Source organism: Methylomonas subterranea, from assembly GCF_024505185.1.
Lineage (GTDB): Bacteria > Pseudomonadota > Gammaproteobacteria > Methylococcales > Methylomonadaceae > Methylomonas > Methylomonas subterranea.
On record NZ_JANIBJ010000002.1, the window covers coordinates 173,015 to 220,074 of the forward strand.

A 47,060-nucleotide genomic window follows, 5' to 3' on the forward strand; every position below is an offset into this window, starting at 1 on the left:
CGCGGCATGACAGTAGCCATGCGAAATGCCAACGACGGTATTTCAATGGCGCAAACGGCGGAAAGTGCGATGGGGTCGATTACCGAAACCTTGCAACGGATGCGCGACTTGGGTGTGCAAGCGGCCAACAGGGGTGCGGTGTCCAGTTCGGATCGTGAAAAACTGCAAACAGAATTTAAACAGCTTGGTGACGAAATTAACCGGATTATCGAGAATACCGAGTTCAACGGTAAAAAAATCCTGAACGGTAGTTTGGTTGGGGCATTGTTCCAAGTTGGGGCGGGTACTTCGGCGAATAACCAGATTTCGATTACCGTTTCGGATTTGAAAGGAGTTTCCGGTATTGATGATGTCGTAGCCGGTAATGCATCGATAGGTAGTGGTGCCACCTCCGCGAATGTGTTGTCCGCCATTGATACGATAGACACGGCAATTTCCAAAATAGACGATTTTCGTGCTACATTGGGTGCGGTGCAAAACAGGTTTACCACTACAATCGGTAATTTGCAATCCTCTATCGAAAATCAAAGTGCCGCTCGTTCCAGAATACTGGATGCCGATTTTGCCGTGGAAACATCTAACCTGAGCAGGTCGCAAATATTGCAACAAGCGGGAACGGCGATGTTGGCGCAGGCAAACCAATCGGCGCAATCGGTGCTGAGTTTGCTTAGATAGTCTAGCTAGGAAGGTTGCGAAATGAGCGACCTTCCTTTTTTATATGATCAGTATAAGGTGAACGTCATGAGTAGCGAGATTTCGAATGTTTTGAAGCTATCTCCCGTGACTGTTGTAAATTCAAACAGTAAAAAAGAGTTGCAGCATGCCAATCCGACCAATGTAACTAAAAAGAATCAATCACAAGAACCCGCTAAAGTTCAAGGCGATTCGCAGATGTTGGCTGATCCGCAAAACGAAAAGGCTAAGGCGGAGTCCGATTTGGGGGCGGTGAAACAGGCGGTCGAAAAGGGTAACAGCTTGTTTCAGGCGGCCCAGCGTAGTCTACAGTTTGAAGTGGATGATGCGACCAAAGAAGTTGTGGTCAAAATTATAGACAGTGACAGTGGTGAAGTGGTCAGGCAAATACCCGCGGAAGAAACGCTGGAGTTTGTTAAACGCATGCAGGAATTGGAAGGCCAGCAGGGTTCCATGCTTCAGGATCGGGCCTGAGTCACTGAAAAGGTAAGGGGGCAACATGATAGTCTCTTCAACGGGTGTAGGGTCCGGAATAGATATTCAAAATATTGTCACTCAATTGGCCAAGGCGGAAGCTCAGCCCGCGCTGAATGCCATAAGCCGTAAAACCAGCGCTGCCAATGCTCTGTTAAGCGGGCTGGGTACCTTGAAAAGCGCGTTGTCCGATTTCAGTAAGATCGTGGCGAAATTTAAGGACGGCAATCTGTTCAAAGCCTTCAAAACAACCTCGTCCGATGAATCGGTATTAAAAGCGACCGCGGCGGCTGGGGCGGTCGCGGGGTCTTATGCCGTCGAGGTGGTACAGCTGGCCAAGGCGCAGAAGTCGGTGTCGGGAGAGTTTGCCAATGCTTCCGCGCTGGTCGGTAGCGGAACACTGACGTTTGAGGGCGCTTCCGGTTCAACTTTTAATGTGGCAACCGACAGTGCCACGACTCTCGAGGGTTTGCGGGATGCCATCAACCGGGCATCCGGGAATGATTTTGTAGCGGCTAGTATCGTAAACGTGGATCATGTCTCCACTGGGCCGGATGACCCCGACAATGGGAAAACAATTTCCAAATTGGTATTAACGGCTAAAAATGCCGGTACAGCAAACGGCTTCACTGTCAGTGGTTCTGATGACGATGGTAACAACGCCGATGCATCGGGAATATCGGCTTTCTTTTCCGGTAGCCTGCAGTCCTTGACCGCGCCCTTGGATGCGATAATAAAAGTTGACGGACAAACCGCAACTCGCAGCAGTAATAATATTTCCGACGTTTTGCCGGGCGTGACGCTCGATCTTCAAAAATCTAACGTTGGCGAAACAGTCACCGTCCAAATTAGTCTCGATGAAGAAGCCATCAAAAAAACCGTGCAAGAGTTTGTAGATGGCTATAACAAACTTACCAGTACGACGAAAAGTCTCGGGAAATACGGTGGTGCGACCGATAGCAGCGGATCCGGCAATGGGCCGTTGATCGGTGATTCGACACTGCGGCTGATTTCCAATCAGATTCGGCAAGTCGCAACCGGAAAAGTCTCTTCAGCTTCGGGCGATATCAACTCACTGGCCTTGATAGGCATTTCCATCAATCGGGAAGGCGTGATGTCGCTGGATAGCGGCAAGCTTTCCGCAGTCTTGAAGTCGGATTTGCAAGCTGTTAGCGATGTGTTTTCATCGGCGGATGGTGTTGCAACCCGAATGGATGATAGGCTGAAATTGTTTTTACAATCAGGCGGCTCCTTGGATACCCGCCAGAATTCTTTGAAAAAGCAAATCTCCACGCTAAGCAGTCAAAAAATTGGTATAGAAGAACGGCAAGCGAGTTATCAGGCCATGTTGTTGAAACAATTCACCGCAATGGATGTAACGGTTGGCACGTTAAATACAACCAGTAGTTTTTTACAAAACTGGATTAATAATTCATAAATCAAGAGGAAGCTCTCATGTATTCGGCCGCTTACAAAAATCGAGCTCAGCATTATACCGATGTACATAATGTTGGCGGTATGGGTGAAGACTCGCCTCATCGGCTTATTCAAATGTTGATGGAAGGATTTCTGGCTAGAATCAATTCCGCAAAAGGCGCGATGGCGCATGGCGATATGGAAGCAAAAAGTGTTTTTATCTCCAGGGCCATAGGTATCATTGGCGGGTTGAACGAAGCTTTGGATTTGGAGCAGGGCGGAGATTTGGCCGCCAATTTACACCAATTATATGGGTATATTAATTCCCAGTTGGTGCAGGCTAGTTACGAAAACAGTGAAGCCAAACTGGATGAGGTCGTAGCGCTAATGAAGGATATTAAGGAAGCCTGGGATGCCATCGCCTGAAAATGCTATCGGCCCTGAAGCGGAATGGGTCCAGTTGCAGCATCAGGCATTAAGGACTTATGCCGAAAAAATCGAATCCTGCATTCAACAGTCCGCCTGGAATATGCTGGCGATAGTTCTGGAGGCTAGACAGGCTTATCTACGTCGGTTGTATTCCCCGTCGGTTTCCGAACGGAACCGAGATTTTCTCAAGCAGCTGGCTGAATCCATTTTGCGACAAGACGCGCAGGTTAAAGCGAGGGTTGAAGAGCAAAAAAATAATATTGCGCGGCAACACTTGTCTCTCGATAGGGGGCGTAGGGCTGTCAGAAGCTATGCGCTGAATAACTGATCACCCGCTTCAAACGATATTCACATACAGGGCCCGGTCGCCGGAGTTCTGATCTAATTTGGCTTGCTTCGGCGGCGAAACTCATCCATAAAGCCAGCGAGTTCTTCCACGGCTTCAAGTGTAACCGCGTTATAAATGGATGCCCGCAGGCCGCCAATAGCCCTATGGCCGGCTAGCCCGGAAAACCCGGCCGCTTGCGCTCGCGATAAAAAGCCGGCTTCGAGCTCCGCCGAAGAAAGTTTGAAAACCACATTCATCAGGGAGCGGTCAGCCGCCGCCCGCCCTCGGTAAAAGCCGTCGCTTTCGTCTATCACGCGATACAGCAACTCTGCCTTTCGGTTGTTGATTGCAGCCATGTTTTCCAAGCCGCCGATGTCGTTGATCAACCAACGGCTTACCAGCAACACGGCATAAATTGCAAAAACCGGTGGAGTGTTAAAGTTCGAATGGGCTTTGATCTGAGTTTTGTAATCGAGAAAGCCGGGAAGGTTGCCAGTGGTATGCTCGATCAGATCGTTACGTATAACGATGACGGTAATGCCAGCCGGGCCGATATTTTTTTGGGCATGGGCATAGATCAGAGAAAATCGCTCAAATTCACAGGGTTTTGAGAGGAAATCGGAAGACATGTCGCAAATACGGGGTACGTCGTTGCGACCGAGTATCCGCTGAAATTGCAATCCTTCCACTGTTTCATTGGAAATGTAATGAATGTAAGGCGCGTCGGGAGAGAAACAAAGTTCGTCATCGCTGGGTAAGCGGTTAAAGTTATTTTCGGAGCCACTCCAGATGACGCGTACGGGACCTTCAAGACGGGCTTCCGGTATGGCTTTGCCGCTCCAGTAACCCGTATGTAAATACTCGGCCGGGCTATTTTGGCCCCGCAACAGCGTCATGGGAACCATGGAGAATTGCTGTGTCGCGCCTCCCTGCAACAGGAGCACATGGTAAGCATCACTTAGTCCCATTAATGTGCGGATGTTGTTTTCAAGTTCGGCGATGACCTCGGCAAACCATTCGGAACGGTGACTGATGCCTAGAATGGAAAGACCCGGTCCGGGCACGTTGATGATTTCTTCGCTTAGTTGAACCAATACCTTTTCCGGTAGGGCGCCAGGTCCGCCGGAAAAATTCAGCTTGTTTTGTAAAGTCATTGAGAGAAGTTGGGTTCCAGTTTGGCCTCGGCCGAATGGCTAGTCGGGAATGCGCGACGGATCAAAAAATCCCGAAATGCAGTTTTTACCTTTGCCATATGGAAACGTTTATGGGGGAATAGTGCTTCGTTATCCATGGCGTGCACTATCATGGCGTGGTCGATTTCAAAAATCAGTAAGTCGCCGGAGCGGGTTTCCGCGCAGTCTATGCATAAATAATCCAGCCCGGTTCGCTGATGAATTTGCTGCAAGGCGGCTTCGTGGCGATGGATAAAATCGGCGAAAGTTTCCATAAACAGTCTTTCTTCGGCTCGCTTAGCGGCATCCTGATACATGTCGGCATTTACATAGTGAATCATCCAGTGCGAAGAGATTGCCATATGGCATGCGAAGGGAGTGCCGTCAATAATGGCAACTCTGAATTTTCTGAATTGACCATCGTGGCTGCTGTAATCGATAAATTTTGACAAAAAGAACGCCTCGTCCTTGACCCGGGAAAGATATTCGGTCACATCGGTTCGGGATTCGATTTTGGCGAGGTTGCGCCCGGCGTGGGAATCGAGTGGGCGCACGATCACGGGAAAGTCATGCCGGGCAATTACATCGGAAATTAGGCACTCGGCGCTTGCTACAGATACCAGGCTTTCGCGAGAAACTCTATGCGTTGATGGAATGCTCAGGCCGGGAATATTATTCAGCAGTCGGCTGGCGTTATCGCGTCGGGTGTTGGTAATACAAAAGGGAGAATTAATGACGGGACGAGGCCAGTATTTTAGTTTTTGATCGAGTTCCCCGATCAGCAAGTCGTTCTCCTCCAATTCGCTAAATGCAACCATCAAAACTTCATGGTCGGGAATCGGCTGCGACAGGGGGGAGCCGGCGGAGAGGTAGTAAAAAATCAACTCGATATCGGAGTCTTCCAACAGGCAATCGAGCGGCGTATTTGCGGCCAAGTCGCCCGGCAACATCAGCAAGAGTAAGCGTAACTTGGCGGGTGGAAAGGCGGCGGTACAACGGTATATCCGGCTCATTTCCAGTGCTTGAGCTTGAATGGCAAGGCCTATATCACGCTGCTCAATACACAGCATGGCTGTGGCGAGATTCATCCACAAATTTGCGTTATCGGGATGGTTGCTGGCTTGAGCCAGTAACTCCGCGCAAACCGGTCTTAAGTCATCACCATTGATACTCATCCTTAAAAAGGGTGCAAGGCCGATAAATGCGGTGTCGGATTCAGCCATAATGACAGTAATAAGCGAGGACAATTTGGGCTATTTCAATGCGGTAATCCGGTGTTTGCAAGTCCGGCTTTGCCCGCTATTAATTGAGGCTGAAATTAAGATGAGTACATTACGTAATTTCAGTCAGGCCTCATAGTATAGTCAAATAGCTGAATCATGGCTCCGTTAATTCCAGGATTAAGCGACGAGTGGTTGGAGAGCCTATCGGGTTGCTCAACTTTGACCATGCCGATCGGCGATGCCGGTTGTGAAACACGTCATCCCCTGCCGATCAAAAGCGCTGTCGCGCGTTGCCAGTCCCCGTAAATTTTTGCATCGATTTAACTTTAAAAAAATATTTTAATAGATTGTTTTAAGATAAGTTGTGAAAATCTTGACGGCTGCTGTTGCTGAATTTGGCTAAAAGTGCTATTGAGTTTTACGCAAAAACTGGCAAACTCCCGCAATATCCATCGGTATTGGAGGGGGTTATGAAACTATTTACCATCATTGTGTTGGCGGGCTTGATCTATTTCAGCGCTCGATTTTTAATTGTTCTGCTTAAAGAACTTGCTGAAATTGCCGCCGAAGCTTGGCATAGCGGTGAGGCTGAACAATAGTCCCTATCCGCTGATTCATCGTATAAGCAATACCGTGCGTTCGGAGTAGGTGAGATATTTCAGACAGTATTGGCTTGGTTTTCAGGTAAAAAAAACCGACTGGCGGCGGAGGGCTCACCAGTCGGATAATTTGCATCCCAGCTTTATGAGCGAAGCACTCTCTCAAAATCGTTTCATATCAATCAATGCCGCAATTCGCGGAGGTTGGCATTCACCAAATAAGGCCAGCCGAGGTTAAGGCGGTTTACCGTTAATAGCGCAGACGCCTGCATGATGGCAGAACTGTCATGAGTTTTTCTGTTCGGTTGGCCGGTTGATTTTCGGATCCGAGTTTTTCCAGTTTTTTGCCTGCATAATTAAGTCTATATCATAGATATAGCTCGGATTTAGTTGGAACCCAGAGTTGGTATTTTTAAATGGGCTGACTTTGTCGTATTTGTTGTTCATTTCGATCACCCGAAAGCTGGATTTTCATAAGTTAGAACGATTAGACAGTTCGCTTGCGTATAGCATCCCAATGGTTGCGATTATTTACTGCGGAGTATTCGTCGTTTAATTCCTGTAAGTTGACTTTTTGAGTCACTTCGCATGAGAAAAACTGGCATAGCCCACTGGATATAATCAGAAAAGCAAGAATGTTGCCATTGACTTAAGAATTAAGTCTGGGTTGGCCGTCAGTTCGTCAATTCCCGCAGTGTGACGATATATGTCACCTTGATCCTGACAAAGATGTCAGTTTTTGTCGCTCCACATGGCCAATCTGCGAGCGGAATGATGAGGGTGAAAGCGGATCAATGCCGGTTTAATAGCGGACGGATATCAAACCAGCAGACTGCGCATAGATAGAACATTAGTCCCAGCGTCCCACTTAGCCAGATATTCCATTGCTGGGTTATCAGAACATTGTGAGCCCAGTACAGGGCCAAACCCAGTGCGATATACGCACCGATTTTGCCGATAGGATAGGTCACCGGATAGTAACGGCGGCCCAATAGCCAGGACAAGCAAACCATAAAAAAATAGCAGGCTAGCGTGGCCCAGGCCGAACCTAGATAACCCCAACGCGGAATCCATAAAATATTCAGTACCACCGTCAAACAGGCCCCAGCCAGCGATACCCATGCACCCAGACCGGTGCGGTCACTGAGTTTGTACCAAACCGAAAGATTGACATAAATTCCCAGACAGAGGTTGGCCAGCAACAGTATCGGTACCACATCCAGGCCGGCGCGGAATTCCGTGCCTATGAAATATTTGAAGAAGTCGATGAACAGCATTACCAGCAAAAAAATGAATACGCCGGCGATCACGAAATACTGCATCACCAGCGCGTAGGCTCGTTTGGCATCCGCGCGGCCGGCATGAGCAAAGAAAAACGGCTCGCCGGCATAACGGAAGGCCTGCACGAACAGACTCATCAGGATCGATAATTTGTAACAGGCGCCGTAAATGCCCAGCATTTTTAGATTGGTGGTTAAATCATAGGGCAGCATGAGTTTCAAAATCGCTCGGTCCAGCATCTCGTTGACCATGCCGGCAAAACCGATAACCACCATAGGCAGAGAATAGCGGGTCATCGGACCAAGGATGTTCGGATTGAGTTGTAGAGGTACGGCGCGAAACTCCGGCAGCAATAGCAACAGCTTGCAGATACTGGCAATCAGGTTGGACAAAAAGATGTAGCCGACACCCATGTCCTGGGAGTAGATGATTGCCGTCGGCGAATCCGGCCATGCGACAGACAATTTGGGACATAGCCACAGAAAAAACAGATTCAAGCCTATGGTGATTAAAATTTCCGTCAGGCGGATGCCGGCAAATCGCCAAGCCCTGTTTTCCGCGCGCAGGCGGGCGAAGGGCAGGGCGGTGACGGCATCCAGTGCCAGAATACAGGCAAACCAGAGCAGATATTCCGGATGGTTCGGGTAGTGTAAAGCATCTGCCAAGGGTTGTTGCCAATAGCTAATCACCCCCACAAACAGTAGATTGATCAACAGCAAAAAACTTAAACCGTTGCTATACACCTCGTCACCGGCGAATTCCGGCTTTTGCCGAAAGCGGAAAAAGCCGGTTTCCAGGCCGAACACCAGCACGACCGCGAAAAAACCGGCATATGCGTAAAATTCCGATACCACACCGTATTCGCCGGCGCTGAACGTATAGGTATACAACGGCACCAGCAAATAATTCAAAAAGCGGCCGAGAATGCTGCTCAGGCCGTAAATAGCGGTTTGCGAGATGAGTTGGCGTAAGGGATTCAAGCGCTGGCTTCCGTTAATGAAGGTCCGGAGAGTTGTCACTGTCCGGCGTGGCTTGGCGGCTACTGTTTAAGGAAAATCAAATCCCAAACCCCGTGGCCTAATCTGAGGCCGCGATTTTCGAATTTGGTCAATGGCCGATAATCGGGCCGCGGGCAGTAGTCGCCGGCCGGGCTGGCGTTTTTCAACCCGCCATCGGCCGACAGGGTGTTCAACATATCCTTGGCGTAATCCCGCCAATCGGTAGCGGCATGAAAGTAGCCGCCAACCGCCAGCTTTTTGTTCAGCAATTCCAGAAAACTGGGGCGGACGATGCGGCGTTTATGGTGGCGGCGCTTGTGCCAGGGATCGGGGAAAAACAAGTGCAGGCCGGCCAGACTATGGTCGGGGATTTTCTGCTCCAAAATCTCGATGGCGTCGTGGTGGTAAATCCGCACGTTACTTATGCCGCGCTGTTCCAGCAACATAATCAAATGGCCAACGCCGGGCCGGTGTACTTCAATCCCCAGATAGTTCAAATCCGGATGGGCTTCCGCCATTGCCGCCAAGCTGTCGCCGTTACCGAAACCAATTTCCACAATTAGCGGTGCTTGCCGGCCAAATACTCGGTCGGCGTTGAAATCTGCTTGGGGCGATAAACAGTATTTATCCCAATGAGTTTCCAAAGCCTGCTTCTGGCCCGCCGTGGCTCGGCCTTGGCGACGGATGAAACTTTTGATGCGGGATGGGTCGATTTTTTGGGGTTCGTTCATAAGATGTTGCTTGTTGGAAGTCTAATTGCCGAAACTGAATAATATAAAGCTAAGGTCAGTATATTATTCGATACGCTATCCAACATTTCTTACCCCGCGGCACTTTGGAAATGCAGGACATCCCCAAAACGTCCCTCCTACATTAGCGCCTTTCGTGGCGGTGCGCTTTACCATAACACCGCCGCATTTTGGGCAGGACGGATCTTCGTTATTAACAAGAGGTTTGGCTGCAATTGGCTGCGAGTATGAAAAATCGGGATGTATCTGTTGAAGCCGGGCAGCTTTTACCCTATCAATCATCAATGTGAGTGCAGCGCCGTCGATTAGCTCTATATTCCGTCCTTGAGCAAAAGCGGTTGCCTCCTTTGTAAAAATACCTGACGTAACGACGAATCCTCCGGTCGCTCCTTGCGCGGCCATCACGCCAAACAATTCGCGCACAATATTCACCGATACCTTAAAAGCACGCCATTGCTTGCATTGAACCAAAAAAACTTCCCCGTGCTTTTTCAAGACTAAATCGATACCTCCGTCCGCACCGCCTCCGCCGGTTTCAGTAACAGAGTAGCCGTTCATTCTGAAAGCTTCGCCCACTAGCAATTCAAAATCCCGCCAGCTCAATCCCCGTAACGCACTGCCGGAACCTTCGCTGCCCACTATGCGCACAAGCTCTGCACGCTTGCGGCGCCCAAAAAACGACGCGATAGCACCGGATGTAAAGAGGATCGGAAGAATATACTGACCAAAACCCGCGAACGTTTTTAGTATTTGATCAGTCATCATTTGACCAAATTGTCCAGGTGCCGCCACGGTCTGGACCTCGGCAACGGCATAGTGGTGCAAAACAACATACGCAACGAGAGAGAGAATTGCTCCTACCCACCAAGGTAATGCCGCAGTAATTTCGAACAAATCTTCAACTGTACTGCTTTTTCTTCTTGCCATGATTTATCGTTTCAAATTAATTTCAACAGGTAGCAAGTAGCCCAGATTGCATCCGGGCTATGGGGTGTCGCCTTATTCCGGCCTACCGTGAAAGGGCATCTAAACGCGCTCGCGCCGCCAACCCAAACGCCGATTCAGGCTCTTTTTGCGCAATTTGCCGCAACACCGGCTGGCTGGATTGCTCCAGTAAATCGATGGCTTTTAATCTGATCGACGGATGGTGCGCCCGCAAGGCGGCCAGTTCGGTCAGATAGGCGCTGCTATGGTTCAACAATTTCAGAATGACTTTTTCCGGATCTTCGGTAAATAAATCCCGCACCAGCTCGCCGTATTGTTCCTGCAGGCGGATCAACTCGCGGCGATCCATTTTGGGTGATTCGGTGGGATCGTCGCAGCAGGCCATTTCAGTTCTCGGTTGCAGCTGTTTTGTGGCTGTCCAACAACGCTTGCAGGTCGAACTCGCAGCCGCCACAGCCTGACAAGGCGCCGGTTATGCGGGATATCCGTTCAGGATCGCTGATGCCTTCGTCAAGCAGTTTTCTGATTTGCTCGGTTGTAGTACCGCTGCAATAGCACAGCACTTCGGTTTCATCGTTCATAAGCAACTTTTATCTTACTTAACTACCATTTAACTAAATCTGATAGTGAGAAAAACTAAAAACCCAATCAAGATCGCTAAACTGATCCATCCTATGCGGTTAATCGATTTTACGCTACGGGTGTTTGAATAACCCAGCTTGCGTAATACGAACTTCAGGCAAAGCCGGATCACCTCAATTAACAGGTCGGCAAGCGAGATAACCAAGTCCAGTATAACGGAACCGGCCGCAAACACTGGCCAGGGTGCGTTACAAAAACAACCCGTCAATCGGCGAAGACGCCGAAGCAAAGCGCTTGCGCGGCATGCGGCCGGCCAGAAAGGCTTCGCGGCCGGCTTCTATGCCTTTTTTCATCGCCGAAGCCATTAGTACCGGGTTCTTCGCGGCGGCAATCGCGGTGTTCATCAATACGCCGTCGCAACCCAACTCCATGGCAATCGCCGCATCGGAGGCAGTGCCGACGCCGGCATCGACCAGAATCGGCACTTTGGCGTTTTCGACGATGGTCAGAATGTTGTACGGATTGCGGATGCCCAAGCCGGAGCCGATCGGCGCGGCCAATGGCATCACCGCCACGCAGCCGATTTCTTCCAGACGTTTGGCGGCAATGGGGTCGTCGTTGGTGTACACCATGACATCGAAGCCGTCTTTGACCAATAATTCTGCGGCCACATAGGTTTCCGAGACGTCGGGGAATAAAGTCAGTTGGTCTGCCAGTACTTCCAGCTTGACCAGCTTGTGGCCGCCAAGCAGTTCCCGCGCCAAGCGGCAGGTGCGCACGGCATCTTCCGCGGTATAGCAGCCGGCGGTGTTCGGCAAAATGGTGTATTTATCCGGCGAGATCACGTCCAGCAAATTGGGTTCGCCGGGATTCTGGCCGATGTTGGTGCGGCGAATCGCCACGGTAATGATTTCCGCGCCGCTGGCTTCGGTGGCCAAACGGGTTTCTTCCAGATCCTTGTATTTGCCGCTGCCCACCAGCAGGCGCGAGCGGTATTGTTTGCCGGCCAGCGTAAAATAATCGTCTTGTCCGCCGCCAATGGCTTGAACGATTTCCAGTCGGTCGCCGTCCTGTATTGCTTGTGTTGCGTGTTGGGTGAACGGCAAAATTTCCTTGTTTAGTTCTACCGCGATGCGTTTGCCGGTCAAGCCCAAATCGGCGATGACATCGGCAACGGTGCAATTGTCCGCATATTCCCGGCTATCGCCATTAACCTGTATTTTCATGTCGTTAAACCTTGTGTTGCTTGGCGGCGCGGCGGCGTTGCACGGCGCCGGCCAGATCGTGAAGGAGTTTGACGCTGTCGTCCCAGCCCAGGCAGGCGTCGGTAATGCTTTGTCCGTAAGTCAGCGGTTTGCCGTCTTCGACTTCTTGGCGACCGGCTACCAGGTGACTTTCCACCATGGCGCCGACGATGCGGTGGTCGCCCTGCCTGATTTGCCCGGCCACGTCTTGCGCCACCAGCATTTGCCGTTCGTATTTCTTGGAACTGTTGGCGTGGCTGAAATCGATCATGATGTTGGGGCGCAGGCCGGCTTCGATCAGGCCTTCGGCAACCTGCTCCACGCTGACTTCGTCGTAATTGGGCCGGTTGTTGCCGCCGCGTAGAATGATGTGCGCATCTTCGTTGCCGCGGGTGGAAAAAATCGCCGAGCGGCCTTCCTTGGTCAGGGACAGAAAATGGTGCGGACTCATCGCCGCGTTGATGGCGTCGATGGCGATTTTGATACCGCCGTCGGTGGCGTTTTTAAAGCCGACCGGGCAGGACAGGCCGGACGCCAATTCGCGATGGACCTGACTTTCGGTGGTTCTGGCGCCGATGGCGCCCCAGGAAATCAGATCCGACACATATTGCGGCGTGATCAAGTCCAGATATTCGGTGGCGGCCGGCACGCCCAGATTATTTACGTCGGACAACAGTTGCCGGGCCAGACGCAGACCTTTGTTGATGTTGAAGCTGGCATTCAGGTCCGGGTCGTTGATCAAACCCTTCCAACCCACCGTGGTGCGCGGTTTTTCGAAGTAGACCCGCATGACGATAACCAGATCGTCTTGCAACTCGGCCATGATGCCTTTCAGGCGCCCGGCATATTCCACGGCCGCTTTGGGGTCGTGAATTGAGCAAGGGCCGATGATGACCAACAGACGGTCGTCGTCGCCGGTCAGAATATTGTGTATGGCGGCCCGGGCACGCAAAATGGTTTCCGCCGCCTTTTCGGTCATGGGGATTTCTTCGTGAACTTGAATCGGCGCCACCACGTCCTTGGTTTCGCAAATTCTTAAATCATCGGTGTTATAGTTTGTCTGCATGGCACGGGGCAATGGGGTAATGGGCTGGTTGGATGGGCTTAAAAGCGGCTATTTTAACCCTTTTGCCGGCCGGAGTTACAAACTAATGCCGCCGCCAAATCCGGAAATATCATCATGTCAAACAATCGGGCCATCAAACATTGTCTAACGGTATGTCTGGCGCAATCGTTCCGTTTTGCGGAACTGCGGGAAAAACTGCTGGGCAGTGCCCGTACCCAGGTATTCAGAAACGCTCTTATCGTCGATTACAAAACCGGTTGTTCGGCGGTGTTTTCCTACGGTGTGGTGGTGCACTGGAGTGTCAATCTGGATGACAGGCAAAGTTTGCGGGAAACCTTGCTTGGCTATGCCGTCAAGCCCGAGCCGGAGCCACAGGAAGACAATTTCAGTTATGAGGTCGGCTGCCCGCAAGACCGTATCCAGCACGACCATATCGAATTGCAGTCCGATGATGTCAAGGTACTGCTGGCGCTATCGCATGCCATGGCTCAATCCATCAAATTGGCTGCGTTTGAAGGTCACGCCATCGATACCATCCGCGCCACCGCCCATTTGCCGCGGGCGCTGGCGCGGGACGGCATTATCAAACTGAACCGCAAGGCCATGGCCAAGATACGCGGGCAGCTGTTTTTGACCAAGAGCGACATCATCCTGAATTACGACTTGCTGGATATTCCGGAATTTTTCTGGGAGCACCCGGAGTATCAAAACATGTATTCCATGGCCGCCAATTACCTGGAAATCAGCCCGCGCACCGAGGTGCTGTCGAAAAAACTGGAAACCATCCACGAGTTGCTGGAAATGCTGGCTGACGAACAAAAACACCAGCATTCGTCGGCATTGGAATGGATCATTATCTGGCTGATCGCGGTGGAGATTTTGATGTCCTTGCTGGATAAGCTGTTTTGATCGCCGCTGCTTGTCCGCCGCTTAAACGGAAGTTTGTTTGTCGAAGCAATGCATTGTTTTGACATTCATAGCCAAGCTGATTAGACTGCGCTTATTTTTTAACCCATCAACCCACCGAAGGAGGCTGTATGTTCGATTGTGCAACGCGCTTAAGCCTCGTATCCTCAACCGGTCGGTAATCTCTTCATCCGATCGTCGGGATCGGGCTTCCGCATTAATCCCTTTTTTTAATTTTTGGCCGACTCCGGCCGGGGCCTGCTATTGCTGTCGAGTTGCCGGCGCCGGATAGGCTTTGTGGAAGTTTATGCAAACACATCAATCCAAACGCACGCCATTATTGTGCGCACAATGGCTCGAAGGCGACGGTCTGGCGCCTCGTTTCGAACAACATAGCCCAGTCAAACGCCAAGCGAGTAAACACCGACAACTGAGCAAACAAGCACAACGGGCCTTGAGTTTGTTTCTCGAAGGCGAATGCAGGCACCCCGATTTGTTGGGGGGTCCAGTTGAGCGCCGTTGAATATGAACCCGCCAAACAACGCTTGTCCGTTGGCGTTCGCTCCAGCAGCGATGCCGACGGCGAAGCCATTTTAGCGGCGTTAAAACACAGTCAGGCGCTATTGCGTAGCGTGGTAGCCGCCAGCTTGCATCGTAAAAAAGTCCCTGTGCTCGGTTTTTATTTCCAGGGTAGCAGTAATACAGGAGGGGAATTATGCCGATTCGAACTCTAATCAGCAAAGGCAAGGTGCCGGTCAAGATTTACACAGACCAAATCGAGCCGGCAGCCTATCAACAGTTGCTGAACCTGTCGCAAATGCCTTTCGTACACAGCCATATTGCCGTGATGCCGGATGTGCATTGCGGCAAGGGCGCAACGGTCGGTTCGGTGATTCCGACGCTGGGCGCGATTATCCCGGCGACCGTGGGCGTGGATATCGGCTGCGGCATGTGTGCCGTGCGTTTGTCCATCAACGCCAACGATTTGCCGGACAGCTTGCGCTCATTGCGCTTGGCGCTGGAAGCGGCGGTACCGGTCGGTTTTGCCATGCACCGTAGCGATCAGGCGCAACGTTCGACGATTAACGCGCTCGGAGTGGGGCTACATCGCATTTTGGAGCAACATCCCAAAGTCAATGCCAAGCAAAACAAACCCTATCAAACCTGGATACGCCAGTTGGGCACGCTGGGTGGCGGCAATCATTTCATCGAACTGTGTCTGGATGAAAGCGATCAAGTGTGGATCATGCTGCATTCCGGTAGCCGAGGTATCGGGAACGTGATTGGCGAATATTTCATCAATCTGGCCAAAAAAGACATGGGCCGGCATTTGCTGAATCTGCCGGATAAGGACTTGGCCTATTTCCGCGAAGGCGCAAAACATTACGACGATTATTTGCTGGCGGTTGCTTGGGCGCAAGACTACGCGATGACCAACCGCCGGGAAATGCTGCGTTTGATCGGCCAAGTTCTGCGGAAAAAATGGCCGAAAATGACCTTCACCAAGGAAGTCATTAACTGCCATCACAACTATGTCGTCCGCGAACGGCATTTCGACGCCCAGGTGCTGGTTACTCGCAAGGGCGCGATTCGCGCCGGCGCGGGGGAACTGGGGATTATTCCGGGCAGCATGGGCGCGCGCTCTTACATCGTGCGCGGCAAGGGCAACGAGCAATCGTTTTGTTCGTGCTCGCACGGCGCCGGACGCCTTATGAGCCGTAGCGAAGCCAAGCGCCGTTTCGATGCCGACGATCTGGCTCGGCAAACTCAAGGCATAGAATGCCGTAAAGACAGCGGCGTCATCGATGAAATACCGGCGGCGTATAAGGACATCGAACAGGTCATGGCGCAGCAAAACGACTTGGTCGAAATCGTGCACCGATTACGGCAGGTTATGTGCATTAAAGGCTAACAAACCTGTATGGGTAATAAAATAAATGGCTTATTTATTCGGGGCTTCGAAACAACCGGAAATAATTTCAAGTGTAGCGAATGAACTAATATGGGGCATCGATTGTCCCGGTTTTTGCCGGGATTCGCCGACAATTGCTTGTTATCCGAGAGAGGTGGGCATCATGAAAAGAATCTATAAAACAACAGCGGTTTTCTTATTTTTAAGCTTGAGCACGGTTTTTTCCCTGCCGGTTTTCGCCGACGGCATCGAAAATACCAAGACTAAAGCGGCCGAGGAGGCCGGATATGAGCACGAAGTTGAGTTTTACGATTATCACTCCGGTGTAACTTATAGTTATTCACTATTTAATTTTATTCATCCGCGCGCCGACAAGAAACTTACCGAGCAAGAGCAGGTGCAATCTGGCGTTGCCGGTTATTGATTCCACGCACGCGTGGAGCGCAAAGCGCGGATTGGGCAATCTGTTTAATCATATGCGTTTAAGGGGGATGTAATTGCGCTAAAGCATGTATTGTTTTTCAGTGGATCCGGTCCGGAAAAGCGCCTCTCTCCATCGTGGGTGAGGCGCTTTTTTTATGGCCGAAGCCTTTGCGCTGTTTTTGCACGGGGGCTTCAAGATGAGCTCCCAACTTTATTGTTCTGAAAGCGTAACTTATTGCTTATAAAAAGATTATTGACTTTATCCGCTTCGAGGCTAGACTGAGGCCGGGAAGCTTTGTCGATCCATGCCCGGTTAGGGCGGCCGGTTCGATCAGGGACGCATGTTGTAAACAACGGTTACAAATAAGCTGAATCGGCCGGAATGCTTTAACGGGGGCTTTTCCGGGCGTTTCGGTAATTTCAGTTTGCTTGTATAAAAACAAGAGTCCGCCCAATCCCAATCCGGACGAAGCGGATTTATGACCATAACATTAGGGCAGGGTGAAGAGTATGAAACAGTACGGAGCGGAATTTTTTGGCACATTCTGGTTGGTGTTGGGCGGCTGCGGCAGCGCGGTGTTGGCGGCGGCATTTCCCGAGGTGGGTATCGGCTTGCTGGGCGTATCCTGCGCATTTGGCTTGACGGTATTGACCATGGCTTTTGCGATCGGGCATATTTCCGGCTGCCATTTGAATCCGGCGGTATCGATAGGCTTGTGGGTCGGCGGCCGCTTTCCGGCCAATAAACTGGCGCCGTATATTGCCGCGCAGGTCTTGGGTGGCATCGTGGCGGGCGGCGTGCTATATCTGATTGCCAGCGGCAAGGCCGGGTTTGACGTGTCGGCCGGGTTTGCCAGCAACGGTTACGGCGAGCATTCGCCGGGCGGCTATTCGTTGTTGTCGGCCTTAATTACCGAAGTGGTAATGACCATGATGTTTTTGCTGGTGATTTTGGGGGCTACCGATACCCGCGCGCCGCAAGGCTTCGCGCCCATCGCCATCGGCTTGTGCCTTGCCTTGATTCATTTGATCAGCATTCCGGTCACCAATACCTCGGTCAATCCGGCACGTAGCATGGCGGTGGCGGTTTACGTCGGCGACTGGGCATTGATGCAGCTTTGGCTGTTTTGGCTGGCGCCGGTTGTGGGCGCGGTGCTCGGTGCTTTTGTATATAAATTTTTAGGCAGCGAAGACAGTGCGGATTAAACTCGGGTAGGCCGGAATAAGCACCGCGTTTCCGGCAAATCAGCTTCGATGCGCCGGAAACGCCTATCGGCTTATTCCGGCCTACCCGAACCAAGGGGGCTGCCGCAATGGCAGCCCCTTTTTCATGTCTTTGTTATGGCGCGCATTCCGGCATCAGCGAACTGCGCCAGAACTGATCCTCTTTTTCGAACAAGCGGCTGCTTTCCGGCGGCCCCCAGGAACCGGCCGGGTAAGTGTGGATGTAATCGCGCTCGGTGGCCCAGGTTTGCAGGATGGGATCGACGATTTTCCAGGCCGCCTCCACTTCGTCGAAACGCAAAAACAACGAACGGTCGCCTTGAATCACATCCAGCAATAAATCTTCGTAGGCATCGACATGGCGCTGGTCGGGCTGGCGAAAGTCGGTATCCAGGCTGGCGGTGTGGGTGCGCATTTCCAGGCCGGCGTCCTTGACGATCATTTCGATGCGAATGCATTCTTCCGGCTGGATGCCCAGAATCACCCAGTTGGGGTTCATGCAGCTGACGTGGGTACCTTGAAAAAATTGTAGCGGCGGATGGCGGAAACAGATGGAAATGCTGGATTGGCCGGCCGCCATGCGTTTGCCGGTGCGCAGATAAAACGGCACCCCGCGCCAGCGCCAGTTGTCTATCATCAGCTTCATGGCCGCGTAAGTTTCGGTGGTGCTGTCGGGCGGAATATTGTCTTCTTCCAGATAGCCGTTGACCTTTTGGCCCTTGATGCTGCCCTTGGCGTACTGGCCGCGAAAGGCATGGGCATGCACGGCGGATTTGGGAATCGGCCTGATCGATTTCAAAACCTTGACTTTTTCGTCCCGCAAGGCTTCGGCATCCATGGAAATCGGCGGTTCCATCGCCACCAATGTCAACAATTGCAATAAATGGCTTTGCAGCATGTCGCGCATCGCGCCGGCCGTGTCGTAATAACCGCCCCGGGTGCTGATGCCCATTTCTTCGGCATGGGTGATCTGGATATGGTCGATGTAATTGCGGTTCCACAGCGGTTCCAGCATGATATTGGCGAAGCGGAATACCAGTACGTTTTGCACCATGCCTTTGCCGAGATAATGGTCGATACGGTAGATTTGCTCTTCGGACAGGTAGCGTTCCAGGCGTTTTTGCAGGGCTTGTGCGCTTTCCAGATCGTAGCCGAAGGGCTTTTCGATTACCACCCGCCGCCAGCCGTACTCTTGCGAAAGCAATTCCACCTTGCTAAGCGATTCGATGACGTTGCCGAAATCGTCAGGGCCAATGGCCAGGTAAAAGGCCATGTTTTTCGGAAATTGAGCCGCATCGTCGTTCAAGCCGGCGGCCAGTTCCCGGTAACATTGTTCGTCGTCCAGATTGCCGCGGTGATAGTGTAGCCGAGCGCTAAAGCGGGCAAACACGGCTTCGTCCAGCTTGTCGCCGAATTTTTCCTCCAGCATGGTTCTCACTTCGCTCAGCCATTTGGTTCTATCCCAGGGCCGGCGGCCAATGGCGACGATGCGGGTAGTTTCCTGGAGTTTGTTTTCCATTTCCAGGTGGTAAAACCCGGGCATCAGTTTTAGTCGGGCCAGATTTCCCGTGGCACCGAAAATGACGTAGGTGCAGGATTCAATGGTCATGGTGTTAACTCCTCAATTGAAAAGGGTGTGGAATAAGTAAAAATGTAAAACCCGCCGACTGAGTCGGCTTGCCGGTCCGGGAAAGCCGGAGATCCCGCATGTTTTAAAATTGTCCATGGCCCAAGACTATCCTTAGCCAAAGTTTTGTAGTAAAAACAAAATGTTTGATCGCGTCGGGTTTCAAAAATAAAAATGATACGACGAATCTGTTGAATCCAGCCTATAAAAAATAATTAATGGAGGGGGGATGGACGTTTTGCAAAACATGCTGAAAGAATTCGGGGCGCTGGGCGGCGGTCTCATCGCGGCGCTGTTTGGGTTGCTTGCCGCTATTTTGGTCTGGCTGATCGCGAGGGCTTCCCGGCGCGAGGCGGGTTCCCCAAGGCCGGCCGCCAGACGCGCGCGAAGCAACCGTTACTATCCGGAGGCGGGAAACGCCCATCACCCAGCGGCGCCGGACGCCGAGCCGTCGGCTGGCCCCGTGATGGCGGAAAGCCCGGAATCCACTCCGGCCGCCGCCGGCGACGCACTTGCCTTGGTTCCCCCTGATGGCGTCACTCGCCGGCATCAAGCGGCCGAATTGGCGGCCAAAAAAACATCTCCGCCCAATCCCCCGCCTACCGATTCGGTATTGCGGCGGCATTTTATCGGCCGGCTGCAAGCGGAAATCAGCGCGGGTTTGCCGCCGAGACCGACGGACTCGGTGTTGCGCCGCCACTATGACGGCATGCTGCGGGCCGAGTTGGAAAAAAGGTTGAGCGGAGGATGACGGCCGCGTGAAGGATACGCCGTTATTACTCGCGCGCCGCCGCCGCGGGCAAGATCGCGGTTGGTTTTTGCCGGGTAACTTTAGTAAACTGGCCGGATGTAATGTTGTTTAATAGTGATTGGCCATGACATATTGTATTGCGGTATCGGTCAAGGAAGGCTTGGTGCTTACCTCGGACTCCAGAACCAACGCGGGCATAGACAATGTCAGCGTGCATTGCAAAATGCATGTGATTGCGACCCGCGACGACCGGAAAATCGTGCTGTTGAGCGCGGGGAATCTGGCCACCAGTCAGGCCGTGCTGGACCAGTTGCGGCGCGATATCAAGGATGGCGCGGAAACCAATCTCAACACCGTGCACTATTTGTCCGAGGTGGCGGAATATCTGGGTCAAGTCAGTCTGGATAAGCAGCATCGGCATGCCAATTCAGGCCAGAACGGTTTTTTTCCGGCGGCGACCTTTTTGGTGGCCGGGCAGATCGGCACCGAGCCGCACGGTGCGTATCTGGTGTATCCGGAAGGCAATTACATCACCACGTCCGAGCAGACTCCCTACCTGCAGATTGGCGAAAACAAATACGGCAAACCTGTGCTGGACCGTATTTTAAAAATCGATACTCCGCTAGAGGAAGCCGCCTTGTGTTGTCTGATTTCCATGGATTCCACCATGCGCAGCAACGTCAGCGTCGGTCCGCCGGTGGACATGCTGATCTACCACAAGGACAGTCTGTTGTTGGACGAATATTACCGCTTTCAGGAAGCTGACGATTATCTGATTCAGCTGCGGCGCATCTGGCAGGAAAAACTCAGCGAGGGCTTCGCTGCCTTGCCGCAGTTGAACAAGCAGACCGCTACGGCTTTTCCCGTCGTCGGGCCTTGAGTTCGGGCGGGTAACATGCCCGCCATCTCGGCTCGGTTTCATCTGAAAATCCCCGAGTTGGTGCGAATGCACTAACGAAAAGTCCCGATTGGTGCAATACTTTGGAAAACCGCCCCCGCCGCAGGCTTTAAGCGCCACTATAGTCCCGTGGCATACCTCTTGCTTTGATGAAGGTATGAATACAAAAACCACCATAAAATGCTTTGACGAAATGCGCACCGACGAAGGTCGGGTGCGCGATATTTATCAAACCTATGCCCACTGGATGTCGCAACTGCCGGAAGGTACGTTGGAGCGCAAAAGCGCCGAAGCGGAATTGTTGTTTCGTCGGTTGGGTATCACCTTTGCGGTTTACGGGGAAACGTCCGGTGCCGAGCGCTTGATTCCGTTCGATATCGTGCCGCGCATCTTCGGTTCAACGGAATGGCAGCGTCTGCAAGTGGGTATCAAGCAGCGGGTCAAGGCCTTGAACGCCTTTTTGCACGATATCTATCACGATCAGGAAATCATCAAGGCCGGCATCATCAGTGCCCGGCAGGTGCTGGATAACGAGCTGTATTGCAAGGCCATGCAGGGCATAGATCTGCCCAATCAGGTGTACGCGCATATTGCCGGCATAGACTTGGTGCGGGTGGCCGAAGACGATTTTTACGTGCTGGAGGATAACCTGCGCACGCCGTCCGGAGTGTCCTACATGCTGGAAAACCGCAATACCATGATGCGGCTGTTTCCGGAATTGTTCGCCAACCATTTGGTCGAGCCGGTGGAGCATTATCCGCAAATGTTGCTGGATACTCTGCGCGAGGCCGCGCCCGTCAATGTGTCCAACCCAACCATCGTCGTGATGACGCCCGGTTCCTACAACAGCGCGTATTTCGAACATGCTTTCCTGGCCAGCCAAATGGGTGTGGAATTGGTCGAAGGGCAGGATTTGTTCGTGCACAAGCAAAAAGTCTATATGTACACCACCGAGGGTCCGCAGCAGGTGCATGTGATTTATAGGCGGGTGGACGACGATTTTCTGGACCCGTTGGCTTTCCGCCCGGATTCGGCCCTGGGAGTGCCCGGTTTGCTGGAGGCATACCGTAGCGGCAACGTATCGTTGGCCAACGGCGTTGGAACCGGAGTGGCGGACGATAAATCCACCTATCTATACGTGCCGGAAATGATCCGGTTTTATCTGGGCGAGGCGCCGTTGCTATCCAATGTGCCGACTTGGCGCTTGAGCGAAAGCGAGGATTTGAAATACGTACTGGCGCATTTGCCCGAGTTGGTGGTCAAGGAAGTGCAGGGTTCCGGCGGTTACGGCATGCTGGTGGGGCCAACCAGCTCGAAAGAGGAAATAGAAACCTACAAACAGCGCATTCTGTCCGAGCCGGATAATTTTATTGCCCAGCCGACCTTGGCGCTGTCGACTTGTCCGACCATGGTGGAAGCCGGCGTGGCGCCCCGCCACGTCGATCTGCGGCCCTTTGTGTTGTCGGGCAAGGAAATTCGCCTGGTGCCGGGCGGCTTGACCAGAGTCGCCTTGCGCGAAGGCTCGCTGGTGGTCAATTCCTCGCAAGGCGGCGGGACTAAAGATACCTGGGTATTGGAGGACTAAAGCATGTTGGCAAGAACAGCAGACAACTTATTCTGGATGGCGCGGCATATCGAACGCGCGGAAAATACCGCCCGGGTATTGGATGTGGCCCACCGTTCTGCGTTATTGCCGTTGGATATCGAAGGCGCCGAAGCCTATCTCTGGTATGCGCCGCTGAATATCACCGGTTGCGCGGCCAGCTATGAAGTCAAATACGGCTTGGCGCGCGCCGATTCCGTGACCCATTACATGGCGCTGGACCCGGACAATCCCAGCAGTATTTATAGCTGCCTGAAGCTGGCGCGGGAAAACGCCCGGGCGGTGCGGGGCGCCATTACCTCGGAAATGTGGGAAGTCATCAACTCCACCTGGCTGGAACTCAACCGCATGACCTGGAACATGGACAACGAGAAGTTTCCCGATTTTTTCGAATGGGTCAAGGACAGGTCGCATATGTTTCGCGGCGTTACCCTGGGCACCATCCTCAAGGACGTGGCGTTGAGTTTCATCAAGCTGGGGACCTTTTTGGAGCGGGCCGACAATACCGCCCGCATCCTGGATGTTAAATACCATATTTTGCTACCCAGCGTGAACGACGTTGGCGGGGCGGCGGATTATTACCAGTGGGGCTCGGTGCTGCGCTCGGTGAGTGCGTTCGAAGCCTACCGTAAGGTCTACCGCGATGTGATTTCGCCGCTGAGGGTGGCGGAATTGCTGATTTTGCGCGACGACATGCCGCGCTCGCTGCATGCCTGCATGAACGAAGTCGAGGCCGCCCTGATCGATATCAACGGCAGCTCCGGCCGCGAAGCCAGACGGCTGGCCGGTGAGCAACACGCCGCCATCCATTTCGGTCTGATCGAAGACGTATTCAGCCAGGGTCTGCACGAATATCTGACCGAGTTTCTGGCGCATATCGCCTTGCTGGGCCGCGAAATTCGCGATGCCTATATGTCGCGGCGCAATCATTTCGAGCAGCCCGTGGCCACGGTGCGGCGCACGGCTTTGCAGATGCAATGACAGCTTTGACTTTTCCCTGACCGCCATGACTTATTGTGTTGCGTTAAAACTGAATGCCGGCTTGGTGTTCGCCTCCGATTCGCGTACCAACGCGGGCATAGACCAGATTGCCTGCTTTAAAAAAATGCGCAGCTTCATCAAGGAAGGCGACCGGGTGATTATGATTTTAAGCTCGGGCAATCTGTCGATTACCCAGAACGCCATCAATCTGCTGGAGCAAAAAGGCCGCCGGGAAGCACGCAATATCTGGACGGTGGATTCCATGTTCGACGTTGCTCAATTACTCGGCGAGTGTCTGCGGGAAGTGCGCAAACAGGACGGCGTGTTTCTGGCGCAGAACAATGTGGACGCCAGCGCCAATTTCATTATCGGCGGGCAGATTCAAACCGAGGACACGCGGCTGTTCATGGTCTACGCCGAAGGCAATTTCATCGAAGCCGGCGCGGAAACGCCCTATTTTCAGATCGGCGAAACCAAATACGGCAAGCCGATCATCGACCGGGTCATTACCCCGCAAACTCCGCTCAGCGAGGCGGTGAAATGCGTGCTGGTATCGTTCGACTCCACCATGCGCAGCAATTTGTCGGTGGGTCTGCCCATCGATATTGCCTGTTACAGTCAGGGCGGGCTGCGGTTGGATTTCGAACAACATATCACCCAGGACGACCCCTATTTTTCCCAGATCAGCCGGCGCTGGAGCGATGGTTTAAAAGGCGTGTTCGCATCGCTGCCCAATCCGGAATGGTTGACGGACGCCGGTTTGAACAACCACTTGCCGCCTGACTATTCATGAATATCGGCTGACGACTTTATAAAAAGCGGCTGCCGCCATGGCGGCACGAATTCAATTCAATACGGCAAAATCATGACCATTCGCGTTGCACTGCACCATAAATCGCATTATGTTTTCGACCGGCCGGTAGTGGCTTCGCCGCACGAGATTCGCTTGCGGCCGGCCGCCCACAGCCGTACCCCGGTGTCCGGCTATTCGCTGAAAGTGAAGCCGGAAAAACATTTCATACATTGGCAGCAGGATGCCTACGGCAACTTCGTGGCCAGGATCACCTTTCCGGAACCGACCAGGGAAATCGACATCACGGTGGATTTACTGGCCGACATGACGGTCATCAACCCCTTCGATTTTTTCGTCGAGGAATGGGCCGAGCATTATCCGTTCAATTACCCGCCCATTTTGCAAGTCGAACTGGCGCCGTTTCTGGAAACCGAACCGCAAGGCCCATTGCTGAAAGACTGGCTGCAATCGTTCCGACGGGAAATTCCGGCGCAAATCAGCACCACCAATTTTTTGGTCAGTCTCAATCAAAGATTGCACAATGAAATTTCCTATCTGATCCGGATGGAAGCCGGCGTGCAGAGCTGCGAGGAGACCTTGGGCAAAAAGTCCGGTTCCTGCCGCGACAGCGCCTGGCTGCTGGTGCAATTGTTGCGGCATTTGGGCATCGCGGCGCGCTTCGTGTCCGGTTATCTGATACAGCTGGTGGCGGACGAAAAACCGCTGGACGGCCCGGCCGGCCCCACCGCCGACTTCACCGACCTGCATGCCTGGTGCGAAGCCTATATTCCCGGCGCCGGTTGGGTGGGCTTGGATGCCACCTCCGGCCTGTTGGCGGGCGAAGGCCATATACCGTTGGCGGTCAGCGCCTCGCCGGCTTCGGCGGCACCGGTCAGTGGCTTGACCAGCGTCTGCGATGCCCAACTGAACGTGGACATGCGGGTTACCCGCATCCACGAAGATCCGCGTGTCACCAAACCCTATACCGAAGAGCAGTGGCAAGCCATCCGCGACCTGGGGCAGGCCATAGACCGGGAATTGCGGGCCGGCGATGTGCGTCTGACCCAGGGCGGCGAGCCGACTTTCGTCTCGGTGGACAACATGGACGGCGCCGAATGGAATATCGCCGCGCTGGGTCCGGAGAAGTGGCAACTGGCCAATAATTTACTGCGCCGCATCCAGGCCCGCTTTGCGCCGGGTGGCGTGCTGCATTTCGGCCAGGGCAAGTGGTATCCCGGCGAGCCCCTGCCGCGTTGGGCCTTGAATGTGTTCTGGCGCGCCGACGGCGTGCCGGTCTGGCAGCAGCAGGCCTTGATCGCCGAGCAAGCCGGCGATATTGACGCTTCCGCCTTGCAGCGGTTTGCCGAACAGTTGGCCTTGCGCTTGGGGCTCAATCCGGATTATTTGATCCCGGCCTACGAAGACCCCTGGCTGGCGCTGGATGAAGAAAGCCGTCTGCCGGCCAATATCGACCCGCATGCCGAGGATCTGCAACAGGCGGAAGTGCGTAGCGCGCTGATCAAACAATTGCGGACCGGGCTGTCGGCCGTGAAAGGCTATGTGTTGCCGTTAAAGGCCAATGACGGCCAGGAGATTGTCTGGCAATCCAGCCTGTGGCCCTTGAAGCACGAGCGTCTGTATTTGTTGCCGGGCGATTCGCCGATGGGCCTGCGCCTGCCCTTGAACAGCCTGCCGTGGGTGGCGCCGGCCGATTTTGAAGTGGAGTTGCCGGCCGACCCGTTTGCCGCCCGCGAACAACTGGCGGATTATCCGCGCGGCAAGCAGACCAAACAGCCGGAGCCGGTCAGGCAGGCGCCGGCACCCAAGGAAGTGATACACACGGCGCTGGCGCTGGAAGTGCGCGACGGCGTGCTGTATGCCTTCCTGCCGCCGGTCACCACTTTGGAAGCTTGGCTGGAACTGCTGGCGGCCATCGAGGATTGCGCCGACCGCTTAAAACTGCCGTTGCGCTTGGAAGGTTACCCGCCGCCGCGCGATCCGCGTTTGCTGTCCTTATCGGTGACGCCGGATCCCGGTGTGATCGAAGTCAACATTCATCCGTCGGATAGTTGGGATGCCCTGGAAAACCGCACCCGCACGCTGTATGAAGAAGCCCGGCTGGCCCGCTTGGCGACGGAAAAATTCATGCTGGACGGCCGACATACCGGTACCGGCGGCGGCAATCATATTACCCTGGGCGGCGCTACGGCCGCCGAGAGCCCCTTCCTGCGCCGGCCCGATTTGTTGAAAAGCCTGATCAGTTATTGGCAGCAGCATCCGGCCTTGTCCTATCTGTTTTCCGGCCAGTTTATCGGTCCGACCAGCCAGGCGCCGCGGGTTGACGAGGCTCGCGACGACAATCTGTACGAGTTGGAAATCGCCTTTCAACAAATGGAAGCCAAGCTGCATGAAGGCGAGGAAAGTGCCCAGCCCTGGCTGGTGGACCGCCTGTTGCGCAATTTATTGATCGATTTGACCGGCAATACTCACAGAGCCGAGTTCTGTATCGACAAACTATATTCGCCGGACAGCGCCACCGGTCGCTTGGGTTTGGTGGAACTGCGGGCTTTCGAAATGCCGCCGCATTACCGGATGAGTTTGTTGCAGTCGCTGTTGTTGCGGGCGCTGGTGGCGCGGTTCTGGAACAACCCGTACCACGGCAAGCTGGTGTATTGGGATACCGCTCTGCACGACAGATTCATGCTGCCGCATTTCATCGAACAGGACATGCGGGATATTTGCCGCGATCTGCGCGGCGCCGGCTATGCCTTCGAAGATGCCTGGTTCGCGCCGTTTATCGAATTCCGTTTTCCGCATTACGGCAGCGTGGTTTATGAAGGCGTGCGGCTGGAGTTGCGCCAAGCCATAGAACCCTGGCATGTGTTGGGCGAAGAAGTCAGCGGATCGGGCACGGCCCGTTACGTGGATTCTTCCGTCGAGCGCTTGCAAATCAAAGTCAGCGGCATGATAGGCAACCGCCATCAAGTGGCCTGCAACGGCCGTTTAGTGCCGCTGCATCCGACCGGCGTGCCCGGCGAGTATGTGGCGGCGGTGCGCTTCAAGGCCTGGGCGCCGCCCTCGGCCCTACACCCCAGCATAGGCGTGCATGCGCCGCTGGTATTCGACTTGCTGGACAGCTGGAACGGCCGCTCGATTGGTGGTTGCACCTACCATGTCAGCCATCCGGGCGGGCGCAATTATGACACTTTCCCGGTCAACGCCAACGAAGCCGAAGCCCGCCGCCGGGCCCGGTTTTGGGAACACGGCCACAGCGCCGGTCCGATGCAGGTTAAAGAAGAAGCGGTCAATCCGCGCTTTCCGATGACGCTGGATTTGCGCTGGCTGCCGCGCTGAAGTGCCGATATCGGGATCAATCGCGGCGTAACCTTTTTTGCATTGTTAACGAGGATCAGATAATGCTGTGCTCAACCAATTTGCCGCGCTTCGGCGATAAACAAAATTCGGACTTTTTCGAGGAATATCTGCAACGCCTGCTGGAAGAGCGCGACCGTAGCGGCCTGACCGAGCTGATAGGCGGCATAGAGGCTTTGATGATCAGCGTCGAGCCGGGTAATTCGGTGGAATACATCGCCGAACTGGCCTTGATGACGCCCTACCAATATCTGGTGACGCTGGATAGCGACAAGCACATGACCCATGTGCTGCGCATCGACATGAAATCGCCGGACATTCTGCTGCGGGAAGTCAAATACCCGGAGCAGAGCGACATTTTTCGCAGCCTGAACGATCTGTATCCGGTCGGCGCCAAGCGGCCTCACAGCCGCTATCTGGGCGAGATTCTGTTGGCCGGCGACAGGCATGGCGTGGTGGCGCAGCAACAGCAGCGCGAGTTCCGCTTTTTCTCGGTCGGCGAGTTGGCCGAGCTGGATTTGCCCTTGAATGTCAGCATGTCCAAACCGTCGCCCTATACCCAAAATCTGCTGGGCTACATGGAACGCCCGGTCGATGGCATTCGGGTCTATCACCACGGCGAATGCGTGATTCTGTCGGCCGCCCAGGCCGCCAACGACAGAGGCAAGGAAATGCAGGAGCGTCTGGGCATCGCCGACCTGATCATGCCCATAGACCATCTGGCCACCCGGGTTTACAGCCAGAACCGGGAAGCGGCGCTGCTGGAATACTTGGCGCTGTCCAGTTATTACTACTGGGGTAGTTACGATATCAAGGATCAAAACTCTTCCACCAATGTCACCAAAAACGTGCGGCAACAGCCGGAGTCGGTCAGCCCGGCCAAGGTGTTTACCGCCAACAATCTACCTTATTGCGTGGGGCATCTGGACAAGCTGCCCAGCCCGACCGAAACCTTTGTGCGCAACTACGGTCCGCGCCTGCATCATATCGCGGTGGAAGTCAAGGACGGCCAAAGCAACGGCCGCGAAAACATCGATTTCATCGTCGAAGCCATTGCCGCCCAAGGCAAGGGCTTTTTGCTGGATACGGTCGGTTCGCGCGAGGAAGGCTTGAAACAGATCTTCTCCTCGGCCTCGGATTTTTCTTCGTTGATCATCGAATACGTGCAACGTTTCGGCGATTTCCAGGGCTTTTTCACCCGCGAAAACGTGGCATTGTTGACTTATGCGGCCGGCCAGGAAGAAGGGGTTAAAGGCAAGCTATAAGCGTCCGGTTCGGGTTTGTTTGGGTAAACTCGGCGGATGTCGGATGTCACGTAAGCGCGCCCTGCCGAATATTTTGCTTTCACCGTATTGAAATGGAGTTTGACTTTTTCCGGTTTTAAGGCATAGATAAGCCGTTGTTTTTGTCCCTTCGGAGGTTTGCCATGTCTCGATCTTCAACTTACCTGGATACGGCCGCTCATCCCGTGGTGGCCATCGTGGCCGGCGTCGACAGGGATGTCGAACGCGGCGAGGATATTTTGATGTTGGGTTACGGCTTGGTGTTGATGGCGCCGATTTTTGCCCCGATTGCCCCGCCCAGGGTTTTGCTGCCCTTGATGGCACTGGCTTTTGTAGTGTCGGTTTGCGTGGCGCGCGGCAATTTTTTGGGAATTCGGGACAAATTGGCCGCCGCCATGGCGGCCTTGGACGGCCGGCACGATGCCTCGCCCTTGCGGCCGCTTACCGAGATATTCGCCGAGCATCCCAAGGCCAGTTTGAGCGAGGGCTTCAATCCGTTAAAAAACTGGCAACGTACCGCCAAGAGCATTTTGGGGGCGATGTTGATCAACCCGCTGTGGATGCCGATTTTTTATGCTTTGGGTCTGCAGTTTGCCGAAGAAAAACAATTGAGTTTGCTGAATCGGGCTGTCATCGAAGCGGAAGAAAAATCCGCCCGTTGGCGTTAATCGGCGGGCCGGGTTGCGGCTTCCAATTTCTGGCTGGCGACGATATTGCCGAGGCTGTCGAAACTGACCGACAGACATTGGGTTGTTTGTTGTTGCGTCAGCTTTTGCGGGTTGATGCCGAAAAACGCCGCCAGTTCCGGGGTGGTGACCGGCTTTATGGCGGCGCGGCGTTCCAGGTCTTTAAAGCGGAAAAAGTTATAGGCGGCCCAAATGCCCAATATGCCGCCTATGACGGCGATGCAGATTAAAAACCGGCCGAAGTCGGCGACCACCTCCCGGTAGCCTTTCAGTTGCAGCATTTCGACATACACCAGATCCAGGCCCATCAGCCAGCCGAGCAAGGTCAGCAAGGGCGTCCATAAAAAAATCCACACGGTCCAGAAAATGAAGGTGAAGGTGGCGGACAAATAGCGTTGGCGCAAGCTTTGCAACGATGGTTTGTCTATGATCAGCGGTCTGCTTTTCATCTCACACCCCGGTCCGGACTGACCCAAATGGCGCGGGTATGGCGTTTTTTGAATATGGCCTTGATCAGGCCGGCCGCCGTGGTCAGCACGTTGATCAGCCAGTAAATCAGTGGATACCAGATCATCCAGTAATAGTTTTTGCCGATGTTTTTCTCGTAACGGGAGTCTATGATCAGGCTGGCGGCAAACTGCAGCAAACAGGTGGCGCCCAGCAACACGCCGCCCCAGCTGGGTATCAGGGTAGGAATGTTCAATTCCTTGGGCAGGTTGAAAAACCAGCCCAGCGTCCACAGCAGCAGAATCATGATCATGGTGTAAGACCAGAATACGCTGGTCAGATATTCGACGTAAATCCCCCACATGCGCCGCGAGCGCCATATCCCCAGGCGCTTGCTGTAACGCAGCAGCACTTCCGCGCCGCCCTGCGCCCAACGCAGGCGTTGCCGCCACAGGCCGCGCAAGGTTTCAGGCATCAGGATCCAGCATAGCGCGTTGGGTTCGAAGCGGATGTCCCAGTGGTCCAACTGCAGTTTCCAGCTGATGTCGATATCGTCGGTGACCATGTCGTTGCTCCAGAACCCTACCCGGTGCAGGGCCGATTTGCGGAAACCGGCCACCACGCCGGATACCGTGAACACCCGGCCGTAAACGCGCTGGGCCCGCTTTATCAAGCCTATGATGGCGGAGAATTCGCCGACCTGAATTTTGCCCAGCAGCGTTGAGCGGGTGCGAATGCGCGGGTTGCCGGTCACCGCCGCGACGCGCGGGCCGGACAACAGGTGTTGCATGATCCAGGTGGTGGCATGCGGGGCGAGCAGGGCGTCGCCGTCTATGCAGATCAGAAACTCGTTGGCGGAAAACAGCGCGCCGGTATTTAGCGCCACCGCCTTGCCCTGGTTGCTTTCCAGGTGGATGACCCGCAGTTGCGGATGTTGTTCGGCCAGTGCCAGTAGAATGGCCAAGGTGTCGTCCCGGCTGCCGTCGTCCACGGCGATGATCTCGAAAGCGGGATATTGCTGGCGCAGCAGAAATTCGATGGTTTCCTCGACGTCCCGACCTTCGTTATGACAGGGCACCAAAATGGATACCGGCGGATATTCGCGCAGTTGGGGCGGATTTTCATGGTCGTGGCGATTGTTTCTTTCCCAATGAAAATAATAGATGCAGGCACCTATCATCCACAAATAGGCCATGAACAAGGGATAGTAAAAGGCGAATTCCAGCAGCACCGACATCCATTCGCGGGCAAAGTTCGCCGCGGCGTGCCAGGCGGTGCCGGCGGCTCTGTCGGTTGCCGCGAGTAATGGGTGTAGGGGTTCGAGCATGAGTTTTTTCTGTAATTTCGCGTGGGTTAAAAACGGATGTTGGCGGTCAGATAGCCTTGCCAGCTTTCGGTCAGGGCGTCGTCGTAATAGCGGTAGCTTCTGCCGCCGCCGTAACTCAATTCAATGTCCGGGCCCAAGCGCCAACGGTGCGCATATTCGATATTGCCGACCGTATTGACGCCGAAGTCCTGCTGCCAGTATTCGCCTATGGTCAGGGCAAGATGCTGGTGAAAATCGGTTTCGTAGTGGCGGTAGGTCAGCCAGTCGTTGTCCAGCGTGATGCCGAGCATGGCGTCCTGCTTGGGGTTGAAGTAAAAGCCTTGATTGGGGCGGGAATTGGTCGAGTAGGCCAAGTTTAAATAGGTGGCGAACTTATAGACGGGGCCGCTGTGCCAGCGCTCGTAATAAGTGCCGTCCAATACCACGCGGTCATTGTCGTTGCTGAAGTGGGTATAAGCGGCGGATGCTCTGAAAAAGCGCGATTCGTTGACCCGAAAAGTCGTACCCAGCATGGCCGACTTGGCTGTGACGGTTTCGTCCTTGGCGCTGAGCGCGCGTAGGGAAATGTTGTTATCCAGGCTGCTGAGGCGGGTGAACAGCTGCCATTGGTCGTTGATTTGGTAATCCAGGCCCAGATCGACGCCGACCGCTTCGGAACGGAAATGGTCGTAATGCACTTCCAGCGAGGCCAGGATGGCGTCCTTGGCGTATTCGAGGCCGGCGCCATGGATTCTTAAATAGCCGCGGCCGCCCTCGGATTCCTTGAACAAGCCGGTTCGCCAGCCTTGGTGAGTGAATGCGCGAATATTGCGCTGGATCGGGCTTGAATATAAATAGCCGTCGATTGCGGTATTGTCGTTGCCGAGCAAGGGGTTGGCATCTTCGCCGTTGCTTTGGTTGCTGCTGACGCCGCCGCTGGCGAATATTTTCAGCTCCGGTTTGTTGTGCCGTTGCCATGCCCGCATCTGCTTCAGAGCACCGGAATCTTCCGGATAGTAGGCATATAACTCGTGCGTCAGCGCGGCTTCCAGCGGGTAATCGCGTAATTCGTGGGCAACCTTGGCCCGGTTGAGCTTCAAGCCGAAATGCCCAGGCGCTTGTTGGCCGGCCATGTCTAGCTCCCGTCGGGCTCTGCGCGGCCAGCCACGGAAGTAATAGACTTCGGCCAGTTTGTTGTGAATGTCGGTGTTCTCGGGGTATTCCAAGCGCAACTTTTCCAATCGGACTTGCGCGCCTTCTAAATCGTCGACATAGGCGTGGAAAATTGCCGCGGTCATCTCCGCCGCCGCTTTTTGCGGATTGGGCAGGCTGGTTGCGCTGCCGTCGGCTTGCCGGGCGCTGATGCTGGCGGGCTGTTCCAGTGCGGCTTGTTCCGCCGTCGCCAGCGCCTGATCCGGCTGTTCGGCCTCAAGATAGGCATAAGCCAACGAAGTCTTGGCGTTGGCATAATCCGGCGCTTCCGCGATGACGCCGAGATAGAGATCGCGCGCCTGTTCCGGCTGGCGGTTGTTCAGATAAGCGTCTGCCGCCGCCATGCGGGCGTATACCGGTATGACGATATCCTGGCGCAGCAATTGTTCGTACAGGGCGATGGCGTCATTCATGCGGCGGCGGTCGCGCAGGGCCACCAGCAAATCGAACCGGGCTCGTTGCCGCCAGTTGGAAGGATTTTGCAAAGCGAGCCGCTCCACCGAGGCGATGTTGTCATCTAGCGCGGCAATGGCTTGGTCGGTGAGCCGGTAATCGCGGCTGTCCAGATATAGGGCTTGTTCGCCGTGGCGGATCAGCCAGGCCGCCTGTTGCCATTTCAAACCGGCCCATTCCTCGGCGCTGAATAATTCGCGTTGGCTGGCGGCAACCCGCAGGGCCTGTTCGACAGCGTCGTTATTGGCGAGCGTGAATACCAAGCCGCGTAGCGCGTCGGCGTGGGATGGCTGAATCAGTAGCGCCCGCCGATAGAGTGCCAGGGCTTTGTCCGGCTGGCCATTGTTGTTTTCGGCATCGGCCAGCACCAGGAGCGCTTCGATGGATTCGGGGTATCTCTCCTGCAGTTGTTGCAAGTGAATTACGGCCTCGGCATGCCGGCCCTGGTCCAGTAACACCAAACCGATGCCCAGTTGAGGCGTGAGTCGGTCGGGGGTCAGGGCGGATGCCTGTTGATACAGAGCCAGGGCCCGCTCCCATTGGCCTTGGTTGCGGGCGGCCTTGGCGACGGTTTCCAGTGCATAGGCGGGTGCCGTGCTTAAATCCAGATTTTCCGCTTCGTTTAATACGTCTTCATTGCGGTCGGCCCATAGCAACACCTGCATGTAATCGTAAAGATAGTTTTTGCGCTCCGGATATTCGCTTGCCAACGCGCGCAATTGCGGCAGGGCCGCTGCCGTGTCGCCGGAGCGCGCTTGATCGAGCGCTTGTTGGTAGGCTGCTTCGACGGTGGATTGAGCAAGCACGCTATAGCTGGGCAGCCATAACAAAACAGCAAACGCTTTGCGGATCATGGGGTGTCGAGGTTGGAAAAATTAGGTGGTCTGTTTCAATGGCGGTAACAGGGCCGGGTAATCAAGTGATGTCACGGCATGAAAAACGCGGCTAAACGGGAGTAAGCGCTCCGGCGGGAATGTCGCCGGAGCGAAGCCGCTTAGGCTTCCGCATTCCGCCTCCTCTCCCTCTGGGAGAGGGTTAGGGTGAGGGAAATTAAAAGGAAAGTTATTAGGGGCCGAGCCCTCAGGCGGTTTTTCCGCGCTGCCGCCACGCCAACAGCAAGCCGGAGGCGAAAAGCCAAGCCGAAGCTGGGAGCGGAGCGTGGACCGGCGGGGTGAGGATAGGGGCGTACTCGACCACAAAGCCGCGGGCTGTGTAACGGATTCCGCTGTCCGTCATTTCGGAAGAATCCAGATTGGTGTCGTTCCAGCGGCCGTTGTCGGATGCCACGGGCCACCAATACATCAGGTAGTCTTCGTTGTCGGGCGTCTCCGCCGAACCGTCTTGCCAATGGTTGGGCTCGCCGGGCAGCCAGTTGCCGTAGCTGAACGATTCGCCGGTTACCCATTGCCAAGCCTGATGCTGCCAGAGGCCGGTTTCGTCGTTATAGCTGCTGACGTCAAAGCCGCCCAGAAAACTGCCTTGGGCGGCCAGCACATGCCACAGAAAGTCGTCTTCCTCCTGGCTGGTTACCGTTGCCAGATGGCCGTTGACGCCCTCGAACGTCAAATTTCCGGCGAATGCCTTGGCTTCCGACCAATCGAGCCGCCAGTCGTCCGTAAAGGTGTGCAATTCATAATAATGGCCGTTGGAAGGGTTGAATACCGGCGAGGCAAAAGACGGAAAACTGGCCGCGACAAATAATAAGGCTGTCAAACGCGAAATAAGCATGCTTAAGGTTCCTTTTATGATCATGGGAGATTAAATATTTAGCATTTTGTGCGCCAAAAAGTGTTAGATTTTTGTGAGCTGGGCGGCATTAGCTCACCTTTTAACCAATCATGCAAGTTTTTCATTGATAAACAAAAGCATAAGCAATGCCATGGCCTGATAAGGACTATCCGGGTATTGAAAGCTCGTTGTGATGTATTAATCGTTTAACTGACAAAAATGGCGCATATATCGTCGATTTTGTCATGGGATGCGCGGATTTAAAATTAAGCTTTTATGACAGGCCGAAACGGGGCGTCGGCGCGGGCGCTTATTTTTCGCTGAAAAGCTTTTGCAGGTCCGGCAGTTTGGGATGGTCCAGGTGAAAATCGTCGGGATAATAGCCGATATGTCGGGCGCCGTGCCTCTCCAGCCAACGCACATGCTCGATAAAAACTTCGGATGGAATGGCTTGTTGTTTGGTCCAGTCGAAGGTCTGCAATTCGAAGATCGTTTTGTCCGGGCCGGCCGGATGCGCGGCAACCTTGCTGGCCAAGCTTTGCAGCCACGCCAGCGGCTCTTCCGCCTCTTCCATGAACGGCATGGCTTCAACGGCGGCATAGTCGTAATGTTGCAAAAAAACAGCCAGGGATTGCGCATACCATTCCTCGCTGTTTTCGTTCAGTACCGGCAGGGCAAACAAATTGCGGGCGGTTTTGACATACGGCCGGTAAAATTTGACTCTATCGGTCAGATAGTCGGTGAAATCGGCCAGCAGGCGGGTTTTGTGCCGGCCCCATGTCATGCGCAGACCGGCATCCGCGTGCAGGGTTTCGAAGTCCGCCGGCAATCCCCAAACCTCATGGGCGAATGCCAGAGCCGGCGCCGAGGCGTCTTCGAAATCCGACAAGACCCCATCGTCGTGATACAAAATTCCGTTAAAGTCGCAGTGTATCGCCAAATCTTCAAAAATTTCGCCGATAAATCGGCGGGCAGCCGGATTGAATGGCGACAGCCGGCGCTTGGCGGACAGTTGGCCGCCGCCGTCCCGCCACTCGTGCACATACCAGTCCGGCGGTAATGCCGTTCGGTAGGCCATGATGGGTAGCCAGGCATATACCTTGACCTTGGCGTGCGAGCGCAATCGCAAGGCTACATGGTTGAATAAATCGCGCCGGACCGGCAGGTGGCGATTGGGAAAATACAGCTCGCCGGCTATGCCGTCGCCGTCGGGATCGGCAAATGCCTGCAGGAATACCGTGTTGACGCCGCTGTGTTTGATCCTGTCCAGCAGTAAATCGATGTTTCGTTCCGTTTGGCGCGGATCGTCGTCGTAGACATAATCCAAATCCACCTGAGCGACCCGCAGCCTTTGCGCAAGCCGCTTTTCCCGTAAAAGTTGGGAAAATTGGCGGATATCGGGGTTGCCGGTAACGATCAGGCGGCGCATGGCGCCGAGGTCGGCCAGGGTGTTGCCGCCGTCGCCCAAGCCCATGGTCAGCGGCATACCGGCGCGCCTGGCGGCTTCCAGGCTAACAGCGTTGTAATCGCCATAGGGCCATGCCATCACCCGTGGCCGGACGCCCAGAGTCTGAAACAAATGTTCGCTGCTTTTTTCCAGCGCTTGAAAAATCCGCTGGCGATAACTTTCCTCGCTTTCGTGGTTGTCGCCCAGGTATGCCCGCGCGGTGGCGGCGCTTTGATGATCGCCGAGCGCGTTGACGATGATGCCTCGATGCAGGTCGTAACCATGAGAGGCGATTTCGACCAGACCGGATTGCATGGCCTCGCGAACCTGGGCCGCCGACATCAAGGCGGTTTGGCCGGGCGGGTTAGGCTTATCCAGCCAAGCGCCAACGATGGCGGCCACGGCGGGGAAGTTATATTTTTTCAACAACGGCAACACATCGGTATAAAAGCTCAGATAACCGTCGTCGAAACTCAGCAGCACCGCCTTGCTGGGCAACGCTTGTCGGCCTTTTGCGGCGTCAAGCAGGGTTTGAATGCCTATGACCTTATAGCCGTTGGTATTCAGCCAGGCGAATTGGGCTTCCAGATTTTTTTTATCGACCGCAAAATGTGCCTCGGGCGCGCCGGGCGCGGATTCGGCAACGACATCGTGATAATTAAGGACCAGAAAATCGGCTGTCGGTGCGCCGCCATCCGCCCACGCGGATGCCGTCAGCCAATAGCCGAGCAACAGAGCCAATAGCCAATAAAAATTGCGCGGCACGCTTAAAAACGGCGCCGGCGGCGCAAGCCGCGGCAGGGCGCTAGCAAAGCGGGCGTTTTCGGTATGAAAGCGCCTATACCGCGGAGCCGGCTTATTGCACCCGCAGTAAAACGCCATCGGTTTTTTCGCAGCCCGGCTTGCTGTGAGCCGTGGCGCTCAGGCGGACGAAGCCGTGTTGAAAAGGCTTGTTGATTTTACCCTTGACCATCAGGCGGCCGCTGGGTTGCGGGGTGATTTCCAGTTGTTTGGCCGAAAAGTGTTCCTTGATCTGGCCGGCGCTGATATTGACTTCAATCGAACTGGGGCTGGTGTTGGACGATGCGACAAAGGCAAATTCGCGGAAACTTTGTATATATTTGTTGACGGCCGGCTGAAACTCCGAAAACGTCGGCTTATCGCAACTGGCGGAACTCGAACTGCTACCGTAGGCGAAAACGGCGTCGGTCCGCAGGCTGAAAGCCGCCGCAAACAGGATCAAATAAAGGTGTTTCATGGCTATCTCCACTGTGGGTTATTATTGTTATACCAGCATGAGAATAGCCAATATTTATGAATACGTGAGGAATACCAATGCCTTATTTAAAAATGCATACCAATGTCGCCATCGGGGCGGAACAATCTTCCCAATTATTGACCGACTTTTCCAGCTTATTGGCCAAGGAAACCGGCAAACCGGAGCGCTATGTGATGGTTGAACTGGAGGGGGGCAAAGCCATGTCGTTCGGAGGTAATGCCGATCCGTTGGCCTATGTGGAATGCAAAAGCATAGGATTATCCACGTCTCAGGCCGGCGGGTTGTCGGCGGCGATTGCCGACTTGCTGCGTCGGCGCCTGTCCCTGGCGCCGGACCGGGTTTATATCGAATTCAGCAATTGCCCCGCCGAATTTTGGGGCTGGAACGGCTCGACCTTCGGCTGATTAAAACGGAATAAACACCAAGGCCAATACGTCGTTTTGGTAACCGTCGCGGGTTTTGTATTCGCGGTAGCCCTTGGAGGCCGCCATGCCCAGTACGTAATTGCGGTCATTGTATTGGACAATATCGGAGCTGTGCCGGCCGTTCGACAGCCCGAATAGCTTTTCGTCCAGGTCCAGTTTGTCGCCCGCTTTGAGGTCGGGCCGGTTGGCGACGGCAATAATGTTTTGGTTTCTGTCGGCGTAGACCGCGAAACAGTGGTTTAACAGGCGGCCGTTTTCATCGCGCGGCAAGGTTTCTTCCAGCATGGCCGAGAATTGCGGTTCGCTGTCGAACACGATGCCTATGCCTCCCAACACCCTAGAAGGCTCGGCCAAGTCGGTGATGGCGGCGTTGTAAATATATGTGTGGCGGTTTTGATACAAATGGCTGACGGCGAACGGCGAGACGCTGTATTTTTGGCTGTCCGGGTTTTGTAGCGCGGCCAGTGCGCCGCTTGCGGCGTCGACCGTGTTGCCGACCCAGTGGCTTTGCTTGCTGTCGGACACCGCCAGAATTTCTCCTTCCGCATTGTAGACATATAAATTGGTGTACACCGTGTACAGCGCGTTGATGTATTGCAAAATCTCGCTGATTTGGCGCTTGTCGCCGGCGGACAATTCGGCCGCCAGCTTTTGTCTGAAGGCCGACGTCAACGCCCACCAGCGGCAGTCGTTGGCTCTTTCGTAGAGGTTGCGGTCCATGATGTCCACGGCCAATGCCGCCAGGAAGCCGGCATTGTTCAGGTGCGACGACATCACCGTGACTTCCTGCAAGCGGTTGACCGAGGCGGTGAAGATGCTGGCGATGTCGGAACCGATTTCCTTGATGGCTTCCAATACCGGCATGAACTCGGCGGCGTTTTTGCGGGCGGAGGCAATTTGGCCGTTTAGCACCAACAGCCCAAGGTCGGCGTTGATATCGGCCGATGCCTTGCGGATATTGCGCAACTCCGCAGGGAAGCTGCTGGCTTGTTCCATGATCCCGGCAAAATCGCCGTGCCGGTTGGCCGAGGGTTTGCCGTGGAAGGCCCGATCCAGCGGCGTCATCATTTGCCCGTACCAGCCCAGGCCGAAAAAGCCCTGGTAGCCGCTGGTCTGACGGGTATTGGTAATGTAATCCCTGCCTTGATAAGTATTGATCCTTAGCGGCGTATCCACATTGAATTTGGCTCGCAGCGGCACCAATTGCTCGTTGCTGCTGGCGATAACCTGACCGTCCACCGCCAAAATCGTCATGACCCCCACATCTTCCCGGCTCAGCAAATTGGCGAAGATGCCCTGGATTTCATCGTCGAAGCGAAAGCACAGGCACAGCACGCCCAAGGGTTTGGAAGTTTTCTGATCGGTTTCGGTGATTTTGCGGGAATAAATAAGCGAGTGGCGGCGATTGGGCTGCAAGTCGCTATGACGAAAGGTTTCCAGATAGTCCTCCTGGCTGGCCAGGGTTTCGCTCAGCAAAGGGTCATCCGAACAGCTGACCAGGTTGTTTTCATCCAGATGAGCCATGAGTCGGCCCTGGGTATCGAACACCATGATTTCGTCGTAAACGCTGTATTTTTTCACATATTCCCGCAAACGGTTTTCGATGAAGTCGGTTTGCCGCCGGCTGGGTTGCGGCTCGGCCAGAAACTCCCGAATATCGTTATCCGTCGCCAAAAAACCCACATCGGCGGTGCGCTCGAACAAGTTTCGAATTAACAGGTCGATGGCGACCTGGGCCTTTGAGGAATTATCCAGCACCAGTTTTTGCACGTTCTCGTACAGCAAATTTTGCGTGAGCTGTTGTTGCAGTTCGCCGAACTTGTTTTGGGTGCGGTTCATGTCGTCCAGTATGGTGGCCGCCACGTTATGACTGTTTATTTTGCCGATCAAGGTGATTTTGCCCCACCAGCCGTTCAATTGGGCCAAGCGGTTTTCAAAGCTTTTTACGTCCGGCATTGCAGTTAGCAATTTTGGGCTATGTGCTTTTAACAGTGCGTTCATAAGTAACCGTAAGTTTAGGGTGAAAGGGGCTGGGTACTGGCGCGGAAGCGTCGCTTGCGTGGCTATTTTTCTATCCTGTCGTTTACTGGGCGATACCAAACCCAGCCCGGGTGGAGAATGGCTTAGGATTCCTTAAAAAATGCCGGCCTTGCTGTCCGGTAGCCTGCACCGAAAATGCAGAAGACATGCCAAGTCGGGGTGTTCGGCAATTTTCAAGGCGTTACGGGCAAAAACCCCGCATTTTTGCCGATTAAAATGGTGCGATTTGGCACGATAATGGTGCATTTAACATTGTTAAATTGATGCTCTGCGCCAGCTAGCATGCGATTTGCAAAAAGCTCGGAAATAATTGCCCCTGGCCCTTATGTGGCGCTGGTTACCGTGGCGGGAGTGTGTTAATTTGGCCACCGAGATACCCACTTGTTCCCATCCAAATCCGGAGAGTTTTATGCAAGGCGATAAAAAAGTAATCGAATATCTGAATAAAGTGTTGGAAAACGAACTGACCGCCATCAACCAATATTTCCTGCACGCCAGAATGTATAAGAACTGGGGCTACCAAAAGCTCAACGAAAAGGTCTATCACGAGTCCATCGACGAAATGAAACATGCCGATAAATTGATCGAGCGGATTTTGTTTTTGGAAGGATTACCCAATTTGCAAAACCTGGGCAAACTGATGATAGGCGAAAACCCCAGGGAAATGTTGGAGTGCGATTTAAAGCTGGAAAAATTGGCGGAACCGGTATTGCGCGAAGCCATAGCCTATTGCGAAAGCGTCAGCGACTACATTTCCCGCGAAGTGTTCGAACATATCCTGGAAAGCGAGGAAGAGCATATCGACTGGCTGGAAACCCAATTGGGCCTGATCGAGCAGATCGGCATCCAAAATTATCTGCAGTCGCAGATGTGATTTGTTGGTTTCGTGGTGTTGGCGGCTGGAGTAAACAATATCCGGCATCGGCGGACAACTTGCTTACAACATTGGGAGCATCATCCCTCCGATTGCCGCGGGTTATCACCGGCATTTAATCAAATTTAGCGTAGGGTACGCATTGCGTACCCCTTGCTTATTCGCCACCTTCAAACCATTCAAACCGCGCTGCCAGATTCGCGCCCCAATGCGAGGGATAAAGCCCCTCGCTTACGAAGCGATGAAACGACGAAGCGAGAAATGTGACCTGCCTGACTTTGTTGGAAGATGTTCGCCGCGTCATGCGACTCAAGCATTATTCGCTGCATAGCGAATGTACGTATTCCGATTCCGAGTGGATCAAGCAGGGCGTAGGGCGGATTCGCGATAGCAATCCGCCATGTCGAGGACAGCGCCATGGCCAATACCATGGCGGATTGTCGCTACCGCTCCGAATCCGCCTTACGCGGGTTCCTCCGATTACGCTCCGCTAATCGGAGCTACGCGGGCTTGCAGTGGCAAGTACCTGATTGACTAAGTCCGATTCGCGCGCCGCGGCCTCCGGCGTTCCGTTGTAAGTGGCGAAGAGCAGAGTTGAGCCGTTTCGTAGGAACCACCGTGACCAAAGACTTCCTTCCTCGGAATAGTGGACTACGACGCCACTGAACTCACCGCACTGAGCGGGTGCGGCAACACCCCATTCGTCTTCCTGCTCAAGAACAAAGTCCTGCAGATCGGCGTCCGTGACTTCACCAGAAGTCTTTCGGGCTGAACTGAGTTGAAGGGCCGCGCCAACGGAACGCTCCAGGGTAAGACAGTCGGGGTGATCGGTAATCGTCCACCCGTCGTCCACGTCAACTGACCAGCCGCTCCACCCGATGCGCATATGTTTCCTCGTGAGGCCTAACTACCAAGGTAACCGGCGCCGGAGCCCGTCAGGGCGGAGGGCACAACCAAGGGCCATGAGAATGCCGAAGGCATGGCCCTTGGTTGCGTCCGCGTTGACCTGACAGTTAGGCTGGGGCGCGGAGTGGAAGGTTTGTGCATTACGACGACCTCAATTCTGGGTGTTGCACTTGACGTGTCAATCGGCGCTTGTGGATAGGTGCGAGATGATGCACTGGGACTTGACCTGGGGTTTGTGATGTGTTTATTGTCATGCCCCTAGTAAAGAAAAATGCCTAAGTAATGCAATTGCCGGTGCCATTACCGCCAGAGCAAAGGGAAGAAGATGGTCTGTGGCTTTGGGCGTGTGCAGGATGAGATACAAGAAGCCGTTGGCCCACCAAAGGATGGCGCGAAAGAACGGTACTCTTCCCGAGTGAGTCTCTTCGTCATACCCAAATTTGTTGGTCTGTACTCTCTGCAGCACTGAGTACTTCCAGAAAATAAATTTTCTGGTGAAATTTACCTTTCCCGTCAGGCTTTGCTTGCCAATCAGTTTCATTACGTAGGGCATGGCTTTTGACTCAAACCTGCCTCTGGCAGTGGAAATCAGCATTAGATCCCCCTCCAGCATTAAGTATTGGTAATACCTTAAGAGAAAGTATCCCCATACAACCCATGCAAATATTTGCAGCACGCGTGCATCGCCCACGACGAGCTCCGTTCCTAGGATGCTTACTTTAGCAATACTTACCTTGGCGAACTCGAACATGATGAGAGCAGTGCACACCAGAATCAAATTTCTGCGTTGCCTTAACAAGTCAGCGTTCATTTTTCAATTTTGTCTAAGAAGAGGCCTAACAAGTAATTAAATGGATCTGTATATCACCCCAAACTAACGGGTATACAGAACGACTTTAGCACAACAACCACAAAAAAGGCCGGTTCCCCGGCCTTTTCCATATCACAACAAGTTATTTCAACAACCCCTGCAACAACCCATTCAACTTGTGCACAAATGCCGCCGGGTCTTCCAACTGGCCGCCTTCGCTGAGGATGGCTTGGTCGAACAGGATGTGGCTGATGTCGGCAAAGCGGGCATCATCCTGCTCGGATTTCAGGGCCTGCACGATGGCGTGGTCTGGGTTGATTTCGAAGATCGGCTTGCTGCCGCCACCCATGCCGAATAGGCCGCCGGCCTGGCCCGCCTCTTTCATGATCCGCTCCATGTGCAAACTCATGTCGTAGGCGCCGGTCACCAGACAGGCCGGGGAATCGGTCAGGCGGTGGCTGATTTTGACTTCGCTGACTTTGTCGCTCAGCACATCCTTGATTTGCTTGACCACCGATTCGAAGTCCTTGCTGATTTCTTCCTGGTGTTTTTTCTCCTCTTCGCTGTCGAATTTGTCCAGGTCCAGTTCGCCCTTGGCGATGGATTGCAGGTGCTTGTCGTCGAAATCGGTCAAGCTGGACACCAGCCATTCGTCGATGCGGTCGGTCAGCAATAACACCTCGATACCTTTCTTGCGGAACACTTCCAGGTGCGGGCTGTTTTTGGCGGCGGCGAAGCTGTCGGCGGTGATGAAGTAGATTTTGTCCTGACCTTCCTTCATCCGGCTGACGTAGTCGGCCAGTGATACGTTTTGGGTTTTATCGTCGGTATGGGTGGACGAGAAGCGCAGCAGTTTGGCGACGCGCTCCTTGTTTTTGTGGTCTTCGATCGGGCCTTCCTTGATCACGTTACCGAATTGCTCCCAGAATTTTTGGTAGTTGTCGGCATCGTTTTCGGCCAGGTCTTCCAGCATGCCCAGCACTTTTTTCACCGCGCCGGCCTTGATGTTGCTGATCTGCTTGCTTTGTTGCAGGATTTCGCGCGATACGTTCAGCGGCAAGCTGTCGGCATCGATCACGCCGCGGATGAAGCGCAAATAACGCGGCATCAGTTGCTCGGCATCGTCGGTGATGAAGACTTTTTTGATGTACAGCTTGACGCCGTGCTTGGCGTCGCGGTCCCACAAGTCGAACGGCGCCCGGCCGGGAACGTAGAGCAGCAAGGTGTATTCGTTGGTACCTTCGACCTTGCTGTGGACGTGGACTAGCGGGTCCTGGAAGTCGTGGGCGACGTGTTTGTAGAATTCGTTGTAATCCTCGGCGCTGATGTCGTCCTTGTTTTTGCTCCACAAGGCCGAGGCGCTGTTGACGGTTTCGTCTTCGACCCGGGCCGGGGCGGTTTCGTTGCCTTCATCGTCTTTCTCGGCCGGGATTTCCTTGCTCATGATGATGGGCAAGGAAATGTGGTCGGAGTATTTTTTGATGATGGAACGCAGCTTCCAGCTGTTGGCGAATTCTTCTTCGCCTTCTTTCAGGTGCAAGACGATTTCGGTGCCGCGGGCGGCTTTTTCGACCGATTCGATGGTGTAGTCGCCTTCGCCGCTCGATTCCCAGCGCACGCCGGCATCTGTCGGCGCGCCGGCCTTGCGGGTGGTCAGGGTGACCTTGTCGGCGACGATGAAGGCGGAATAAAAGCCGACACCGAATTGGCCGATCAGCTCGCTGTCCTTGGCTTGGTCGCCGGTCAGTTTTTCGAAGAATTGTTTGGTGCCGGATTTGGCGATGGTGCCGATGTGATCCTGCACTTCCTCGCGGCTCATGCCGATGCCGTTATCGGTAATGGTGATGGTTTTTTTGCTTTCGTCGAAATCGACGCGGATTTTCAGGTCGCTGTCGCCTTCGTACAGGCCGTCGTTGGCCAGCGCTTCGAAACGCAGTTTGTCGGCGGCGTCGGAGGCATTGGAAATCAGTTCGCGCAGAAAGATTTCCTTGTTGCTGTACAGCGAGTGAATCATCAGGTGCAGCAGATGCTTCACTTCGGTTTGAAAACCCAGGGTTTCTTTTTTTGCTTCTACAGTCATAGTCTTACTCATGCAAGTTAAAAAACGGGACTGTGGCGAAGTGGGGATAGGGCATGGGTTTTTCAAGGCTGTTGCCGAAAAAACCGGTGGCTAAAGCGGCTCAAACCCTGCGGCGGACATCCGTTACATTCTCCAGCTGGCTGATACGTCCCAGTACCAGACTCAGTTGATCGGTATTATCGATCTGGATTTGCATGTTCAAGGTGGCCGATTGGTCGGGGTGGGTTTTTAGGGCGGCGTCGGTAATGTGCACTTTGGCGAAATGCAACAGTTGCGAGACTTCGATCAGCAGATTGTCGCCGCTGAGGGCTTCTATGACGATGGGAACGCTGTGGCGGGCGCGATGGCGGCCGCTCCATTCCGCCGTCACCAGATGGGTTTGCTGTTCCGGATTGAGGTGCAGGATGTTGGCGCAGTCCGCCCGATGGATGGTGATGCCGCGGGTATGGGTGATGTAGCCTACGATGTCGTCTCCGGCGACCGGCGAGCAGCAATGGGCCAGACTGGTGACGACATTGTCCATGTCGGCCACGGTGACGCTGGATTTGGGGTTGGTTTTGGACGGCGACAGCTTGAACGATACCGGCGCCAGTTCGGGGATTTTCAGGGCGCCGGCCAGTTGCCGGTTATTGATGTCGCCGCGTCCAAGGGCTTGGTACAGATGGTCGACATCCGCCATCTTGAAATGTTTGGCCAGGTCGCGCGGGTCGACGTTTTTAAGCCCCAGGCGCTTGCTTTCCTTGTCCAGCAGGCTTTTGCCGGCGGCGATGTTTTCGCCGAGTTCCTGTTGTTTGAACCAGCTTTTGACCTTGCCGATCGCGCGCGGGGTTTTCAGATAGCCCAGGTTGGGGTCCAGCCAGTTGCGGCTGGGCTGGCCGTTTTTGACGGTGATGATTTCCACCTGTTCGCCGGATTTTAATACGTGAGTCAAGGGTTTGATCTGGCCGTTGATCTTTGCGCCCCGGCAACCGTGGCCGATGTCGGTGTGGATGGCGTAGGCAAAATCCAGCGGGGTGGAGCCCTTGATCAAATCGACCAGTTTGCCGGTGGGGGTCAGCACGAATACCCGGTCTGAAAACAGTTCGGTGTGAAAACTTTCCAGCAGGTTGTCCTGGCCGCGATCTTCCAGCAGCAAGCGCAGCGAAGTAATGTTTTTTTCCGAGGCGGCGTTGTGGCCGCCGCCTTCCTTGTAACGCCAGTGGGCGGCCACCCCGAGTTCGGCGAATTCGTGCATGGCGCGGGTGCGTATCTGGATTTCGATGCGGTTGCCTTGCGTGTCAACCACCACGGTATGCAGGGATTGATAGCCATTTTCCTTGGGGTTGGCGATATAGTCGTCGAATTCCTTGGGAATATATTGCCAGCGGCCGTGAGCCAGTCCCAATACGGTATAGCAGGCCGTAACATCGTCGACAATCACCCTTACCGCCAGCAGATCGTAGAGTTCCTCGATCGGCAGTTGCTTGCGGCGCATTTTGCACCAGATGCTGTAAATGTGTTTGGGGCGGCCATAGACCTTGGCCTTCAGGTGGTGCTCGTCCAAGGTTTGCCGCAAGTCGCGCAGAAATGTGTCGATGCAGGCTTCCCGCCGCACGCGCTTGTCGGCCAGGGATTCGGCAATGCTGCGATAACGTTCCGGGTCCAGATAGCGAAACGCCAGGTCTTCGAGTTCCCACTTGAATTGGCTGATACCCAGGCGATTGGCCAGCGGCGCATAGATATCCAGGGTTTCCCGGGCGATGAAGTTGCGGATGTCGGCATCTTCCCGAGATAGGCCGCGCAAGCGCTGGATGCGATAAGCCAGTTTGATCAATACCGCCCGCACGTCGTGGGTCATGGACAGCAGCATGCGGCGCAGGATTTCGGTCTGGTTTGGCTGGTTGGCCATGTCCCGCTTGTATATGCTGACCTTGTTCAGCCAGTTGACGTCTTTCACCAAGGAGGCGACTACCGGGCCGAATTGCTTAGCTATGCCGGTTTCGTCCAGACGGCCTTCCAGGCGGGAATCGCTCAAGACGGCGGCCAGAATGGATTCCATGTCGATGTGAACGGCGGTCAGGATGCCGGCGACATCCATGCCCTTGGGGCGGGGACTGTGTTGGGTCGGGGGATTGTCTGCGCAAGCCTGTTCGACCAATAGAAGTGCTTGATCGACCAAGGCAAGATCGCTGGCGGACAATTCGGGGAACAGGCTCTGGGCAATACTGGCGTTGTTATGCATGTCGCCATTGTAAAGCAGTCGGGGCGATTTTTGCCGGAGAATAGCTTGCCGGTGTCGACAGTTTTCGTCCGTCCGGCGGCTTGCGGCGGGGGGAGGCCGGTTCGATTGCGGGGCCGGGTGCTTTAAGGCGCTACAGGCAAAAACGGCGTGCTCATGCCAAACATGAGCACGCC

At 54.3% G+C, this 47,060-nt stretch carries 42 protein-coding genes (1 of these 42 cut by a window edge); 22 read left to right on the top strand and 20 right to left on the bottom strand.

Annotated features, from left to right (window positions below):
* The 5 genes from NP590_RS01905 to fliT form a co-directional block, all read left to right on the top strand.
* On the top strand, positions 1-675 hold the 3' portion of the coding sequence (locus NP590_RS01905) for a flagellin N-terminal helical domain-containing protein (protein ID WP_256600464.1). 174 nt of this gene lie to the left of the window's left edge; the window shows 675 of its 849 coding nt (coding positions 175-849); its start codon lies off the left edge, out of view; the stop codon is at positions 673-675.
* 66 nt (positions 676-741) lie between these two features.
* Positions 742-1,167 (top strand): flagellar protein FlaG, encoded by a 426-nt coding sequence (locus NP590_RS01910; protein WP_256600465.1) that lies wholly within the window; start codon positions 742-744, stop codon positions 1,165-1,167.
* 25 nt (positions 1,168-1,192) lie between these two features.
* Entirely contained in the window at positions 1,193-2,605 is a 1,413-nt protein-coding gene (gene fliD / locus NP590_RS01915; RefSeq protein WP_256600466.1) for a flagellar filament capping protein FliD, read from the top strand.
* 17 nt (positions 2,606-2,622) lie between these two features.
* Entirely contained in the window at positions 2,623-3,009 is a 387-nt protein-coding gene (gene fliS / locus NP590_RS01920; RefSeq protein WP_256600467.1) for a flagellar export chaperone FliS, read from the top strand.
* Positions 2,996-3,340 carry a flagellar protein FliT gene (gene fliT / locus NP590_RS01925; RefSeq protein ID WP_256600468.1) on the top strand — a complete coding sequence of 115 codons (345 nt, stop codon included), beginning with the start codon at positions 2,996-2,998 and terminating at the stop codon, positions 3,338-3,340. The genes fliS and fliT overlap by 14 nt, the downstream gene beginning before the upstream one ends.
* Positions 3,341-3,393: 53 nt before the next feature.
* Here fliT and NP590_RS01930 read toward each other — a convergent pair whose 3' ends face one another.
* Both NP590_RS01930 and NP590_RS01935 read right to left on the bottom strand, forming a co-directional pair.
* Complete coding sequence (locus NP590_RS01930; protein WP_256600469.1) at positions 3,394-4,494, bottom strand: phosphoserine transaminase; 1,101 nt, start codon at positions 4,492-4,494, stop codon at positions 3,394-3,396.
* Complete coding sequence (locus NP590_RS01935; RefSeq protein ID WP_256600470.1) at positions 4,491-5,462, bottom strand: ATP-grasp domain-containing protein; 972 nt, start codon at positions 5,460-5,462, stop codon at positions 4,491-4,493. The genes NP590_RS01930 and NP590_RS01935 overlap by 4 nt, the downstream gene beginning before the upstream one ends.
* A 743-nt stretch (positions 5,463-6,205) precedes the next feature.
* Between NP590_RS01935 and NP590_RS01940 the strand changes: the two genes are divergently transcribed.
* Positions 6,206-6,334: a hypothetical protein gene (locus NP590_RS01940; protein ID WP_256600471.1), complete on the top strand. Its 129-nt coding sequence runs from the start codon at positions 6,206-6,208 to the stop codon at positions 6,332-6,334.
* Positions 6,335-7,125: 791 nt separating this feature from the next.
* Here NP590_RS01940 and NP590_RS01945 read toward each other — a convergent pair.
* From NP590_RS01945 to aroG, 7 genes are all read right to left on the bottom strand, one after another.
* Complete coding sequence (locus NP590_RS01945) at positions 7,126-8,595, bottom strand: polysaccharide biosynthesis C-terminal domain-containing protein (RefSeq protein ID WP_256600472.1); 1,470 nt, start codon at positions 8,593-8,595, stop codon at positions 7,126-7,128.
* Between the two features lie 59 nt (positions 8,596-8,654).
* Positions 8,655-9,344 (bottom strand): tRNA (guanosine(46)-N7)-methyltransferase TrmB, encoded by a 690-nt coding sequence (gene trmB, locus NP590_RS01950; RefSeq protein ID WP_256600473.1) that lies wholly within the window; start codon positions 9,342-9,344, stop codon positions 8,655-8,657.
* A 75-nt stretch (positions 9,345-9,419) separates the two neighbouring features.
* Positions 9,420-10,289 (bottom strand): restriction endonuclease, encoded by an 870-nt coding sequence (locus tag NP590_RS01955; RefSeq protein WP_256600474.1) that lies wholly within the window; start codon positions 10,287-10,289, stop codon positions 9,420-9,422.
* Positions 10,290-10,371: 82 nt separating this feature from the next.
* Complete coding sequence (locus NP590_RS01960; protein ID WP_256600475.1) at positions 10,372-10,692, bottom strand: hypothetical protein; 321 nt, start codon at positions 10,690-10,692, stop codon at positions 10,372-10,374.
* A 1-nt stretch (position 10,693) separates the two neighbouring features.
* On the bottom strand, positions 10,694-10,888 hold the full coding sequence (locus tag NP590_RS01965) for a (2Fe-2S)-binding protein (protein WP_256600476.1): 195 nt from the start codon (positions 10,886-10,888) through the stop codon (positions 10,694-10,696).
* Positions 10,889-11,137: 249 nt separating this feature from the next.
* Positions 11,138-12,115, bottom strand: coding sequence for a sulfur carrier protein ThiS (gene thiS / locus NP590_RS01970; protein ID WP_256600477.1), 978 nt, complete (start codon positions 12,113-12,115; stop codon positions 11,138-11,140).
* Positions 12,116-12,119: 4 nt separating this feature from the next.
* Positions 12,120-13,199 carry a 3-deoxy-7-phosphoheptulonate synthase AroG gene (aroG, locus tag NP590_RS01975; protein WP_256600478.1) on the bottom strand — a complete coding sequence of 360 codons (1,080 nt, stop codon included), beginning with the start codon at positions 13,197-13,199 and terminating at the stop codon, positions 12,120-12,122.
* 114 nt (positions 13,200-13,313) lie between these two features.
* Between aroG and NP590_RS01980 the strand changes: the two genes are divergently transcribed.
* The 5 genes from NP590_RS01980 to aqpZ all read left to right on the top strand — a co-directional run bounded on the left by NP590_RS01980 (position 13,314) and on the right by aqpZ (position 17,646).
* Positions 13,314-14,108, top strand: coding sequence for an RMD1 family protein (locus NP590_RS01980; protein WP_256600480.1), 795 nt, complete (start codon positions 13,314-13,316; stop codon positions 14,106-14,108).
* Positions 14,109-14,614: 506 nt separating this feature from the next.
* The gene (locus NP590_RS01985; protein ID WP_256600481.1) at positions 14,615-14,839 is read left to right on the top strand and encodes a hypothetical protein; all 225 of its coding nucleotides are present in this window, start codon (positions 14,615-14,617) and stop codon (positions 14,837-14,839) included.
* Positions 14,821-16,017 carry an RtcB family protein gene (locus NP590_RS01990; RefSeq protein WP_256600482.1) on the top strand — a complete coding sequence of 399 codons (1,197 nt, stop codon included), beginning with the start codon at positions 14,821-14,823 and terminating at the stop codon, positions 16,015-16,017. The genes NP590_RS01985 and NP590_RS01990 overlap by 19 nt, the downstream gene beginning before the upstream one ends.
* A 163-nt stretch (positions 16,018-16,180) precedes the next feature.
* Positions 16,181-16,441, top strand: a complete 261-nt coding sequence (locus NP590_RS01995) for a hypothetical protein (protein ID WP_256600483.1) — start codon at positions 16,181-16,183, stop codon at positions 16,439-16,441.
* A gap of 509 nt (positions 16,442-16,950) precedes the next feature.
* On the top strand, positions 16,951-17,646 hold the full coding sequence (gene aqpZ / locus NP590_RS02000; RefSeq protein ID WP_256600484.1) for an aquaporin Z: 696 nt from the start codon (positions 16,951-16,953) through the stop codon (positions 17,644-17,646).
* 133 nt (positions 17,647-17,779) lie between these two features.
* On the opposite strand, the gene zwf is transcribed toward aqpZ, so the two are convergent.
* Positions 17,780-19,273 (bottom strand): glucose-6-phosphate dehydrogenase, encoded by a 1,494-nt coding sequence (zwf, locus tag NP590_RS02005; RefSeq protein ID WP_256600486.1) that lies wholly within the window; start codon positions 19,271-19,273, stop codon positions 17,780-17,782.
* Positions 19,274-19,520: 247 nt separating this feature from the next.
* Here zwf and NP590_RS02010 point away from each other — a divergent pair, with 247 nt between their 5' ends.
* The 8 genes from NP590_RS02010 to NP590_RS02045 all read left to right on the top strand — a co-directional run bounded on the left by NP590_RS02010 (position 19,521) and on the right by NP590_RS02045 (position 29,640).
* Positions 19,521-20,042 carry a hypothetical protein gene (locus tag NP590_RS02010; protein WP_256600487.1) on the top strand — a complete coding sequence of 174 codons (522 nt, stop codon included), beginning with the start codon at positions 19,521-19,523 and terminating at the stop codon, positions 20,040-20,042.
* A 124-nt stretch (positions 20,043-20,166) separates the two neighbouring features.
* On the top strand, positions 20,167-20,922 hold the full coding sequence (locus NP590_RS02015; protein ID WP_256600488.1) for a proteasome-type protease: 756 nt from the start codon (positions 20,167-20,169) through the stop codon (positions 20,920-20,922).
* Positions 20,923-21,097: 175 nt separating this feature from the next.
* Positions 21,098-22,525: a circularly permuted type 2 ATP-grasp protein gene (locus NP590_RS02020; protein ID WP_256600489.1), complete on the top strand. Its 1,428-nt coding sequence runs from the start codon at positions 21,098-21,100 to the stop codon at positions 22,523-22,525.
* 3 nt (positions 22,526-22,528) lie between these two features.
* Complete coding sequence (locus NP590_RS02025; RefSeq protein WP_256600490.1) at positions 22,529-23,524, top strand: alpha-E domain-containing protein; 996 nt, start codon at positions 22,529-22,531, stop codon at positions 23,522-23,524.
* 25 nt (positions 23,525-23,549) lie between these two features.
* Positions 23,550-24,317 (top strand): proteasome-type protease, encoded by a 768-nt coding sequence (locus NP590_RS02030; RefSeq protein ID WP_256600491.1) that lies wholly within the window; start codon positions 23,550-23,552, stop codon positions 24,315-24,317.
* A 72-nt stretch (positions 24,318-24,389) separates the two neighbouring features.
* Positions 24,390-27,671 (top strand): transglutaminase family protein, encoded by a 3,282-nt coding sequence (locus NP590_RS02035; RefSeq protein WP_256600492.1) that lies wholly within the window; start codon positions 24,390-24,392, stop codon positions 27,669-27,671.
* A gap of 62 nt (positions 27,672-27,733) precedes the next feature.
* Positions 27,734-28,954 (top strand): VOC family protein, encoded by a 1,221-nt coding sequence (locus NP590_RS02040; protein ID WP_256600493.1) that lies wholly within the window; start codon positions 27,734-27,736, stop codon positions 28,952-28,954.
* Positions 28,955-29,115: 161 nt separating this feature from the next.
* Positions 29,116-29,640: a hypothetical protein gene (locus NP590_RS02045; protein ID WP_256600494.1), complete on the top strand. Its 525-nt coding sequence runs from the start codon at positions 29,116-29,118 to the stop codon at positions 29,638-29,640.
* Here the strand turns inward: NP590_RS02045 and pgaD are convergent.
* The 6 genes from pgaD to NP590_RS02075 all read right to left on the bottom strand — a co-directional run bounded on the left by pgaD (position 29,637) and on the right by NP590_RS02075 (position 37,509).
* Positions 29,637-30,107 carry a poly-beta-1,6-N-acetyl-D-glucosamine biosynthesis protein PgaD gene (gene pgaD, locus NP590_RS02050; protein ID WP_256600495.1) on the bottom strand — a complete coding sequence of 157 codons (471 nt, stop codon included), beginning with the start codon at positions 30,105-30,107 and terminating at the stop codon, positions 29,637-29,639. The genes NP590_RS02045 and pgaD overlap by 4 nt on opposite strands.
* On the bottom strand, positions 30,104-31,432 hold the full coding sequence (gene pgaC, locus NP590_RS02055) for a poly-beta-1,6-N-acetyl-D-glucosamine synthase (RefSeq protein WP_256600496.1): 1,329 nt from the start codon (positions 31,430-31,432) through the stop codon (positions 30,104-30,106). Before pgaC ends, pgaD begins: the two co-directional genes overlap by 4 nt.
* Positions 31,433-31,458: 26 nt before the next feature.
* Positions 31,459-33,930 carry a poly-beta-1,6 N-acetyl-D-glucosamine export porin PgaA gene (gene pgaA, locus NP590_RS02060; RefSeq protein WP_256600497.1) on the bottom strand — a complete coding sequence of 824 codons (2,472 nt, stop codon included), beginning with the start codon at positions 33,928-33,930 and terminating at the stop codon, positions 31,459-31,461.
* 226 nt (positions 33,931-34,156) lie between these two features.
* A complete protein-coding gene (locus tag NP590_RS02065; protein ID WP_256600498.1) occupies positions 34,157-34,804 on the bottom strand; it encodes a C-type lectin-like domain-containing protein in 648 nt (215 codons plus the stop codon).
* A 310-nt stretch (positions 34,805-35,114) separates the two neighbouring features.
* Entirely contained in the window at positions 35,115-37,016 is a 1,902-nt protein-coding gene (gene pgaB / locus NP590_RS02070; RefSeq protein ID WP_256600499.1) for a poly-beta-1,6-N-acetyl-D-glucosamine N-deacetylase PgaB, read from the bottom strand.
* A gap of 91 nt (positions 37,017-37,107) precedes the next feature.
* Complete coding sequence (locus NP590_RS02075) at positions 37,108-37,509, bottom strand: hypothetical protein (RefSeq protein ID WP_256600500.1); 402 nt, start codon at positions 37,507-37,509, stop codon at positions 37,108-37,110.
* A gap of 77 nt (positions 37,510-37,586) precedes the next feature.
* On the opposite strand from NP590_RS02075, the gene NP590_RS02080 reads away from it, so the two are divergent.
* Entirely contained in the window at positions 37,587-37,934 is a 348-nt protein-coding gene (locus NP590_RS02080; protein WP_256600501.1) for a phenylpyruvate tautomerase MIF-related protein, read from the top strand.
* On the opposite strand, the gene NP590_RS02085 is transcribed toward NP590_RS02080, so the two are convergent.
* Complete coding sequence (locus NP590_RS02085; protein WP_256600502.1) at positions 37,935-39,911, bottom strand: cache domain-containing protein; 1,977 nt, start codon at positions 39,909-39,911, stop codon at positions 37,935-37,937.
* 493 nt (positions 39,912-40,404) lie between these two features.
* Between NP590_RS02085 and bfr the strand changes: the two genes are divergently transcribed.
* Positions 40,405-40,869: a bacterioferritin gene (gene bfr, locus NP590_RS02090; protein WP_256600503.1), complete on the top strand. Its 465-nt coding sequence runs from the start codon at positions 40,405-40,407 to the stop codon at positions 40,867-40,869.
* A 646-nt stretch (positions 40,870-41,515) separates the two neighbouring features.
* Complete coding sequence (locus tag NP590_RS02095) at positions 41,516-41,641, top strand: hypothetical protein (RefSeq protein WP_256600504.1); 126 nt, start codon at positions 41,516-41,518, stop codon at positions 41,639-41,641.
* 384 nt (positions 41,642-42,025) lie between these two features.
* On the opposite strand, the gene NP590_RS02100 is transcribed toward NP590_RS02095, so the two are convergent.
* The 3 genes from NP590_RS02100 to NP590_RS02110 form a co-directional block, all read right to left on the bottom strand.
* Positions 42,026-42,586, bottom strand: a complete 561-nt coding sequence (locus tag NP590_RS02100) for a hypothetical protein (RefSeq protein ID WP_256600505.1) — start codon at positions 42,584-42,586, stop codon at positions 42,026-42,028.
* Positions 42,587-42,728: 142 nt separating this feature from the next.
* Entirely contained in the window at positions 42,729-44,666 is a 1,938-nt protein-coding gene (gene htpG / locus NP590_RS02105) for a molecular chaperone HtpG (protein ID WP_256600506.1), read from the bottom strand.
* 100 nt (positions 44,667-44,766) lie between these two features.
* On the bottom strand, positions 44,767-46,887 hold the full coding sequence (locus NP590_RS02110; protein ID WP_256600507.1) for a RelA/SpoT family protein: 2,121 nt from the start codon (positions 46,885-46,887) through the stop codon (positions 44,767-44,769).
* Between the last annotated feature and the right edge of the window lie 173 nt (positions 46,888-47,060).

Excerpts from the sequence above, each read along its gene's own strand:
- NP590_RS02010 (WP_256600487.1), top strand. The coding sequence starts at position 19,521 with ATGGACGTTTTGCAAAACATGCTGAAAGAATTCGGGGCGCTGGGCGGC.
- trmB (WP_256600473.1), bottom strand. The coding sequence starts at position 9,344 with ATGAACGAACCCCAAAAAATCGACCCATCCCGCATCAAAAGTTTCATC.
- NP590_RS01955 (WP_256600474.1), bottom strand. The coding sequence starts at position 10,289 with ATGGCAAGAAGAAAAAGCAGTACAGTTGAAGATTTGTTCGAAATTACT.
- pgaD (WP_256600495.1), bottom strand. The coding sequence starts at position 30,107 with ATGAAAAGCAGACCGCTGATCATAGACAAACCATCGTTGCAAAGCTTG.
- fliT (WP_256600468.1), top strand. The coding sequence starts at position 2,996 with ATGCCATCGCCTGAAAATGCTATCGGCCCTGAAGCGGAATGGGTCCAG.
- pgaA (WP_256600497.1), bottom strand. The coding sequence starts at position 33,930 with ATGATCCGCAAAGCGTTTGCTGTTTTGTTATGGCTGCCCAGCTATAGC.
- htpG (WP_256600506.1), bottom strand. The coding sequence starts at position 44,666 with ATGACTGTAGAAGCAAAAAAAGAAACCCTGGGTTTTCAAACCGAAGTG.
- NP590_RS01995 (WP_256600483.1), top strand. The coding sequence starts at position 16,181 with ATGAAAAGAATCTATAAAACAACAGCGGTTTTCTTATTTTTAAGCTTG.
- aroG (WP_256600478.1), bottom strand. The coding sequence starts at position 13,199 with ATGCAGACAAACTATAACACCGATGATTTAAGAATTTGCGAAACCAAG.
- NP590_RS02075 (WP_256600500.1), bottom strand. The coding sequence starts at position 37,509 with ATGAAACACCTTTATTTGATCCTGTTTGCGGCGGCTTTCAGCCTGCGG.
- thiS (WP_256600477.1), bottom strand. The coding sequence starts at position 12,115 with ATGAAAATACAGGTTAATGGCGATAGCCGGGAATATGCGGACAATTGC.
- NP590_RS01910 (WP_256600465.1), top strand. The coding sequence starts at position 742 with ATGAGTAGCGAGATTTCGAATGTTTTGAAGCTATCTCCCGTGACTGTT.
- NP590_RS02015 (WP_256600488.1), top strand. The coding sequence starts at position 20,167 with ATGACATATTGTATTGCGGTATCGGTCAAGGAAGGCTTGGTGCTTACC.
- NP590_RS02085 (WP_256600502.1), bottom strand. The coding sequence starts at position 39,911 with ATGCCGGACGTAAAAAGCTTTGAAAACCGCTTGGCCCAATTGAACGGC.
- NP590_RS02080 (WP_256600501.1), top strand. The coding sequence starts at position 37,587 with ATGCCTTATTTAAAAATGCATACCAATGTCGCCATCGGGGCGGAACAA.
- NP590_RS01930 (WP_256600469.1), bottom strand. The coding sequence starts at position 4,494 with ATGACTTTACAAAACAAGCTGAATTTTTCCGGCGGACCTGGCGCCCTA.
- NP590_RS01990 (WP_256600482.1), top strand. The coding sequence starts at position 14,821 with ATGCCGATTCGAACTCTAATCAGCAAAGGCAAGGTGCCGGTCAAGATT.
- pgaC (WP_256600496.1), bottom strand. The coding sequence starts at position 31,432 with ATGCTCGAACCCCTACACCCATTACTCGCGGCAACCGACAGAGCCGCC.
- NP590_RS01980 (WP_256600480.1), top strand. The coding sequence starts at position 13,314 with ATGTCAAACAATCGGGCCATCAAACATTGTCTAACGGTATGTCTGGCG.
- NP590_RS02065 (WP_256600498.1), bottom strand. The coding sequence starts at position 34,804 with ATGCTTATTTCGCGTTTGACAGCCTTATTATTTGTCGCGGCCAGTTTT.
- NP590_RS02030 (WP_256600491.1), top strand. The coding sequence starts at position 23,550 with ATGACTTATTGTGTTGCGTTAAAACTGAATGCCGGCTTGGTGTTCGCC.
- NP590_RS02045 (WP_256600494.1), top strand. The coding sequence starts at position 29,116 with ATGTCTCGATCTTCAACTTACCTGGATACGGCCGCTCATCCCGTGGTG.
- NP590_RS02040 (WP_256600493.1), top strand. The coding sequence starts at position 27,734 with ATGCTGTGCTCAACCAATTTGCCGCGCTTCGGCGATAAACAAAATTCG.
- NP590_RS01940 (WP_256600471.1), top strand. The coding sequence starts at position 6,206 with ATGAAACTATTTACCATCATTGTGTTGGCGGGCTTGATCTATTTCAGC.
- aqpZ (WP_256600484.1), top strand. The coding sequence starts at position 16,951 with ATGAAACAGTACGGAGCGGAATTTTTTGGCACATTCTGGTTGGTGTTG.
- NP590_RS02100 (WP_256600505.1), bottom strand. The coding sequence starts at position 42,586 with ATGAACGCTGACTTGTTAAGGCAACGCAGAAATTTGATTCTGGTGTGC.
- zwf (WP_256600486.1), bottom strand. The coding sequence starts at position 19,273 with ATGACCATTGAATCCTGCACCTACGTCATTTTCGGTGCCACGGGAAAT.
- NP590_RS02110 (WP_256600507.1), bottom strand. The coding sequence starts at position 46,887 with ATGCATAACAACGCCAGTATTGCCCAGAGCCTGTTCCCCGAATTGTCC.
- bfr (WP_256600503.1), top strand. The coding sequence starts at position 40,405 with ATGCAAGGCGATAAAAAAGTAATCGAATATCTGAATAAAGTGTTGGAA.
- NP590_RS02025 (WP_256600490.1), top strand. The coding sequence starts at position 22,529 with ATGTTGGCAAGAACAGCAGACAACTTATTCTGGATGGCGCGGCATATC.
- NP590_RS02035 (WP_256600492.1), top strand. The coding sequence starts at position 24,390 with ATGACCATTCGCGTTGCACTGCACCATAAATCGCATTATGTTTTCGAC.
- fliS (WP_256600467.1), top strand. The coding sequence starts at position 2,623 with ATGTATTCGGCCGCTTACAAAAATCGAGCTCAGCATTATACCGATGTA.
- NP590_RS01935 (WP_256600470.1), bottom strand. The coding sequence starts at position 5,462 with ATGTTGCCGGGCGACTTGGCCGCAAATACGCCGCTCGATTGCCTGTTG.
- fliD (WP_256600466.1), top strand. The coding sequence starts at position 1,193 with ATGATAGTCTCTTCAACGGGTGTAGGGTCCGGAATAGATATTCAAAAT.
- NP590_RS01960 (WP_256600475.1), bottom strand. The coding sequence starts at position 10,692 with ATGGCCTGCTGCGACGATCCCACCGAATCACCCAAAATGGATCGCCGC.
- NP590_RS01965 (WP_256600476.1), bottom strand. The coding sequence starts at position 10,888 with ATGAACGATGAAACCGAAGTGCTGTGCTATTGCAGCGGTACTACAACC.
- NP590_RS02020 (WP_256600489.1), top strand. The coding sequence starts at position 21,098 with ATGAATACAAAAACCACCATAAAATGCTTTGACGAAATGCGCACCGAC.